Genomic DNA, 57,671 nt, shown 5'->3' on the forward strand with positions numbered 1-57,671 from the left:
GCTTAACCGATCGGTGTTACCGCATTGCGGGGTTAGTTTGATGACAAACACCCGAAAAACGTGGTTTTCGGATGTTTGGGGTAAATCAGAAGACATCATCCTTTGTTTTTATTAGCCCTCAAAACTGGACTTTTAACAGTAAAGAACTTTGTTAGCAGTCTGACCCCGCACTGCGGGTTTTTTTATGCCTGATCGAGAGGGGTATCCTGGGTTTGTTTCCAGTCGGCCAGCGCCTGTTGACGGCGGCGCTTGAGTTCGTCGCGGATCGCCAGCCCTTGCAGGCCGCTGGCTACCACCTCTTTGACCGACACCGCGTTCGCCACCTGAAACGCCTGGCGCAGATAATCGCCCTGCGGATAAGGGTTATTTTCAAAGCCGGTACGCCCGCGGGCGTCAGCTTCGCTGGTGAGGATCATCTGTTCCAGCCGCTGCGGTTTGCGCCAAACATCAACCGCGTCAAACAGCTTCAGCAGGGTCTCCGGGCGCAGCTTGTTTACCGTATGGATCAGGTCGTGATATTCGGCGACCAACTTGGCCAGATCGCGCACCGGGTTGGGTACTCGCAGTCGCTGGCACAGTTCTTCGACCAGCAGCACGCCCGCAGGTCCATGGCCGTGGTGATGTGGCCAAAGCTCTTTTGGCGTCTGTCCCTTGCCGAGGTCATGGCAGAGTGCGGAGAAGCGTACATCCACGTCTGGGCTTAGCTGGGCAGCGATTGCCAGCGTCATCAGGGTATGAACACCGGTATCAATTTCCGGATGCCATTTGGCGGGGGCTGGTACGCCGAACAGGGCGTCGATCTCCGGGAACAGTACGCCCAGTGCCTCGCAGTCACGCAGTACCTGAAAATATACCTGTGGGCTCTGGCTTTGCAGTGCCTTCTCGGTTTCTTTCCATACCCGTTCGGCCGTCAGCGCTGAGAGTTCACCGCTGTGGGCCATCTGACGCATCAACTCGGCGGTCTCCGGGGCAATGCTAAAACCCAGATGGGCGAAGCGGGCAGCAAAACGCGCTACGCGCAGCACGCGCAGCGGGTCTTCACCAAAGGCATCGGACACGTGGCGCAGCAACCGTGCTTGCAGGTCGGCTACGCCGTTGAAAGGGTCGATCAGTTCACCGTCAGCGCTGCGAGCGATGGCATTGATGGTTAAATCGCGGCGCTGCAAATCTTCTTCCAGCGTCACGTCCGGCGCGGCATAGCAGGTAAAACCGGTATATCCCTGGCCGGATTTTCGTTCGGTCCGCGCCAGCGCGTATTCTTCATGAGTCTCTGGGTTAAGAAATACCGGGAAGTCTTTACCGACCTGTTGATACCCCAGCGCTATCAGCTCTGACGGCGCGGCGCCCACCACCACCCAGTCGCGGTCGACCACCGGTATCTCAAGCAAGCTGTCGCGGACGGCACCGCCGACCAGGTAAGTCTTCACTGTTAACTCCTGAATTTATCCAAAGGCTCTGTGGATCAGATTACCTCAATTAGCGATGCGCTGCCGAAACCAATAAAAAGGGCGCCATGCAGGCGCCCGATCTCAAACTGAACGTGACTTAAATCAGTTCATCCAGCGGTTGTTGCTCTTGCGACGCGGGATCAGGTGTGGCAACAGCAGACCCAACAGCAGGCCTACGCCAGCTACGCCGCCGCCGTACATGAACCACTGCAGGATAATGGTGCGCTGTTTGTCGTCGAGCTGCAGGTTAACGGCATTAACCTTTTTCTGCGCCACGACCAGCTGATTTTTCAGATCCTGGTTTTCCTGCTGCAGACCGCTGATGGTGCTGTCGCTACCCGCCACTTTCTGCTGCATTTCTGCGGTACGCTGGTTCCAGCTGTTGTCGATATTGGCCAGCTTGTCGGTCAGGGTTTTGACCTGTTGTTCCAGCGCGGGCACCTGGGTGCGCAGGCTTGGGGTCTGGCTAAGCTGATCGAGCGGGATCCAGGTATTGCGGCCCTTGGCATCGCGGATCTGGCCATAATTGGTGCTGTCATTTACGCTCAACAGGGTCACTTCTTCACCGGCGTTCAAGGTACCGACAATACGGTACTGATTACCCGGGCCGCTGTGGACGTAAGTATTCAATTCATCGGAGATATAGCGCTTATCTTCGGCATGTGCGCCCCAAGTGATGCTGAAGCTCAGCACGGCAAGGCAAATTAGGCGTAATTTCTGCATTAGTTCATCGTTTCTGTGTGAATTTATGGGAACGATAGTAGAGCGTTCAGTCTGACGACGCAACGCAAAAACCGGAATGAGAACTATCTTACTGTGGCAGATTCTGTGAGTTGCGCAGTGTTTTATAACGTAACAGGTTTTTTCTGCAGTTAGCAGGGTTAAGGCGTCGGGAATCGCGGTAAGATAACGGCAACTGTGCGTCACCGGGCAGAACGCGGCAGGCCAGTCCCGCCGCCGTGAAGGCTGACGCGAATGCGTAACTTATTGGTGTAAAAGACTTATGACCGTTGAAATAGAACTGAAATTTATTGCTACCCCGGATGCGGTTGCCGCCTTGCCGCAGCAACTGGCTGCCTGGCCGAATCAGCATTCCGCGCCGCAAAAACTGACCAATATTTATTTCGAAACCGCCGACAATTTCCTGCGTGGTCAGGATATGGGGCTGCGTATTCGTGGGTACGACGACAGTTATGAAATGACCATCAAAACCGCCGGTAAGGTAGTGGCAGGTTTGCATCAGCGTCCTGAATACAATGTAGCGATTGCCACGCCGGAGCTGGCGCTGGATAGGTTGCCGGCGGATATCTGGCCGCAAGACTGCGATGTTCAGGCGCTGGAACAGGCGTTGCAGCCGCTGTTCCGCACTGACTTTGTGCGTGAGAAGTGGGTGGTCACTTACGGTAAGAGCGAGATTGAGGTTGGTCTTGACCAGGGTGAAGTGCGAGCCGGTGATCTGAGTGAAGCACTGTGCGAGATCGAACTGGAACTGAAAGAAGGCAACACCACCGATTTGCTGGCGCTGGCCAACGCACTGGCGGAGCACGGCGGCCTGCGTCAGGGCAACCTGAGCAAGGCGGCGCGGGGCTATCATTTGGCGCAGGGCAACGTCCCGCGTGAGCGTCATCCGCTGGCAGTATTGAAGCCGGCCGCCAAATCCAGCGTTGAGCAGGGGATGATCGCCAGTTTCGAACTGGGTTTGAGCCATTGGCAGTATCACGAAGAGCTGTGGCTGCGCGGCGATACTCAGGCCCGTCGTTCCGTGATGGAGGCGATTGCGCTGATCCGCCAGGCACTGGTGATTTTCGGTGGTCTGGTGCCACGCAAGGCCAGTGCCGATCTGCGCGCTCGTCTGACCGCACTGGAACCGCTGTTGATTGATAAAACCACCCAACCGCAGGTGCTGTGCTACAGCGCGGAATATCTACAATGTAAGTTGGCGCTCACATCGTGGTTGGTGACCGGTGCCTGGAAACCCTTTATCGATGCCAAGGCGCAGGCCAAGCTTGACGGGTCCTTCAAACGTTTCAGTGACATTATGCTGGGGCGCAGCGCCGCGGAATTGAAAGAAGCCTTCACCCGCACGTTGAACGATGATGAATATGAGGAACAACTGCCGCGTCTGACGCGTCAGGTATCGGCATTTATCCTGCTGTCGGGCGCTTACCCTGACGACGAAACCGGTCCGTACATCGACGCTTGGCGCGAGTTGCAACTGGCGGTGGCCGAACGGCGTCAGGGCTGGTACGAAGGCAGCCGCAAGCAGGCCTTATTGCAGGTGCCATTCTGGTTAAACGGCGCCCTCCGCTAATTAAGCTGGCTTGCGAGGCGCAGGCCGCAGAACGGATCATTCACTATGTTGCCACTTTCAGCAGCGTTACAGGCTCAGGCACAGAACATCGTGCAGCGTTTTCAGGAAACTCAGGGCGCGGACTGCGCGCTCAGCGATCAGGAACAGTGGGTTTTGGCGTCGAGCGACTTTGTCTGCGACATGTTGCTCAACCAGCCGGAATGGCTGGCGACGCTGCGCAAGCAACCGCCGGTGGCGGACGAATGGCAACACTATGCAGCCTGGCTGCAGGATGATTTGGAAGAGGTGCGTGACGAAGCGCAACTGATGCGCGTACTGCGCCTGTTCCGCCGCGAGACGCTGGTGAGGATCGCCTGGGCGCAGGCGTTGGGCCAATGCAGCACGCAAGAAACGCTGCTGCAACTGAGTGGGTTGGCAGAAACGCTGATCGTCAGCGCCCGCGACTGGCTATACCAAACCTGCTGCCGTGAGTGGGGCACTCCCTGTAATGCGCAGGGCGTACCGCAACCGTTGCTGATCCTCGGGATGGGCAAATTGGGCGGCGGTGAGCTGAATTTCTCATCCGATATCGATCTGATCTTTGCCTACCCGGAAAATGGCCAGACCCAGGGCGGGCGGCGTGAGCTGGATAACGCCCAGTTCTTCACCCGTCTGGGGCAGCGGTTGATCAAAGCGCTGGATCAGCAAACCATCGACGGCTTCGTCTATCGCGTGGACATGCGCTTACGGCCGTTTGGCGACAGCGGCCCTCTGGTGATGAGTTTCGCCGCGCTGGAAGATTATTACCAGGAACAGGGCCGTGACTGGGAACGTTACGCGATGGTCAAGGCGCGGCTGATGGGCGGTTCAGAAGACGTTTACAGCGAAGAACTGCGCAAAACCCTGCGACCGTTCGTTTTCCGTCGCTATATCGATTTCAGTGTGATCCAGTCGCTGCGCAATATGAAAGGCATGATCGCCCGTGAGGTTCGGCGGCGCGGGCTAAAAGACAATATCAAGCTGGGTGCCGGCGGCATCCGCGAAATTGAATTTATCACCCAGGTGTTCCAACTGATCCGCGGCGGCCGTGAGCCGGCGTTGCAGGGCCGTTCCTTGCTGCCTACGTTACAGGCGGTGGGGGAACTGGGGTTGCTGGAGCCGCAGCAGGTACAGGCGATGAGCGCCAGCTACCTGTTCTTGCGTCGGCTGGAAAACCTGTTGCAGGCGATTGCCGATCAACAAACACAAACGCTGCCGCAGGATGAACTGGATCAGGCGCGCCTGGCCTGGGGCATGGGGTTCGACGACTGGTCGGCACTGCTGGCGGCGCTGGAGATCCATATGCAGGCGGTCAGGGCGGTATTTAACGACCTGATTGGCGACGATAGCCCTGACGTTGGCGAAGATCCGGATTATCAGCACTATCACAGTCTGTGGCAGGACGCGCTGGAAGAGAACGAACTGGCCCCGTTGACGCCACACCTGGACGAAGAGGCGCGCAGGCAGATGCTGCGCACCATTGCCGAGTTTCGTCATGACGTCGACAAACGCACCATCGGCCCACGCGGTCGTGATGTGCTCGATCAACTGATGCCCCGCCTGCTGGCGGAAGTGTGTCCGCGTCAGGATGCACCGACCGCGTTGCTGCGACTGACTCAATTGCTATTGAGCATCGTGACCCGTACGACCTACCTCGAGCTGCTGGTGGAATACCATGCGGCGCTCAGCCATTTGATTCGCCTATGTGCGGCTTCACCGATGGTGGCCAATCAACTGTCGCGTTATCCCTTGCTGCTGGATGAACTGCTGGAGCCGGCGACGCTGTATCAGCCGGTGGCCCCGGATGCCTACCGCAGCGAACTGCGTCAGTACCTGTTGCGGGTGCCGGAAGACGACGAAGAGCAGAGGCTGGAGGCGTTGCGCCAGTTCAAGCAGGCGCAGCAATTGCGTATTGCCGCCGGGGATATCTCTGGTGCGTTGCCGGTGATGAAAGTGAGCGATCACCTCACCTATCTGGCGGAAGCGATTATCGATACTGTGGTGCAGCAGGCGTGGAACGATATGGTCGCACGCTATGGCCAGCCGACCCATTTGCAGGAGCGTGAAGGGCGCGGTTTTGCGGTGATTGGCTACGGCAAGCTGGGCGGTTGGGAACTGGGCTACAGTTCCGATCTTGACCTGGTGTTTATCCTCGACTGTCCGCCGGAGGTGATGACCGACGGCGATCGCAGCATCGACGGCCGTCAGTTTTATCTGCGTCTGGCGCAGCGCGTGATGCACCTGTTCAGCACCCGCACCTCGTCCGGTATTTTGTATGAAGTGGATGCTCGCCTGCGGCCGTCGGGTGCAGCCGGTATGTTGGTCAGTACCGTCGAAGCCTTTGCCGATTATCAGCAGAACGAGGCCTGGACCTGGGAACATCAGGCGCTGGTGCGGGCGCGCGTTGTACATGGCGATCCGTTGCTGCACCAGCAGTTTGACGTTATCCGCCGTGAGATCCTGTGCAAACCGCGTGATCCGGAAACGTTGAAGCGCGAGGTGCGTGAGATGCGCGAGAAAATGCGCAATCACCTTGGCAGCAAGCAGCGCGATCTGTTTGATATCAAAGCCGACGAGGGCGGGATCACCGATATCGAATTTATTGCTCAGTATCTGGTCTTAGGCTATGCGGCGGCCGAACCACGCCTGACGCGCTGGTCTGATAACGTGCGCATTTTCGAGCTGATGGCCAATTACGACATCATGCCGGAAGAAGAAGCGCGCGCGCTGACCCAGGCTTACGTCACCATGCGCGATGAGATCCATCATCTGGCGTTGCAGGAGCATTCCGGCAAGGTCGGCAATGGGCAATTCGTCGCCGAACGTGAACAAGTCCGCGCCAGTTGGGCGAAGTGGCTGGGCTGAGCAGGCCGGTTGCGCAATACGTTTTGCAGCTATTACAGACGTCTGTGGTAATATCTGCGCCACTAAAATTTTGTACTTTTTTGGAGTTATCGGATGAAAGTTACACTGCCTGATTTTCGCCGCGCCGGGGTATTGGTGGTGGGTGACGTCATGTTGGATCGCTATTGGTATGGGCCGACCAGCCGCATTTCACCGGAAGCGCCGGTGCCGGTGGTCAAGGTTGAAACCATTGAAGAGCGTCCTGGCGGTGCGGCTAACGTGGCGATGAACATTGCTTCGCTGGGCGCTAACTCACGCCTGGTGGGCCTGACCGGTATTGATGATGCCGCGCGGGCGCTGAGCGCCAAACTGAACGAAGTGAACGTGCGCTGTGATTTTGTCTCGGTGCCTACGCATCCGACCATCACCAAGCTGCGCGTGCTGTCGCGTAATCAGCAGTTGATCCGTCTCGATTTCGAAGAAGGCTTCTCTAACGTCGATCCACAGCCGTTACTGGAGCGCATTCAACAGGCGCTGCCACAGATTGGCGCACTGGTGCTGTCCGACTACGCCAAAGGCGCGCTGAGCCAGGTACAGAGCATGATCCAACTGGCGCGGGCTGCCAAGGTGCCGGTGCTGATCGATCCTAAAGGATCGGATTTCGAGCGTTATCGCGGCGCAACGCTGCTGACGCCAAACCTGTCCGAATTCGAAGCGGTAGTCGGTCACTGTAAAGACGAAGCCGAACTGGTTGAACGCGGCATGAAGTTGGTCGCGGACTTTGAGCTTTCTGCCCTGTTGGTTACCCGTTCCGAACACGGCATGACGCTGCTGCAGCCGGGCATTGCGCCACTGCATCTGCCAACTCTGGCGCAGGAAGTGTTCGACGTTACCGGTGCCGGCGATACGGTTATCGGCGTGTTGGCCGCAGCACTGGCTGCCGGTAACACGCTGGAAGAGTCCTGTTTCCTGGCCAATGCCGCCGCCGGTGTGGTGGTGGGCAAGCTGGGCACCTCGACCGTTTCACCGATCGAGCTGGAAAACGCGGTACGCGGTCGGGCCGAAACCGGCTTTGGCGTGATGACCGAAGCCCAGTTGAAAACCGCTGTGGCGCAAGCACGTCAGCGCGGTGAAAAAGTGGTGATGACCAACGGTATCTTCGACATTCTGCATGCCGGTCACGTCTCTTATCTGGCCAATGCCCGCAAGCTGGGCGATCGCCTGATTGTGGCGGTGAACAGCGATGCTTCCACTAAGCGCCTGAAAGGCGAAACCCGTCCGGTCAACGCGCTGGAAAACCGCATGATCGTGCTGGGTGCGCTGGAAGCGGTGGACTGGGTAGTGCCGTTTGAAGAAGACACGCCACAGCGACTGATCGCCGACATCCTGCCGGATCTGCTGGTGAAAGGCGGTGACTACAAGCCTGAAGACATCGCCGGCAGCACCGAGGTGTGGGCCAACGGCGGTGACGTCAAAGTGCTGAACTTTGAAGATGGTTTGTCGACCACCAACATCATCAAGGCAATCAAAGACGGGCGTGGTTAACGCTCGCTGAAAACGGCGGTGGGTAGTGAGTGGACTAAAGCAAGAGCTGAGTTTGGCGCAGGGCGTTGGGCTATTGTCCACTTCACTGCTGGGCACCGGGGTGTTTGCCGTTCCGGCCCTGGCAGCACAGGTGGCGCAGGGCGATAGCCTGTGGGCCTGGCCGGTGCTGATTATCCTGGTCTTCCCTATCGCCATCGCCTTTGCCGCTTTAGGCCGTCACTTCCCCAGCGCCGCTGGCGCAGCACACTTTGTCGGGCTGGCCTTTGGCCCGCGCATGGCGAAAGTGACCGGCTGGCTGTTTTTGTCGGTGATCCCGGTTGGGCTACCCGCTGCGTTGCAGATTGCCGCCGGTTTTTGGCAGGCCACTTTCGGCTGGAGCGCCAATGGCCTGCTGTTGGTGCAGATCGCCACGCTGGTGGTGATTTGGTTTTTAGGCACGCGCAGCGCAGGTTCCAGCGCCAATATTCAAACGCTAATCGCTATTCTGGTGGTGGCGCTGGTGGCCGCTATCTGGTGGCGAGGCGACATCTCACTGACTCAAATTCCCTGGCCGGCCATCGACGAAATCTCCCCGCCCAATCTGTTCCACGCATTGGCAGTGATGTTCTGGTGCTTTGTGGGGTTGGAGGCGTTTGCCCATCTGGCGACCGAGTTCCGTAACCCTGAACGCGATTTCCCGCGTGCGCTGTTGTTTGGCATGTTGGTCGCCGGGGCAGTGTACTGGGGCTGTACCGTAGCGGTGCTGCATTTCCATGCCTACGGTGAGCATCAGGCGGCGGCAGCTTCGTTGCCGGGTATCGTGGTGCAGCTGTTTGGTCAGCATGCGCTGTGGGTAGCCTGCATTATTGGCTATCTGGCCTGCTTCGCCAGCGTGAATATCTATACCCAAAGCTTCGCCCGGCTGGTGTGGTCGCAGGCGCAGGATCGTCCGTCCAGCGCGCTGGCCAAGCTGTCTGCCGGACAGGCCCCGGTCAATGCATTAAGCGCGGTGGTGGGGAGTTGCTTGCTGTTCACTTTGCTGATTTATACGCTGAAACTACCGCTGGATACGCTGCTGGTGTATGCCAATGGCATCTTCGTGTTGATCTACCTGCTGTGCATGCTGGCGGGTTGCCGAATTTTGCACGGACGTTCGCGGTTAATGGCGGCGACAGGACTGGTGCTGTGTGTGTTGCTGATGGTAATTATTGGCTGGAAAAGTCTGTATGCGCTGGCAATGTTCGCGCTGATTTGGCTGGTGTTGCGGCTTAAGCCGCAGGCGGCGTTCAAACCGCAATAAGGGCGCGGTGCCGCGCCCTTAACGGTAACTTATTCGGCGTCTGGCTGTTGCGCAGCAGGCGTGGCGTTCAGCTTGCTTTCCAGCTCACTCATACGCTGTTCCAGCAATGCCAGTTTTTCGCGGGTGCGCAGCAGCACCTGGGTCTGCACGTCGAACTCTTCGCGGTTGACCAAATCCAGGCGGGTGAGCTGTGACTGCAACACCTGACGGATTTTCTTCTCAACGTCTTCCCCGAATTCACGCACACCTTTAGGCATGGACTCATGCACCTGACGTGCGATCTGTTCAATTTTTTTCGGGTCAATCATGGCGTTTCCCTTTCAGAGTTTATTAGCTGTCGCCTAGTGTAATGCGAGTTGCTCGCCGGATAAACTATTAACCGCATTCCATGGCACTGGCCGAATTGTGCTTTTGCCAATTGCCCTGATTAATCATTAGCGTTATAGTCGAGAAGCTTATTCTCAGGGCGGGGTGCAAGTCCCCACCGGCGGTAAATCACCTTTTACGGTGAAAGCCCGCGAGCGCTCAGCCAGTTTCTTGCAGTTTGGTTAGAGGTCAGCAGATCCGGTGTAATTCCGGGGCCGACGGTTATAGTCCGGATGGGAGAGAGTAACGGTATCTGCCGGGCTTGCGCCCGCTTGCGTTATTTTTTTAGCTATTGCTAGCTACTCCTCAAGATCGCCCTGGTTCTGGTAATCCATAATTTTCTAATGAGGTTTTTTACCATGAATCAGACCCTACTTTCAGATTTCGGCACGCCAGTAGAACGCGTAGAACGCGCTCTTGAAGCATTGCGCAGTGGGCGCGGTGTGATGGTGCTCGATGATGAAAATCGTGAAAACGAAGGTGATATGATCTTCGCCGCAGAAACCATGACCGTTGAGCAGATGGCGCTGACCATTCGCCACGGTAGCGGTATTGTGTGCCTGTGTCTCACCGAAGAACGCCGTCAGCAGCTTGAGCTGCCGATGATGGTGACTCACAACTCCAGCCAGTTCCAGACCGCCTTCACCGTGACTATCGAAGCGGCGCAGGGGGTGACGACCGGTGTTTCCGCATCCGATCGTCTGACCACCATTCGTGCGGCAATTGCCGATAACGCCAAGCCGAGCGATTTGAACCGCCCTGGCCACGTGTTCCCACTGCGTGCGCAGCCGGGTGGCGTGCTGAGCCGTCGTGGCCATACCGAAGCGACGATCGATCTGGTATCAATGGCCGGTTTCAAACCTGCCGGCGTGCTGTGTGAACTGACCAACGATGACGGCAGCATGGCGCATGCGCCAGAAGTGATCCTGTTCGCCAAACAGCATGACATGCACGTGCTGACCATCGAAGATCTGGTGGCTTACCGTCAGGCGCAGGAGCAGAAAGCCAGCTGATATCAGACTGATTTTCTGAACATGAAAAAAGCCGCATACGCGGCTTTTTTTGTCGCTGAAAAACGGTTAACCGATGCCGCCACTTTGTAACAGCGTCAGGCTGAATCCCATCACCGCCATTCCGCACAATACCCCGTAGCTCGGGTTATTATTCGGATCAATTTCTTTCGCCAACGGCATCAGTTCATCGACCGATAGCGCCACCATAATGCCGGCGACTGCCGCCATAATCGACGCCATCACCACCGGTGATATCATCGGGCCGAGCAGCAGAAATGCCAGCACGCCGCCGAGGATTTCCGCCATACCGGAAATTCCCGACCACAGCAGTGCCTTGGTCTTTGAGCCGGTCGCCGCATATACCGGCCCGGCAACCGCCAGACCTTCAGGGATATTGTGGATGGCGACGGCCAGCGCAATGCCCATCCCCAGTTCCAGATCGGCACTGGCAGTGACATAGGTAGCGATGCCCTCCGGGAAGTTGTGCAGGCTGATGCCCAGCGTCAACAGCACGGCGGTACGTTTCAGGTTGTGCGGCTGGAGCGGCTTCTGTAGTAAATCTTGTGGATGCTGGTGTGGCAGCATCCGATCCAGCGCAAAATAACCCAGCAGGCCGAGCATGAACATGCCGTAGCCCAACATGGGTGACATGCCCTGGGTGTGCAGCGCCGCTGGCAGCATTTCCATTAATGATATCAACAGCATAATCCCGGCGGCAAAGCCGAGAGAAAATGCCAGCATTCGATTGGAGGGCTTCTGGCCAATAATGCCGAATAGGGCACCGACAAAGGTGGCGCCGCCGGCCAGCAGGGTCAGGAGCAGTGGTACGGACATAACTCTCTCCTATATGCTGAAATTATTGTTTATTTTCTGATACTAACAGAGTAAAGGCATAAATCGAGTGGATTTGGCTGATTGCTTCCATTGTTTTAACCATTCAAATTTATTGAAGATCATCATCATGGTTATCCGGCTGTTTTAGCGCGGTAAACGGCGTAATCTGGTTCACATAATGTATTGCGACCAACCAAGGATCCTGTATGAACACCTCTCGTATGCCAGCACTTTTTCTCGGCCACGGTAGCCCGATGAACGCGCTGGAAGAAAACCGCTACACCCAGGCATGGCGTACGTTGGGTGAAACCTTGCCACGTCCGAAGGCTATCGTTGCCGTTTCTGCTCACTGGTATACCCGTGGCACTGCGGTTACCGCGATGGAAAAACCGAAAACCATCCATGACTTTGGAGGGTTCCCACAGGCGCTGTTTGATACCCAGTATCCGGCACCCGGTTCACCTGAACTGGCAGCGCAGATCCAGCAGGTGCTGGCGCCGATCAACGTCAAGGCTGACGTCAGTGAGTGGGGGCTGGATCACGGCACCTGGGGCGTATTGATCAAAATGTATCCCGAGGCGGACATTCCGGTCGTACAGCTCAGTATCGACGGTACCCAACCGGCGGAATATCACTATGACCTGGGCCGTAAACTGGCGGAGCTGCGCGATCAGGGGATCATGATCGTTGCCAGCGGTAACGTGGTGCATAACCTGCGGATGGTGAAATGGCAGGGTGACGCCACCCCTTATCCATGGGCAACGTCGTTTGATAAGTTCGTGCGGGATAACCTGAATTATCAGGGGAATAACCACCCGCTGGTGAACTTTATGCAGCATGAAGGCGCTGCGCTGTCGAACCCGACGCCGGAGCACTATCTGCCGTTGCTGTACGTGCTCGGTGGTTGGGACGGTGAGGAGCCGATAACCGTGCCGGTGGACGGCATTGAGATGAGCTCATTGAGCATGCTGTCAGTACAGATCGGCTAGAACGTTCACGCCAGCTCAGGCTGGCGTGGATTTATCTGCAAAACCGCAGGACTCGCGGATCACCAGAGAAGGCGGCAGGATGATACGTTTTGGCGGCTCATCATTGCCCTGAATACGGCTATACAACAGTTCCCCGGCTTTACGGCCAATCTCGCGCGAGGCCACCGACACGGTGGTCAAACCCGGCTGTACCAGCGAGGCTTCGGTAATATCATCAAAACCAATTAACGCAAAATCTCTGCCAATCTGACGGTCGAGTTTGCGCAATGTCTGCATTACCCCCAACGCGACGATGTCCTGATAGCACAGGGCAGCAGTGATTTCCGGGTGGGCCATCAGCAGCCGTTCTGCTGCCTTGGCACCGGAGCTCTGGCTGGCCTCGCTGTCCACAATCCATTCCCCTTTAACCATAATCCCGTGTTCCAGCAGCTTGCTGGTGTAGCCTCCCAGCCGCTGTGCGCGCGTGGTTGAGCTGATGGAGCCGCCGATAAAGGCGATATGGCGATGGCCAAGATCCAGCAGATGCTGAGTCGCCAATTGGGTGCCCAGGAAGTTGTCGGTGCCGACGAAGTCAAAATGCGCATCGGCCACCGGCCGAACCACCATAATGGCCGGTATCTTGCGGCGCTTCAGCGTTTCAAAAAACAGAGTGGGAGTTTGCCGGGCGGCGCACAGCACCATGCCGCTGGTATTGTTCTGTAGCAGGGAGTCGACAAATTTTTGCTGCCTGTCGGCAGACTCTTCGCTGTTGGCCAGAAACAGCATCAACTGGTGACGCTCCATTTCCTGGCTCAGCCCGGCGGTCATCTCCGCATAAAACGGATTGGTGATGTCGTGCAGTAACAGGCCGACCTGGTTGCTGCTGCGATTGCGCAGGTTAGCGGCGGTCTGGTTGTAGACATAGCCCAGTTCATCAATGGCACTCAGTACCCGCTTACGGGTGGCGTCCGATATGCGGCCACGGTTGCGCAATACCATCGATACCGTGGCGGTGGAGACTTTTGCGTGTGCGGCGACGTCCGCCAAAGTTATCGTGCTCATTTTATCTCCTGTCGATGCCGACGGTCATAGCAAGGTATAACGATTAATCTTATTTCGTAAAATTCCGTCAATAAATCGTGATTCATGTCACGAAAGCTCGGTTTTTTATGGGGTTATTATCGATTTTAAGAGGTTAATCCCGTTAACCAGCCTGTTTGTCAGAAGGTTAATCGATTAATCTTTTTCTATGTATCCAGTTCATAGGCAGAAGAATATGACAGAGCAACAGCATAAATCAACCAGCTATGACAAGTATCCGGAAGTGGCGGTGCAGGGGTTTGATAATGCCGCCTGGCAAGGCTGGCAGGCAGTGACCGAGGCCGTCAGCCACAAAATTGCCGCCCTCGGGTTGCGTAAAACCCTGTTGGTAGTGGATTGCTACCATGGGGTGAGTCTGGCAGAGCTAATCGAGAATCTTATTAAGCCTCTGCAGCCGGCCAGTAGCATCAATGCTGAATCGGCCAAATACGATGAACCGCACATCCACGCGATGATTGAGCGCAATTTAACCGATGACCGTGTTTTTGGCGTGTTGTCGTGCCATGAAATGCCCGAGTTTTTTGATGCTGAGCGCGTCCAGCAGTTGCGCGATCAAATTGCGCGCGTCGACAGTGGGCTGGTGGTGGTTTATGGACCGGGCGCGGCGCTGATCGCCGAAGCCGATGTATTGGTGTATGCCGATATGGCCCGCTGGGAAATCCAGCAGCGTTTTCGCCGCGGCGAACTGGGCAACTGGGGCGCGGCCAATGTGGACGAGGATGTGCTGCGCCGCTACAAGCGTGCATTCTTCGTGGAATGGCGAGTCTTCGATCGTCATAAAACCCCACTGCTACAGCGTGCAGATTTTGTGTTGGACACCAACCAGGCCGGCCAACCGAAGCTGGTGACCGGTACGGCTTTCCATGCCGGATTGCAGCAGGCAACCCAACGCCCATTCCGCGTGGTGCCGTTTTTTGACCCCGGCGTTTGGGGTGGCCAGTGGATGAAACAACAGTTCGATCTCGACCCGACGGCAGCCAACTATGCATGGTGTTTTGACTGCGTGCCCGAGGAAAACAGCCTGCTAATGCGTTTTGGTGACGTCCGGGTCGAGATCCCCTCACAGGATTTGGTGCTGTTATATCCCCACCCCTTACTGGGTGAGCGGGTGCATGCCCGCTTCGGCGCCGAATTCCCGATCCGTTTTGATCTGCTGGATACCGTCGGCGGGCAAAATCTCAGCTTCCAGGTGCACCCGCTGACGGAATATATCCAACAGCATTTCGGTATGCATTACACCCAGGACGAAAGCTATTACATCCTGGCGGCAGAGCCGGGTTCCGAAGTGTACCTGGGGGTGAAAAACGGCACCGAACCGCAGGCGATGATGGCCGATCTGGCCGCCGCGCAAAGAGGTGAAAAAGCCTTCGATGATCAACGTTTCGTGAATCGTTTCCCGGCGCGTAAACACGACCATTTTCTGATCCCGGCGGGGACGGTGCATTGTTCCGGCTCGGGCGCCATGGTGCTGGAGATCAGCGCTACGCCGTACATTTTCACCTTCAAGCTGTGGGACTGGGGTCGTCTGGGATTAGATGGACAACCGCGCCCGGTGCATCTGCAGCATGGTGAGCAGGTGATCAACTGGCAGTGCGACACCACCTGGGCAACGGAGCATTTGGTGAACCGCATTGAGCAAGTTGCCGAAGGTGCTGGCTGGCAGGAGGAGCGAACCGGTTTGCACGAGCGGGAATTTATCGAAACTCGGCGTCACTGGTTTAGTGAACCGGTGCTGCACCATACCGAAGGCCGGGTGAACGTGCTGAATCTGGTCGAAGGGGAAGAGGCGGTAGTTGAAAGCCCTGAAGGCCATTTCGCGCCCTTCGTGGTGCATTACGCCGAAACCTTTATCGTACCGGCCGCCGTGGGGCCGTACCGTATCAGCCCCCATGGTCGCAGCCTGGGCAAAACTCTGGGCACCATTAAAGCCTGGGTAAGGGGATAAGCATTATGTTGAAAGTGATAGTGACCTCCCATGGCCCGTTGGCCGAGGCGCTGATGAGCAGCGCAGGTATGGTTTACGGTGAACTGCCAGGAACCAGCCATGTGGCCCTGAGCGAAGGGGCGGGTATTGAAGCCTTTAAACAGGATTTTGCCGATGAATTGCAGCGGGTAAGCGCAGGGGCCGACGGTGTGCTGGTGCTGTGCGACATGCTGTGTGGCACGCCCTATAACGTGGCCTGCCGCCACGCATTTGATCCCCAAAGCCCGGTGCCGATGGCCGTGGTGACCGGCGTGAATTTTCCGATGTTGTTAATGAGTGCCGAATTACTGGAGGGAAAGGATGTTCAACAGGCGGCACAGGAGCTGGTAGCGCTGGGGGCTGAGGCGATTTCCCTTGCTCGTCCAGCGGTAACGGCACAACCAGACGATTTCTGAGGAGAGAATATGGCCATTTCATTTGTTCGTATCGACGACCGGGTTATTCACGGTCAACTGGTGACCCGTTGGGCGAAGGAATTGCCCTGCGACGGCATTGTGGCGATCGATGATGAGGTAGCGGCGGATCCACTGCTGTCATCGGTGATGAAGGGGGCGGTGCAAGACACCAGGGTATGGTTGTTTACCGTGCAGCAGGCGATAGAAAAGCTGCCGAAGGTGATCGCCAGCGACAAGCAGTACTTTGTGATTGGCAAATCACCGGTCACGCTGCGCAGGTTGATAGAGGCAGGGATCGATCTCGGTAATCGTAACAAGAAAATCAACGTTGGGCCGATGTCTGCCCGCAAGGACACGGTGACCATTGGCCCGAATCAATCAGTGAGCGCGGTAGAGGCAGAGGCCTTCGATTTTCTTACTGAACACGGACATGCCATCGAATTTCGTTTAGTCCCTGATGCCAGCCATTTCAGTTGGCTGGACGCAAAAAAGAAACTCAAATAAGCCTGAACGGCAGGAGTTAACTATGTGGTTTGAAGCGACGCTTATCGGGATACTTTGCTATCTCGGCGCGCTGAGCAGTCCCTGGCTGCTGGGACTGACCGGAGGCTGGTATATTCTCAGCCGTCCGTTGGTCTCCGGCATGCTGGTGGGGGCTATTCTCGGCGATGTACAGACCGGTATCATCATCGGTGTTGCGGTCCAGGCGGTGTATATCGCCATGGTCACACCGGGCGGATCGATGCCGGCCGATCTCAACTTTGTAGCGTTCCCGGCGATTGCGCTGGGTATTCTCTCCGGGAAAGGAACCGAGGTGGCGGTCGCACTGGCGGCGACTATCGGCATCATGGGGACCGTGCTGTTCAACGCCATGATGGTGCTCAATTCTTACTGGAATCACCGTGCGGATCTGGCGGTGGAGCGCGGTGATGAACGGGGAATTTACCTCAATAGCGCCATCTGGCCGCAGGTCACCAACTTCCTGCTGCGTTTTATTCCGACGTTTATCGCGGTGTTTTTCGGGGCGCGCTACATCAACGCCTTTATGGACAGCCTGCCGGCGCTGGTGTTGACCACCATGAACGTGGTGGGCGGTATTCTGCCCGCGGTCGGTATCGCCATCCTTCTTAAACAGATTATTAAAAGCTACAGCATGCTGATTTACTTCCTGGTGGGGTTTATCTGCATTGTTTTCCTCAAGCTGAATATGGTGGCGCTGGTGATTGTCGGCGCGCTGCTGGCACTGATTCACTACAACTATAAGCCAGAGCCGCAGGTGGCCGCCGCACAGGCCGCGCCTCAGGCTGATGATGAGGATGAATTCTGATGGATACGCCAACACCAAAATTGACTAAGCAGGATCTGCGTCGTTGCTGGCGCAGTTGGATGATGTACAACCTGTCATCGATGAGCTTTGAACGCCTGGAGTCTTACGGTTTCTGCCTGAGTATGATGCCGGCATTGAAAAAGCTGTATCAGGACAAGCAGCAGCGTATTGAGGCCATTCGCCGCCATACCTCGTTTTACAATACCGAGCCGCAGCTGGGCGCGATTGTGAACGGCATGGTGATAGGGCTGGAAGAAAAACGCGCCAATGGCGAGCCGATCGACGGGGAAACCATCAACACGCTCAAGGTGGGGCTGATGGGGCCGGTGGCCGGTATTGGCGACTCGATGGTTCCGGGCATGCTGATCCCGATTTTGCTGAGTATCGGCATGGCGCTGGCGGCCGGTGGCAGTGTGATTGGCCCGCTGTTTTACATCATCGCCTTCAGCCTGATCGTCATTCCGGGGTCTTACTGGCTGTTTATGAAAGGCTACAACATGGGCTCCGGCTCGGTGGAGATGCTGGTCAGCAGCAAATCCTCACGCCTGCGGGAAGCACTTTCCCTGCTGGGGGTATTCGTCATGGGCGGCGTCGCGGCGAGCTACGTCAAACTGGGGACAGGTCTGGAGTTTGTCACCAAAGACGGGGTAAATATTCACCTGCAGCAAATGCTGGACGGCATTTTCCCTAACCTGATGCCGTTGATCGTGGTGCTGGCGACCTGGTACCTGATGGCCAAGCGCGGGCTTTCACCGGTGAAAGCGATGCTCGGGCTGCTGGTATTGGCGGCGGCAGGGGTAGCCTGCGGTTTATTCTCTTAAGCTATCCTGAGTTACACGTAGGGGCGAATATATTCGCCCCGTTCTCTTTCACGGCTCAAATCGTTGCCATTTTTCCGCTACGCTGCCCGGTTTGGAAATGAACTGAAAGCGTGCCGGATCGGCCTCAAACTGTGAGTATAAGGGGGCATCGCTCAGGCCGAACTCGTGGTATTGGCGTGGTCCGATGGCGTGCAGCCTGCCGGATTGATATCGTGGATTCTGTTGCCAAATAATATGGTTGCCCTGCAATAACGGGTACCAGGCCAGCCCTTTGTATTCACGTACTGCATCGTATTCAAAGCCATATTCACGATCGCACCAGGCGGCGAAGGTCAGCGGCTGGTTGGGATCGGCGGAAATGGTGGCGTGAGCCCATCCTGGCGGTACCAATACCTTTTCACCGGGGCCGGCATGGACGGCAAAGCAACGTCCCGGCTCACGCTCAACCCGTTCTTGCATGTAAATAATGGCCTTACCTCGCCAGATCTCGTACAGCTCCGGCGGTGACCAGCCGCTGTGTACGCTGATGCAGTGCACATGGCCCTGGCTGCGTACCGGCTCCTGACCTAACTGGCCCTTGGCATAGGTGACAATACCGAACAGCAACATGCGCTTCTTCAATTCCGCCAAATGCTGTTGTTTGGCGACGTCCATAGCGATGGCATAAACCTGTTCCGGCCCATGGCAGTCAGGGTCGCGTAAGGAGCGGCGGATTTGTTCCAGCGTTCTTATTTCCGGCAATGGCCCAATCACCTCATCGCCATAGCCGAATCCCATCGGGTTGTCGCTAATGCGCACATCAAGGCCAAATTGCAGCATCGAGTCACTCATATTGCGCCTCCGCTTTCCAACCGTTGCCATCGGCAAAGACCCGCAGTTTGAATCCCTGTGGTTGCAGTGCGTCGTAGTTGTGCCCTGCCACCGTTGGCCAGACCGCCAGGGCGGACAGCACCTCAGTACCGGTGTTAATCAGGCGGTGAGCGGTAAACGAAGGGATATGGTGAACGCTGCCGGGGGCAACCTGTTCCAACGTACAAGCCCCGTCCCGGTGTTGCAGTAGCAGCAAACCCTGGCCACGCAGGCCAAAATAGAACTCAGCCTGTTCGGGGCGCTGATGAAAATGCCCACGGGTCATAAAGAATTCGTTACCCACCCGGCCAGGCTGCAGGTGAGTGGTGCCCACAAACAGCTCACCTTCCTGTAGCTCGGAAGGCAGCATTTCGACCTGATAGACGGCAAGTTCTGCCGGCATCGCTCGCCATGCTGCAGGATCGGCAAAGATCCCCGCCAGACTGCCCAGGGTCGTAGATTTGCGTTGAATATCAGGTGCGGTAAAGCATCCGTCGGCCAGGTTGACCTGCGGTGGAATAAGGGACGTCAGTTTCATATCTGGTTGCTCCGCCCGAGGAGAACAGACGCTTCGAGTATAAAAGGTTAATCGATTAATCACCAGACGAAAAGCATAAAAAAAGCGCGATATTATCGCGCTGAGTTTTATGAAAAGTTGTTTTTTAACCCGAGATACCCGGGCCTAGCGCACCGAGGGGCACTCCGGCGGGCAAGCCGCTACGACCCCTTCGGCACGCTCTCCCTAATAACGGGCTTCGTCAGTAGTCTGAGCGTGATATCAACCAATCTGTGTTAACCGAGGATGATGTGCGGGTAGAAACGCGACAGATCCTGGGTGATCAGTTCGCGATCTTCACGCAGACCGATGCCGCAAGGTTGATCGTCGACCAGCCAACTGCCGATCAGCGTATAGCTGCCTTCGAACTGTGGCAGTGGGTGGAACTGCTGTACGATCATGCCTTCTTCGCCGTAAGGGCCATCAACGCGCGCGACTTCCTGACCGTTCTGCACGATCTGGATATTGGCGCCTTCGCGTGAGAACAGCGGCTTGGTGACGTAGTGATCGAGCTGCGGATGATCGTCTTCTGCAAAGTAAGAGGCCAGCAGATTCGGGTGATCCGGGAACATTTCCCACAGCATCGGCAGCAGGGCCTTGTTGGAGATAATGCTTTTCCACGCCGGCTCCAGCCAGCGCACGCCGGCATCTTCCAGCTTGGTGGAAAACATCTCGCGCAGCATGAATTCCCACGGGTATAGCTTGAACAGATTACCGATAACCTGATTTTGCAGGTCGGTAAACTGGCCCTTTTCGCCCAGACCAATCTCTTCCATAAACAGGAATTCTGTTGGGACTCCGGCTTCCAGCGCGCAGTCCTGCAGGTATTGCACGGTACCGCGGTCTTCCTCACTGTCCTGGCAACAGGCCAGGTGCAGCAGGCCGAAACCGTGTTGTGCTTTCAGCTCGGCGAAACGCTCGATCAGTTTTTCCTGCAGGCTGTTGTACTGATCGGACTCCGGGCTGAGATTGCCGGCGTTGATCTGGTCTTCCAGCCACAGCCATTGGAAAAAGGCCGCTTCGTACAGCGAGGTCGGGGTATCGGCGTTATTCTCCAGCAGCTTGGGAGGATTGATACCGTCGTAGGCCAGATCAAGACGTGAATACAGTGACGGCTGGCTGGTGCGCCATGAGCTGCGCACGAACTCCCAGGTGTGTTTCGGGATGCGGAACTTGGTCATCAGCGCATCGCTGCTGACCACTTTCTCTACCACCTGCAGGCACATCTGGTGCAATTCGGCGGTGGCGTTTTCAATTTCTTCAATCTGCGCCAGCGTGAATTGGTAATAGGCATCCTCACACCAGTACGGCTCGCCATACATGGTGTGGAAGCGGAAGCCGAATTCGGTGGCTTTTTCGCGCCAGTCCGGGCGCTCGGTAATCGCAACGCGTTTCATGCATTAACCGCCCATGCTGCGTGAGCTGGAGGTTGCGCTGCTGCGCTGCATGCTGGTCTGCTTGGCAACGGATTCGCCAAAGCCGCCGCGGGTGACGGTATTGGTGACGGCCGGTTTAGGTGCCATCGCGGTTTTCGGCACCGTCATGGTGCGGCCACCGGCGGTCGCCGGGCCGTAGCTCTTGCCGGAAGCGTCAACGAACTTGCCGTTGGCCGGGCTGGCAGCGTTTTTAGAGGTGAACAGCGGCTGCTGAGCAAAGCCGGAGCCGCCCATCATGCGGCCCATCATGTAACCTGCCATCAGCGGCATCCACATGCTGCCACTGCTCTGTGACTCAGCGGCCATGCCGGCCTGGGCCGGAGCTGATGCCTGTGTACATTGCGCTTCACCGAACTCGGCGACACAGTCTTCACGGGTGGCATATTTTGGCGCGGTTTTTTCGGCTTCTTTCAGGGCGTTGTTATAGGCGGTGGTGCACTGCTCGCTCATCGAAGGATTGGTGCGCGAACAGTCGTCGGCATTCTGATACATAGAGACCGTTTCATCGCTCTTCTCGCAGCCGGCCAGCATAAAGACTGCGCTGATCGCCAAAGCTACGGGCGCAACGCGGTAGTCGCGCCAGGATTTGCGGAACGTCTCTCGGTTGATGTTTTTTGTCCGTTTCATCGTTATTCATCCCATCAGTCGGGCTGTATTCGCCCATTCCCAGTAATGGCGGTAAGGATAGGGGAAAGATGGTCAAAATTAAAGCTGAAATGCCCACAGAATCCACTCTTTACGCAGCTATACGTTAGGTTGTGCGCCAGTTCGCTTTACCGGCTAAAAAAGCCGCGTCATAGTTTCATTTTGGAACATCGAGACGAAAGTAACGTTCCATAATGAAACAAAAAAGTCGAAGAACCTAAAGCGTCTGGCAAGCCCTATAGTCAGTTCATAACAACGCGACGGCACAAGACCGACGCATCTATCACCTGATATCTGAACGTTACCATCGCCAATTTCCCTACAAGGATCCGGTTATGTTGAGAATCATCCAGTCTCCAGGCAAGTACATCCAGGGCGCCAACGCATTGGCCGCCGTGGGCGAATACGCTAAAGCCCTTGCCGACCATTATTTTGTGATTGCCGACGACTTCGTGATGAAGCTGACGGGCGATACCCTGATGGGCAGCCTGCATCAGCACGGGGTGAAGCATCACGCCTGTGTGTTCAACGGCGAATGCTGCCATAAAGAAATCGACCGGCTGGGCCTGGAGCTGAAGGCTCATGGTTGCCGCGGTGTGATTGGTGTCGGCGGCGGTAAAACGCTGGACACCGCCAAGGCCATCGCGCATTACCAGCATCTGCCAGTGGTACTGATCCCGACCATTGCGTCTACCGATGCTCCCACCAGTGCGCTGTCGGTGATTTACACCGAACAGGGCGAATTTGCCGAATACCTTATCTACCCGCGCAACCCGGACATGGTGGTGATGGACAGCGCGATTATCGCCAAGGCACCGGTGCGACTGCTGGTGGCGGGGATGGGCGATGCGCTTTCGACCTATTTTGAAGCACAGGCCTGTTTCGATGCTCAGGCGACCAGCATGGCGGGCGGCAAATCGACGCTGGCGGCGCTGAGTCTGGCGCGGTTGTGTTATGAAACGCTGCTGGCGGAGGGCGTGAAGGCCAAGCTGGCGGTTGAGGCCGGGGTGGTGACGGAGGCGGTCGAGCGCATTATCGAGGCCAATACTTATCTGAGCGGCATCGGTTTTGAAAGCAGTGGCCTGGCGGGCGCGCACGCTATCCACAATGGTTTCACCGTACTGGAAGAGTGCCATCACCTGTACCACGGCGAGAAAGTGGCGTTTGGCACGCTGTCACAGCTGGTGCTGCAAAACAGCAGCATGGAACAGATCGAAACGGTGCTGGATTTCTGCCAGCGTCTCGGCTTGCCAATCACGCTGGCGCAAATGGGTGTGAGCGGCGATCCGGCAGCGAAAATCATGGCGGTGGCCGAAGCCAGCTGCGCGGCCGGTGAAACCATCCACAACATGCCGTTCGAGGTCACGCCTGCCAGCGTACAGGCGGCCATTTTGACGGCAGATCGGCTGGGCAGTGCCTGGCTGCAACAACACTCAAGCTGATACCGCAGGGGCGCAGCAGGCTGCGTCCCATCGGCCAAACGAGGAAATAACCGTGAAAAAACTGATCAATAAAGTTGAGTCGGTACTGGAAGAGCAACTGCTGGGGTTGGCAGAGGCTCACCCAGAGTTGTTGGTGCATCAGGAGCCGGTATTTGTCACCCGCGCCGATGCGCCGGTCGCGGGCAAGGTAGCGATCCTGTCCGGTGGCGGCAGCGGCCACGAGCCGATGCACTGCGGTTTTGTCGGCGAAGGCATGCTGGATGGTGCCTGCCCGGGGGAAATTTTCACCTCGCCCACGCCGGATAAAATGTACGAGTGCGGCCAGGCGATCGACGGCGGTGCCGGGGTGCTGTTGATCATTAAAAACTACACCGGCGACATCTTGAACTTTGAAACCGCGACCGAACTGCTGCACGACAGCGGTACCCAGGTGGCGACGGTGCTGGTGGACGATGATGTGGCGGTGAAAGACAGCCTGTTCACCGCCGGGCGACGCGGGGTGGCCAATACCGTGCTGATGGAGAAACTGCTCGGTGCGGCAACGGCGCGCGGCGACGACCTGGATAGCATTGTGACGCTGGGGCACAGTATCAATAATCACGGGCATTCGATCGGTATTGCACTGGGTGCCTGTACCGTGCCGGCGGCCGGTAAACCTTCGTTCGTGCTGGCGGAAAACGAGATGGAATTCGGCGTCGGCATTCACGGCGAGCCAGGCATTGCGCGACGCCCGTTCACCACCCTTAATGCGGCGGTGGACGACATGTTCCATACCCTGATCGACCATGGTCACTACCAGCGCACTGTCCGCGTCTGGGATCGTCAGCAGGGCGAATGGCGCGATGAAGTACAGACCAAACAGCCGCTGACGCGTGGCGACCGGGTGATCGCACTGGTGAACAACCTGGGGGCGACGCCGCTGTCCGAGCTGTATGGCGTTTACCACCGGCTGGCGGAGCGTTGTGCCGAGGCGGGAATGATCGTTGAGCGTAGCCTGGTGGGCTCTTACTGCACGTCACTGGACATGCAAGGGGTCTCGATCACGCTGCTGAAAGTGGACGACGAACTGTTGTCCTTGTGGGATGCGCCGGTGAAAACACCTGCGCTGCGTTGGGGCTGCTGAGGAGGAATCATGGCGTTAACCAAACAACAAGTGGTCGACTGGCTGATGCGCTGTGGTGAGGTGTTTACCCAGCAGCGTGATTTTCTAACCCGGCTGGATACCGAGATCGGCGATTCCGACCACGGGCTGAACATGAACCGCGGCTTCAACAAGGTGGTAGAAAAGCTGCCTTCGGTGGCGGACAAAGACATCGGTTTTATTCTGAAGAACACCGGCATGACGCTGCTGTCCAGCGTGGGGGGAGCCAGTGGTCCGCTGTTCGGCACCTTCTTTATCCGTGCCGCACAGTCGGCCAACGCCAAACAGAGCCTGGATCTGGCGGAGCTGCACCAAATGATGCAGGAGGGTGTCGAAGGCGTGGTGATGCGCGGTAAGGCGGAGCCGGGTGATAAAACCATGTGCGATGCCTGGTGGGCGGTGGTGGAAAGCCTCGGCCAGTCGGCTCAGCAGCAGTTAAGCGTGGCAGAGGCCTTGCAGCGCGCCAGTGAACGGGCGGAGCAGGCGGTTGAAAGCACCATCACCATGCAGGCACGCAAAGGGCGGGCCAGTTACCTGGGTGAACGCAGCATCGGTCATCAGGATCCGGGTGCCACCTCGGTGATGTTGATGATGAAAACGCTGGCAGCGGTCGCCGGCCAATAGCAGGAGGCGAGATGATCAATATCGTTGTAGTTTCACACAGTGCGCTATTGGCGCGCGGGGTTGAAGAGCTGGCGTTGCAGATGATGCGCGGCGACGACTGTAAACTGGTGCTGGCGGCGGGTGTCGATGATGCGGATCATCCGATAGGCACCGATGCAATCAAAGTGATGGAAGCCATTGAGTCGGTGGCTGACGGTGTGGGCATTGTGGTGTTGATGGATTTGGGCAGTGCGCTGCTGAGTGCCGAAACCGCGATCGATCTGCTGGATCCGTCGTTGGCCGCCAAGGTGAAGCTATGCTCGGCACCACTGGTCGAGGGGACGCTGGCCGCGGTGGTGGCCGCCAATGCCGGAGCGGGGTTGGAACAGGTGCTGGCAGAAGCACAGGGTGCGCTGCAGGCCAAACAGGCGCAGTTGGGCGAAGCTGCCACGCCGGTGGCCAACAGCGTTGAGTTGCCGCTGACACAGGGGAAAAGCGTCAGTTGGACGGTGCAGAACCCGCATGGCCTGCATGCTCGTCCGGCCGCCCGACTGGCAGAAACGCTGGCCCCGTTCGATGCCGAACTGGTGTTGGAAAAGCAGGGCCAGTGCGCCAATCCGCGTAGCCTTAACCAGCTGGCGCTTTTGCTGGTGCGCCACGGCGACACCATCCGGCTGATTGCCGACGGGCCGCAGGCCGATCAGGCGCTGGCGGCGTTTAGCGCGCTGGCAGAGCAGCACTTTGGTGAAACGGTTTCCGAGCAGAGTCTGCCTTCATTACACGGGATTCCGGTGGCTGAAAGCGTGACCAGTGGCCCGGTGTGGCAGGCGATCAGCTTCTGGCCGACGGTGGTCGAGCGTACTATTGGCGCAGACGACGTACTGAACGAACAACAGCGGCTACGCCAGGCATTGCAGCACACGCTGAGTGATTTGAATCGGTTGGCGGAGCGCACCGGCTCGTTGATTGGCAAACCGCAGGCGGCAATCTTCGGTGCTCACAGTATGCTGCTTGACGACCCGGATCTGCAGCAGGCGGCCTATACCCGCATCGCCCGGCAGCAATGCAGTGCCGAGCAGGCCTGGTGGCAGGAGATGGAAGCCATTGCCGGGGAGTATCGCGAACTGGATGATGAATATATGCGGGCGCGTGAGTTGGACGTGCGCGATATGCTGCGCCGCACCCTGAGTCATCTGCAACAGCAGCCGTTGCCGGTGATTACGCTGACCGCGCCGTCCATTCTGGTGATGGACGAACTGATGCCGTCAGACGTGGTGATGCTCGACCGTCGTCTGGTGCTCGGCATCTGCCTGAGCGGTGGCAATGCGCTGTCGCACAGTGCGATCCTGGCGAAAGCGATGGGGATGCCGATGGTGGTCGGCATGAACGACTGTATGAGCAAAACCCGCAACGGCCAGAAAGCGATGCTGGACGCGGCGCGTGGTGTGCTGCAACTCAGCCACTGATTGCACCCTCAGGCGCGCAGCTTAAACTGGCGGATATCAATCTGATATTGTTTGATTTTCCGCCACAGCGTGGTGCGGCCAATGCCCAGCAACTGCGCCATCTCGTTCAACTGTCCGCGGCTGACGTTGGCCGCGCGAATGATCGCCTGTCGTTCCATCTCCGCCAGCGTCAACAGCGGCATGCCCGGTTGCGGTTCACTTTCCAGCAGCGGCTGGTGGCTGAGCAGGTGTTCAGGTAAATCCGCCAGTTGCAGGTGGTGGCCGTGACACATCATCGCGGTGCGCTCCACCACCCCCTTCAGTTCCAGATCGTTGCCGGGCCACAGATACAACCCGAGTTGAGCCATCACCTCATCATCCACCCGGAAACGGCACTGAAAATGCTGTTCAAGCGTGCGCAGATGGTGCTTTACCAGCAGTGGAATATCGCTCAGTCGCTGGCGCAGCGAGGGGATCTGGATCTCGAACGCCTGCAGGCTGTAAAACAGCTGGCGGCGAAAACGATTCTGCTGCACCAACAGCGGCAGATCGGCGGCGCTGCTGGCGATCACCCGCACATCGACCGGGATCACCCGGTTGGAATTGAGCCGCATCACCACGCCGGTTTTCAGCACCTGCAACAGCGCCGACTGCATCTCCGCCGGTAAATACTCGATCTGTTCCAGGTACAGCGTACCGCCGTTGGCCAGTTCAAACTTGCTGAGTTGGCCCGCTTCTTCCTCGTTGGCATCGCTGCCCAGCAGCTCACGCAACCCCTGCGCTTCCGGCATCAGCTGGCAGTTGAGGGCGATATAAGGCCCGGCGGCGCGGTCGCTGGCGTTGTGGATCGCCTGACTGAGTAGCTCCTTACCGACACCTTCCTCGCCGCACAGCAGGATCGGGTGCTGGCCTTTCGCGGCTTGCTGGCCATAACGGATCAACCGGCGCATCTCCAGCGAGGCGGAAGGCATCTGTTCAAAACTGTGGCTGACACGGCCCAATTGGCTGCTGACATACTGGCGCAGCCGTTCTAGCGGATGCAGCAGGGCGATAAAACTACAGCGCTCACCGTCGAAGATTGGCTTGAGGGTTAACAGCGTCGCGATAAACTGCCGCTGACTTTCAAAGGTGACCTCAACGTGCTGCAACGGCTGCCGCTGGGCGATGGCGCGGTTGAGCAGGGCGGGCAGCGTCAGCAACTGGGTCAGCGCTTTGCCCTGGCTTTGTTGCTCATCCAGTTTCAGCAAGGAAGCGGCGCGCTGATTGATGTACTGCAGGTAACCGCGATGGTCCCAGGCCATGACGCCGTCATCCACCCCGTCGAGCAGGCCATAAAGCTGGTTCAGGTGGCGGTTGGATTCTGCCAGCAGGCTGTCGGCGTTCAGGGAGTTGCCGATCTCGCGTGCCAGCGCCAGCGTCAGTGACAGATCGCCAGCGGCGCAGTCGGCCAACCGGCAGCCCAGCGCAATCGAACCGCGTTGACGACCGCTGTTGTCGTAGACCGGCGTGGCGCAGAATGACCAGTCGTGCAGCGCCTGGCGCACATGTTCGCTGCCGCGCACCTGCATCGGGTGGCCCTCGGCTACCGCCAGTGACGGCGCGTTGGTGCCGATGTCCCCCTCGGCCCAATAGGCACCGGGGGTAAAACCCAATAGCTGCAGGCATTCGCGCGTTGGGGCATCGCCGCACAGCCACAGCATGCAGCCGCTTTCGTCGAGGATCATCAGCAGGCAGCGGCGCTGTTCCATGTATTCGCAGGCGTCTTCCAGCGCCGCCTGACCGAGCGTTAGCAGGTCATTCTTACGCTGGCAGATGGAATTAAAGGTGGCGCCGAGTGCGCAGTGGGGCGCTTTCCACACCGCGGGCTGCATCAGGCTGCGGCAACGCAACCAGGAAGCATAGATTGCCGGCGCAGGGCGTTGCGCGGGGGGCAGGTCACCTTCGATCAGGCGTTGCCAGCTTGAAGTGTTCTCCATCGGATCCCATCCAGACGAGATAAAGCGATAACCTGGATGATACCACTCCAGGGTGGGGGAAGGGCTGTGAGGCGGCGGGCAGAACCGATGACCCGGCAAAAAAAACGGGGTGCGGCAGAAGCCGTACCCCGTATTCAGCGGCGTAAATCCATCAGTTACGGAATGGGTTACCGCTGTTGCGTGCAGGCTGGCTGGTGGTGGTCGCCGGCGCGGAGGCACGGGTGTCAACCGGAGCAGCAGCAACTGGCGCGGAGGTTTGTGGTGCAGGGGCGTTGCCGTTATAGCCTTCAGCGTAAGCGTCTTGTGCCGTAGTCGCTGGGGCTACCACGTCTTGCGAAGTAGAAATCGGTTTACCCAATGCGCCGTTCAGCAGCAGCAGGTCGTTCTCGTTCAGGGTACCGAGTGCCGACTTGATGTTCAGTTGGTTGATCAGGTAGGTATAACGCGCGCTGGAGAGCTGTTGCTTGGCGTTATACAGCGTACTGGTGGCATCCAGCACGTCGACGATGGTACGAGTACCGACCTGGTAACCGGCCTCGGTCGCATCCAATGAACTCTGGGCAGATACTACCGCTTGTTGATAGGCGTTGATGCTGCTGATCGAGGCATTCACGTTATTGAACGAAGAACGCACGGTCTGCACTACGCTGCGGTGGGCGCTTTCCAGTTGCTCACTGGCGCCGACGAAGTTGTACTGCGCCTGCTGCACCTGCGAGTTGGTCTGGCCGCCGCTGTACAGTGGCATATTGAAGCTCAGGCCCACTTTGTTCTGACCAATGTCGCTGTCCGGCGTAATGTTACGTGAACCGCTGTTATTGGTATTGCTAACCGCGGTGGATGCGCTGAAATCAACGGTAGGCATATAACCGGTCTGTGCGGAACGGATCTGCTCACGGGCCAGATCCTGGCTCAGACGAGCGGACAACAGGCTCAGGTTACGGCTTTCGGCTTCTTTCAGCAGGTTATTTACGGCATCCGGGCGTTTGGTGTTGAAACGGTCGGTATTCAACGAGGCCAGTTCCGGATAGAAGGTACCGGTGACCTGGCGAAGTTTTTCCAGCGCGTTATCCAGGTTGTTACGGGCAGTTACTTCGGCCGCCAGCACGGTATCGTAGGACGAACGGGCGTTCTGCACGTCGGTGATCGCTACCAGGCCCACGTTAAAGCGTTGGGTGGTCTGGTCCAGGGTGCGGTAAACCGCTTGCTTGTTCGCCTGGGTATAAGACAGCGTATCAATAGCGCTCAGCACGTTAAAATAGGCGGTCGCGGTATCGAGGATCAACTGCTGCGAAGAGGTCTGGAAAGTCACGTCGGAGATGCCGGCGGTTTTTTCCTGCAGCGTCAGCGCACGCCATTTGGACATGTCGAAGATAGTCTGCGTCAACGCCAGTGAGCCACTGGTGGCATCGCTGTTGGCATCGCGGCTGTCACGGTAGCCATTGGTGTAAGTGTAACCGGCGCTCAAACCCAACTGTGGCAGCAATGGGCTGCGTGCTTCGTTGATTTTTTCGAATGCGGCGTCACGGTCAGCGGCGGTTTTGCGCAGATCCGGGTTACTTTCCCTGGCCTGTTTGTAGACCTGCAGCAGGTTCTCTGCCTGGCTCATTGCACTGAAGCCGCCCAGGCTCAGTCCGATAAGAAGGGGGAGCAGTTTCTTCATTTGCATTCCTTGTTGTGCAGCAATATTGCTATGTTGTTAGCGCTGACGATAGACGAAATAGTTGCCGATTCTAACAGAGTCTGTTGTACGCCTCAGGTGGCTGAATGTGCCATCTTGCGTAACTTTTACCTTTCAGGCCGCCTGTTTACCTTAGTTCAACTGGCTGCGTACGTCACACCTGATATCATGGCTCACAATCTATCATAAAGCCGCGGAAGATTATCCCGCCGTTTCTGTCATCAAAACTGTTTATTTTATCGGCATACTCACGCTGGAGAATTCATTTATGAGCCACTCGCAACCATCGCCCGTTACTCTCGATAAAAATGATGTAGAAATTATTGCACGTGAGACGCTTTATCGTGGTTTTTTTTCACTCAATTTATATCGTTTCCGCCACCGCTTGTTCAACGGTGAGATGAGTCCCGAAATTAAACGCGAAATTTTCGAGCGCGGGCACGCCGCGGTATTACTTCCCTATGACCCGGTGCGTGACGAGGTGGTGCTGATTGAACAACTGCGGATCGCTGCGGTCGATACCAGTAGGTCACCCTGGCTGCTGGAAATGGTGGCGGGCATGATCGAAACCGGCGAGAGTGTTGAAGACGTGTGCCGCCGTGAAGCGCAGGAAGAGGCCGGCGTCGTGGTCGGACGTTGCAAGCCGGTGTTGAGCTACCTGGCCAGCCCTGGCGGTACCAGCGAGCGCTTGTCAATTATGGTGGGCGAAGTGGACGCGACTACGGCGGAAGGCATCCATGGACTGGAAGAAGAACATGAAGATATCCGGGTCCATGTGGTCAGCCGCGAACAGGCTTACCGTTGGGTTGAAGAGGGTGCGATTGATAACGCGGCATCAGTGATTGCATTGCAGTGGCTGGCGTTGCACCATGAATCGTTAAGAAAAGAGTGGGCCAATTAATGAAACAGCGCTATACCCCTGATTTCCCCGAAATGATGAGATTGTGCGAAACCAACTTCGCGCAATTGCGCCGCTTGATGCCGCGCAATGATGAAGTGGGTGAAACGGTGACTTATCAGGTGAACGGCGCCAGTTATCGTCTGACCATTATTGAATCCACCCGCTATACCTCGCTGGTGCAGATCGAACAGACCGTCCCGGCAGTCAGCTACTGGAGCCTGCCTGCGATGACGGTGCGGCTGTATCATGACGCGATGGTTGCGGAAGTGTGTTCAAGTCAGCAGATCTATCGCTTTAAAGCACGTTATGATTATCCCAACAAAAAGTTGCATCAACGCGACGAAAAGCATCAAATTAACCAGTTTCTTGCTGATTGGTTGCGCTACTGTTTGGCGCATGGAGCAATGGCGGTTCCGGTTTGTTAAACAGACTGAGATAACAAAGGACACCATTTGGAAAGCCTGTTTAAACCGACCGTGGCAAGTGGGGCCAGGGTCAGGATCCTGCAAATAACAGATACCCACCTTTTTGCCGGCGAAAATGAGACTTTGCTTGGCATCAATACCTATCGCAGCTATCACGCGGTGTTGGACGCTATCCTGGCGCAGCAGCGTGATTTTGATCTGGTCGTCGCCACCGGTGATTTGGCACAGGATCATTCATTGGCCGCCTACCGGCACTTTGCCGAAGGTATTGCACGGTTGCCGGCGCCTTGCGTTTGGCTGCCGGGCAACCATGATTTTCAGCCGGCGATGGTCGACGCACTGGCCGACGCCGGAATTGCCCCGTCAAAACAGGTGCTGGTGGGCGATCACTGGCAGGTGCTGTTGCTGGACAGCCAGGTCTTCGGCGTGCCGCACGGTGAGCTGAGCGAATATCAGCTCGAGTGGATGGAGCGCTGCCTGCAAGCCTATCCCGATCGCTATACCCTAATGCTGTTGCACCATCATCCGCTGCCGTCCGGCTGCACCTGGCTCGATCAACACAGCCTGCGCAACCCGCATACGCTGGGCGCGGTGCTGTTGCGCTACCCGAAAGTGAATACCCTGCTGTGCGGGCATATTCACCAGGAGCTGGATCTGGAGTGGCAGGGCCGACGCCTGCTGGCATCGCCGTCCACCTGCGTGCAGTTCAAACCGCATTGCACCAATTTCACTATCGACGAGGTTTCACCCGGCTGGCGCTATCTTGATTTGCTGCCGGACGGCCGCGTCGAGACGCAGGTTTTCCGCCTGGAAAACGACGATTTCCGCCCCGACATGGATTCGGATGGGTATTGATGCCTTCGACACTGCTCTACCTGCACGGTTTTAACAGCTCGCCGTTCTCGGCCAAGGCAACCTCTTTCAAGGCGTGGCTGGCCGAACATCATCCGCATATCGAAGTCCTGGTGCCTCAACTGCCGGTGTTCCCGGCGGAGGCGGCCGAAATGATCGAGAACATGGTGATGGAACGAGCCGGGCAGACGATAGGCGTGGTCGGCTCCTCACTGGGCGGGTACTACGCAACCTGGCTTTCGCAGTGTTTTTCACTGCCGGCGGTAGTGGTTAACCCTGCTGTGAAGCCGTTTGAACTGCTGATTGACTACCTTGGCAAAAACGAGAACCCCTACACCGGCCAGCAATATGTGTTAGAGTCTCGTCACGTTTACGATCTGAAAACGATGCAGATCGATCCCTTGGAGTCACCGGATTTAATCTGGTTGCTGCAACAAACGGGCGATGAAATTCTCGATTATGGGCAAGCGGTCGCCTATTACACCGCATGCCGACAGACGGTGGAGTCGGGTGGAAACCACGCCTTCGTCGGTTTCGAGCATTACTTCCCCCAGATTGTGGATTTTTTAGGGCTAAACGCTGTCTGAGCAGACGGTTCCGGCACCTTCCTTACTAACCACGAAAAACTCAACGATGACTCAATCCAGCTATAACGCTGATGCCATTGAAGTACTCAGCGGTCTAGAACCAGTGCGCCGTCGTCCCGGCATGTATACCGACACGACGCGCCCCAATCACCTCGGCCAAGAGGTGATAGATAACAGCGTCGATGAAGCGTTGGCCGGTCACGCCAAGCGCATCGACGTGATCCTGCACGCCGATCAGTCACTGGAAGTGATCGATGACGGCCGTGGTATGCCGGTGGATATCCACCCTGAAGAAGGCGTACCGGCGGTTGAGTTGATCATGTGTCGTCTGCACGCGGGCGGTAAATTCTCCAATAAAAACTACCAGTTCTCCGGCGGCCTGCACGGCGTGGGGATTTCGGTGGTTAACGCCCTGTCGACCCGGGTAGAAGTCAACGTCAAGCGCGACGGCAACGTCTACAGCATTGCCTTTGAAAACGGTGACAAGGTGCAGGAACTGGCGGTGACCGGCAGCTGCGGCAAACGCAATACCGGCACCAGCATCCATTTCTGGCCTGACGAGAAGTTCTTCGACAGCCCGCGTTTCTCTGTCTCGCGTCTCAGTCACCTGCTGAAAGCCAAAGCGGTACTGTGTCCTGGGGTAGAAATCTACTTCATCGACAAGCTGAACAACACCGAGCAACGCTGGTGCTATCAGGACGGCCTGACCGATTACCTGATGGAAGCGGTTAACGGCCTGATCACCCTGCCGGAAGCGGCGTTTGTCGGCAACTTTGCCGGCGATACCGAGGCGGTAGATTGGGCACTGCTGTGGCTGCCGGAAGGCGGTGAACTGCTGACCGAAAGCTACGTCAACCTGATCCCGACCATGCAGGGCGGCACCCACGTTAACGGCCTGCGTCAGGGCTTGCTGGACGCCATGCGCGAGTTCTGTGAATTCCGCAATATCCTGCCGCGTGGCGTGAAGCTGTCCGCGGAAGATATCTGGGACCGTTGCGCCTACGTGCTGTCGGTGAAGATGCAGGATCCGCAGTTCGCCGGGCAGACCAAAGAGCGTCTGTCGTCACGTCAGTGTGCGGCCTTTGTTTCCGGCGTGGTGAAAGACGCCTTCAGCCTGTGGCTGAACCAGAACATTCAGGCGGCGGAACAGCTGGCCGAGCTGGCTATTTCCAGCGCCCAGCGCCGTCTGCGTGCCGCCAAAAAAGTGGTGCGCAAGAAGCTGACCAGCGGTCCGGCACTGCCGGGTAAACTGGCCGACTGTACGTCGCAGGATCTGAACATGACCGAACTGTTCCTGGTGGAAGGGGACTCGGCGGGCGGTTCAGCCAAACAGGCACGCGATCGTGAATATCAGGCGATCATGCCGCTGAAAGGCAAAATCCTGAATACCTGGGAAGTCTCCTCGGATGAAGTACTGGCCTCGCAGGAAGTGCACGACATCTCGGTGGCGATCGGTATTGATCCGGACAGCGAAGATCTCAGCCAACTGCGTTACGGTAAAATCTGTATCCTGGCGGATGCGGACTCCGACGGCCTGCACATTGCCACGCTGTTGTGCGCGCTGTTTGTACGCCATTTCCGTTCGTTGGTGAAGGGCGGTCACGTGTATGTGGCTATGCCGCCGCTGTACCGTATCGACCTCGGCAAAGAGGTGTTCTACGCGCTGGATGAAGAAGAAAAGGCCGGCGTGCTGGAACAGTTGAAACGCAAAAAGGGCAAGCCAAACGTTCAGCGCTTTAAAGGGCTGGGTGAGATGAACCCGCCGCAATTGCGTGAGACTACCCTGGATCCGAACACCCGCCGTCTGGTGCAGTTGACGGTGAGCGACGAGGACGTGGATCAGACGTTGGCGATGATGGACATGTTGCTGGCCAAGAAGCGTTCCGAAGACCGCCGCAACTGGCTGCAGGACAAAGGCGATATGGCCGAGCTGTCTGCCTGACCGACAGGCCCGGCTCCCCGCCGGGCTTTCTTCCCGCAGGCGCTGCATGCGGCGCCCGATGACTTTGGGCGGAATGCATGAAAATCACCCTCGAAGAATTACTGGCGTTTACCACCGTCGTTGACAGCGGCTCTATCACGGCCGCCGCCGAACAGCTCGGTCAGACCACCTCCGGTATCAGCCGCGCGCTCAGTCGGCTGGAAAAAAAACTCGATACAACTTTAATGCGCCGCACCACGCGACGGCTGGAGCTGACTGAAGAAGGCCAAAACTTCCTCAGCCATGCGCGCGAAATTATCCGCTCGGTTGAGAACGCCGAAGAACAGATGGCGTTGCGCAGGCTGATCCCGGCCGGCAAGCTGCGGGTCAATGCCGCCGCCCCCTTTATGGAACACGTGGTCGTGCCGTTGGTGGCCGGCTTTCGCCAAAGTTATCCGCAAATTGAGCTGGAACTGAATACCGACAATCTGATTATCGACCTGCTGGAGAAACGCACCGATATTGCCATTCGCATCGGTGTGCTGCGGGATTCGACCATTCATGCGCGCCTGCTGGGTGCCAGCCGCTTACGTGTTCTTGCCAGTCCGGATTACCTCGCACGTAACGGCACTCCCACCAGCGTCGAAGCGCTGCGAGAGCACTGCCTGCTCGGCTTCACTCAGCCGGAATCACTCAATTTGTGGCCGTTGCGTTATCAGCAGGCGCAGCATTTTGCCATCACGCCGACAATATCGGCCTCCAGCGGTGAAACGTTGCGGCAGTTGGCGTTGCGTGGCGAAGGGATCGTGCAGTTGGCTGATTTTATGACGCGTGACGATCAACGCAGCGGGCGGCTGGTGCCGTTGCTGGAGCAGGAGACGTTAGATGTGCGCCAGCCGATTAATGCGGTGTATTACCGCAATACCCAACTGGCAGCGCGTATTACCTGTTTTCTCGACTACGTCAGTGCGCATATTGATGCGCAGACGCTGTAGGGGCCATAGGGCGGCCCCTCAGGGGATTACAGTGCGTTACCCAGTACGTGAATCGTCACGCCCAGCACACTGTCTTTGATGGTGTCACGATGCTGGTGCATGTGAGCGATATCCAGGTGTTTTTCCAGGTGCGCCTGGCTGGCCCATTTCTCCAGCATAAACACCGAGTCCGGCGACAGTTTCTGCCATGGCGCCTGGGTGTGACTGTCGATCATTGGCGTATATTCACTACAGCCGTCTTCTGCCAGCACCAGCGGGATCAGTTTCTCAATCGCCTTCAGGACCGTTTCACGGTGGCCCGGCTTGGTTTTGATTTCTGCAATTACGGTGATCATCACTACCTCATTGATTGACATGTATTCCCGTCATACTTCAAGCCGCCTCTTTGTTGGCTGCCCGCACTTACCCCGGTCACGTACCACTTGTACGCTCCCGGAGGTGCGTTTGCTTGCCGCCTTGATGCGACTCGAATTATTTTGGGTATATCGTATCAGTTAAGCAAAAATTTCGGCCAGATGCTCGCGATAACGTGCGATGTCGCCGTCGATATCCGGTTGTTTAATCACGTCATTACAGATAAAGGTCGGCAGCGCTTCCATACCCAGGAACTGATTGGCCTTGTGGAAGTGCAGATACACGCCGTCAACCCCGACGCCGTGGAAGAACTGTTCCGGGTCGGTAAAGGCTTCCAGCGGGGCGTTCCAGGTCAGGCTCAGCATGTACTTCTTGCCCTGGATCAGGCCGCCGGAACCGTATTTTTTGCCGGCGTCGGAGCGGGTGCGACCATCGCTGGCATACAGGCTGCCGTGCCCGGCGGTGAATACTTCATCGATGTATTTTTTCAGGATCCACGGCTCGCCCATCCACCAGCCGGGCATCTGATAGACCACCACGTCGGCCCACAGGTATTTTTGCACTTCGGCTTCGATATCGTAGCCGTCGTCGACCACGGTGACTTGTACCTGGTGCTGCACATCGCGCAGATAGGTTTCCGCCACGTCGCTCATCGTTTGGTTGAGTTCGCCGTTAGAATGACCGAACTGTTTTTTAGCATTGATAATCAGGATATTGCTCATCTTTCACGGCACCTGTCAGAGTTAAAATATGTGATGTCTCCGCGCCAGGGTGCGGAAAACATTTCGCTGACAGGGAGTGTAATGCTTAGCAATGTAAGTAAAAATGGGATCCAGCGCACAACAGTGTTGACTGTGAGTCAATAAATGCGCCGTGGAATAGCGAAATTTTGCATAAAATCGGCAGATGAACCGGCCACGCCGGATGATTGCTGCGCCATCTGTGACAGCCACCCCGCTGATGAGTTACTATCGCGGACAGAATCAACCCTTTGTCGTCCAGGGATTGCCAAGCCACGGTCTGAGGATAATTGAGTAATGAGTGATCTGACTCATGACGGTGTAGAGCGTTTACCGCTGCACACATTCACTGAAAACGCCTATCTGAACTATTCCATGTACGTCATCATGGATCGGGCGTTGCCGTACATTGGTGACGGTTTGAAGCCGGTACAACGCCGCATCATCTACGCCATGTCTGAGCTGGGGCTGAACAACAGCGCCAAATTCAAAAAATCTGCCCGTACCGTGGGTGATGTGCTGGGTAAATACCATCCGCACGGCGACAGTGCCTGCTATGAAGCCATGGTGTTGATGGCACAGCCATTCTCTTATCGCTATCCGCTGGTAGACGGCCAGGGGAACTGGGGTGCGCCGGATGATCCTAAATCCTTCGCCGCGATGCGTTATACCGAATCCCGCCTGTCCAAATACGCGGAGGTGCTGCTGGCCGAGCTGGGTCAGGGGACCGTTGACTGGGTGCCAAACTTTGACGGCACCATGCAGGAGCCGAAGATGTTGCCGGCCCGCCTGCCCAACATCCTGCTGAACGGCACCACCGGTATCGCGGTGGGTATGGCGACCGATATTCCGCCACACAACGTGCGTGAAGTGGCCGCCGCTGCAGTGGCGCTGATCGACAAGCCAGGCGCTTCGCTGGAAGAGTTGCTCGAGTTCGTACAGGGCCCGGACTACCCGACCGAAGCCGAGATCATTACCCCGCGTGAAGAAATCCGCAAAATTTATCAGAACGGCCGCGGTTCGGTACGTATGCGCGCCGTCTGGAATAAAGAAGACGGCAGCGCGGTGATCACTGCCTTGCCGCACCAGGTTTCCGGCGCCAAGGTGCTGGAGCAGATTGCCAGCCAGATGCGCGCTAAAAAGCTGCCGATGGTCGAAGATCTGCGTGATGAATCCGATCACGAGAACCCTACGCGGCTGGTGATTGTGCCACGTTCCAACCGTATCGATCTGGATCAGGTGATGAATCACCTGTTTGCCACTACCGATCTGGAACGCAGCTACCGCATCAACATGAACATGATCGGTCTGGACAACCGCCCGCAGGTGAAAGGGCTGGTGGAAATCCTCACCGAGTGGCTGGCATTCCGTCGCGATACGGTACGCCGTCGCCTGAACTACCGTCTGGAAAAAGTACTGAAACGCCTGCACATCCTGGAAGGTTTGCTGGTGGCGTTCCTCAATATCGATGAAGTGATCCACATCATCCGTAGCGAGGACGAGCCCAAGCCGGTGCTGATGCAGCGTTTTGGTATTTCTGATACCCAGGCCGAAGCGATCCTCGAACTGAAACTGCGCCATTTGGCGAAGCTGGAAGAATTCAAGATCCGCGGCGAGCAGGATGAGTTAGCCAAGGAGCGCGATCAACTGCAGGCGCTGCTGGCCTCTGAGCGTAAGCTGAACACCCTGATCAAGAAAGAGATCCAGGCCGATGCGCTGGCTTATGGCGACGATCGCCGCTCGCCGATTACCGAGCGTGCAGAAGCCAAGGCGATGAGCGAGCACGACTTTGTGCCGTCGGAGCCGGTGACCATCGTATTGTCTGAAATGGGCTGGGTGCGTAGCGCCAAGGGCCACGATATCGATCCAAGCGGCCTGAGCTACAAGGCCGGTGACAGTTACCGCAGTGCGGCACGTGGCAAGACTAACCAGCCGGTGGTGTTTATCGACTCCACCGGGCGCAGCTACGCACTGGATCCTCTGACGCTGCCTTCGGCGCGTGGGCAGGGCGAGCCGTTGACCGGCAAGCTGACGCCACCGCCGGGTGCAACCATTGAGCAAGTGCTGATGGCCGCAGACGACCAGAAATTGCTGATGGCTTCTGACGCCGGTTACGGCTTCGTCTGTACCTTCAACGATCTGGTGGCGCGTAACCGTGCCGGCAAGGCGATGATTACTCTGCCGGATAACGCCAAAGCGCTGGCACCGATGGAAATCCACGGCGACGATGACATGCTGCTGTCGATCACTGCCGCCGGGCGCATGCTGTTCTTCCCGGTTGCCGACCTGCCGCAGTTGTCGAAGGGCAAGGGTAACAAGATTGTTTCTATCCCGTCGGCCCAGGCCGCATCCGGTGAAGACAAACTGACATGGCTGTTCGTGCTGCCGCCGCAAACCTCTGTGACCCTGCACGTGGGTAAACGCAAGCTGACGCTGCGTCCGGAAGATTTGCAGAAATTCCGTGCGGAACGTGGCCGTAAAGGTACCTCACTGCCACGAGGCCTGCAGCGAATCGACCGCGTAGAGGTCGATGCTCCGGCGCGTGCGCCTACCGGCGACAGCGAAGAGTAAGCCTGTAACGGCAGGATAACCCCTCGGGCGCAGCATGCTGCGCCCGCTTTATTTCCCGCCGGCGGCAATTATTTTCAAATAGTTAACATTTCCCGGCATAAAATTATTGTGCGTTTCGTCGGCTGGCGGGAAAATAGCAAAAAAAGGCAGGGCAGGTTTTCGAACCCTGCAATCAAAGAATGAGTAAAGGGATCTGCGCAGCGTTTCAGGCTGCGCCGGCAGTGTGCTAATGAGGTTGTTATGTTATTAATTTTACGTGCCGTGCTCGCCACCCTGTATTGTCTGCTGGTGTGCATTTTCGGTTCTATTTACTGTTTATTTTTCCGTCCCCGAGATCCCCGCCATGTGGCGACGTTCGGTCATTTGTTTGGCCGCCTGTCCGGGCTATTTGGTCTGAAAGTGGAAGTCCGCGTGCCGGCCGATGCAGCTAAAAACGGTAACTGCATTTATATTGCCAACCACCAGAATAACTACGATATGGTAACGGCCGCCAAAGCGGTACAACCGCGTACCGTGACCGTGGGTAAAAAAAGCCTGCTGTGGGTCCCGTTCTTCGGCCCACTGTATTGGGTGACCGGTAACTTGCTGATTGACCGTGATAACCGCGCCAAAGCGCACGGCACCATTGCTCAGGTGGCCGAACAGTTTAAAAAACGTGATATTTCGGTCTGGATGTTCCCTGAAGGCACCCGCAGCCGCGGACGTGGGTTGATGCCGTTTAAAACCGGTGCATTCCACGCGGCTATCGCTGCCGGAGTGCCGATTGTGCCAATCTGCGTTTCCACCACCAGCGGTAAAATTAATCTTAACCGTTGGAATAACGGTCATGCGATCGTCGAGGTGATGGAGCCGATCGATATCAGCAATTACAGTAGAGAAAATGTGCGTGAGCTGGCTGCCCATTGCCATGAGCTGATGCTGGCGAAAATTGCCGAGCTGGACGCGGAAGTTGCCCAGCGCAATGCGGCCGGAAAATAATATCCCTACCGGCTTCAAAGAATGAACTTTTAAACGGCGTCAAACGCCGTTAGCGACTGGGCTCCTGCTAATCTGATTAACAGGGGCCCGGTTTTTGCACAGGGTTTAATCATTGCTTTTCATGGAGAAAATATGTCACTCAGTCGACGTCAGTTTATTCAGGCATCGGGCTTGGCGCTGTGCGCAGGAGCCGTGCCGCTGAGGGCTGAGGCGAGCGGAATGCAGACCCCATTACCTATTCCCCCGTTGCTGGAGTCCCGCCGCGGTCAGCCGCTGTTTTTAACCTTGCAGCGCGCCCACTGGGCATTTATGGATAATCGCAAGACGTCGGTGTGGGGCATTAACGGCATGTACCTTGGACCGACGGTGCGGGTTTACAACGGCGATGACGTCAAACTGATCTACAGCAACCGCCTGCCGGAGCCGGTGGCGATGACCATCAGCGGTCTGCAGGTGCCGGGTACTCTGACCGGGGGCGCGCCGCGCATGATGTCTCCCAACGTTGACTGGTCACCGGTGTTGCCTATCCGCCAGAGTGCGGCCACCTGCTGGTACCACGCCAGCACGCCCAACCGCATGGCCCCGCATGTTTACAACGGCCTGACCGGGCTGTGGCTGGTTGAGGATGAAGTCAGTAAGGCATTGCCGTTGCCGAACCACTATGGCGTCGATGATTTCCCGTTGATCATTCAGGACAAGCGGCTGGATAACTTCGGCACACCGGAATATGACCCCCCGTCGCAGGGCGGCTTTGTCGGCGATACGCTGTTGGTTAACGGTGTACAAAACCCCTTTGTCGAAGTCTCACGCGGTTGGGTGCGCCTGCGCCTGCTTAATGCTTCCAACTCACGTCGCTACATGCTGCAACTGAGTGACGGTCGGCCACTAAACGTGATCTCCAGCGATCAGGGTTTCCTGCCGGCACCGGTAGCGGTGCAACAGCTTTCGCTGGCACCGGGTGAGCGCCGCGAGGTGCTGATCGATATGTCGAAAGGTGATGAGGTGACGATCAGTGCCGGTGAAGCTGCGGGCATTATGGATCGCCTGCGCGGCCTGATTGAGCCTTCCAGCATCCTGGTTTCCACCCAGGTGTTGACGCTGAAACCGACCGGTTTACTGCCGCTGGTAACCGACAATCTGCCGATGCGTTTACTGGCGGATGAACTGCTGGACGGCAGCGTTAGCCGCACCCGCGAATTCCGTCTGGGCGACAGCCAGGCGGGGATCAACGGGGCCGTCTGGGACATGAACCGTATCGATGTACAAACCCAGCAGGGCAGTTGGGAGCGCTGGAATATCCATGCGGATACGCCGCAGGCGTTCCATATTCAGGGCGTACGCTTCCTGGTGAAACGGGTCAACGGCGCGCAGCCGATGGCGGAAGATCGCGGCTGGAAGGATACGGTATGGGTCGACGGCGACGTCGAGCTGCTGGTCTACTTCAATCAGTCCACTTCGGAGCATTTCCCGTTCCTGTTCTACAGTCAGACGCTGGAGATGGCGGATCGCGGCAGCGCAGGCCAGTTTATGGTACAGCCTGCGCTTTAAGTTGGTTGCAGAGGCTTCTCCTGGGGAGCCGCACGCAACATCTCCAGAAACGCCTGCACCACCGGCGTTGCGCTGTCGGCATGATAAATGGCGTACAGATCCGCTGACGGTGCCTGCTGCAGCGGGCAAAAACGCACGCCGGGCCAGGGAATACGGCCGTAACTGTCCGGCAGCAGCGTGATGCCATAGCCTTCTGCCACCAGCGCCATCAGGGTTTGCGGTTCGTTGACCTGATAGGCGATATCCGGTTTGAAACCCTGCTGTAAACACAGGTTATGCAGATACAGGCCCAGGCTGGCCTCGTGCGGCGGCAGCACAATGAATTTTTCATGTCGCAGCGCGGCGAGCGGCAGGCTTTCCGCCTGCGCCAGCGGGTGGTCCAGAGGCAGCACCACCGCAATATTCTCCCGGGCCAGCAGTTGGCTCGCCAACCCCGGCAGTACCTGCTGCCTGGCCTCGCGCCAGACACCAATATCGATATGACGTTTTTGCAGCGCAGTGATTTGCTGGCTGGGTGTCAGCTCGTTTAACGCCCAGGTGACGTTGGCCGCTTGCCCGGCAAAGCGCTTCAGCGCCGGTATCAGCCCGCCCCAAACCGAAGTGCCGACCATGCCGACCACCATATGCCCGGCCTCACCACGGCCCAGTTGTTGCACCTGGTTCAGCGCATGCCCGGCCTGATCCAGCAGCATTTCTACGTTTTGCAACAGCGTGCGGCCTGCCAGCGTTAGCGCCATCGAGCGGGTGGTGCGTTTGAACAGCTCCACGCCCAGCTGGCTCTCCAGCTCTTTGATGTGTTTGCTGAGCGGCGGTTGCGAAATATTCAGCCGCAGTGCCGCCTGGGTGAAGTTCATCTCCTCCGCCACCACGCGGAAATAATGCAGCAGACGGAAATTAATCCGGCTGGGATCGGGCAGGGGTTTGGGCTGTTTGATGCTGATGATGGCCTCCTGTGGCTACCAATTTATAGGTAAATGGAATAAATCGGCCGCCAATAATGTATTGGTCGCCGCTGCACCTCGCTCTCTACTATGGGGATCACCTCCCCCTCATAGAAGAGAATACAATGTTTAATCAAGAAGATGCTTTTTCCTGTGCCGAAGTGATCCGCACCCGACTGCCGGGCTTCCAGCCACGCGCTGCTTTGATTCTGGGGTCCGGGCTGGGCGCACTGGCGGAGGTAATGACAGACACTCTGACCATCGACTACGCAGAGCTGCCAGGGTTCCCCGTCAGCAGCGTGGTGGGCCATGCCGGGCAGCTGGTTGCCGGCTGGCTGGAGGGCGTGCCGGTACTGTGCATGAAGGGGCGTGGCCACTATTACGAAGGTCGCGGCATGCAGGTGATGACCACCGCCGTACGCACCTTCAAACTGCTGGGCTGTGAATTTCTGCTGGCCACCAATGCTGCCGGTTCTTTGCGCCAATCGGTGGCACCGGGCAGTCTGGTAGTCCTCACCGACCACATCAACTTTATGCCTGAGTCGCCGCTGGTTGGCGATAACGATGAGCGTTTTGGCCCGCGTTTCTTCAGCCTGGCCAACGCCTACGATCGCGAGCTGCGCGGTCAGTTGGCTCAGGTGGCGGAAAGCGTGGGCATTCCGCTGGCAGAAGGGGTATTTGCCGCTTACACCGGGCCCAACTTCGAAACTCCGGCAGAAATCCGCATGATGCAAACGCTGGGTTGCGACGTGGTCGGCATGTCGATCGTGCCGGAAGTGCTCTCGGCGCGTCACTGTGGGCTGAAAGTGCTGGTGGTGTCCGCGATGACCAACTACGCCGAAGGGCTGTCGGATACGCCGCTGTCCCATGAGCAAACGCTGAGCTGTGCAGCGCTGGCGGCCGAGGACTTTATGCGCCTGATCCGTGAGTTCTTCAAAACGCTGTAATGCTGTAAAACCCCTCGCGGCAGGGAGCGGGAACCCTGCCGTGCGAATCATCGTTTTAATCAGAATAATAAGGTGATGGTGATGGCAATAAAAACGCGACTGAAGGTGATGGTCTTTCTGCAGTTCTTTATCTGGGGTGCCTGGCTGGTCACGCTGGGATCTTACATGATTAACACCCTGCATTTCAGCGGTCTGCAGGTGGGTATGGTATACAGCGCCAAAGGTATTGCGGCGCTGATTATGCCGGGGTTGGCGGGCATTCTTGCCGATCGCTGGATCAAGGCCAATTACCTGTATGCACTGTGTCATCTGCTCGGTGCGGGTGCACTGTATTGTGCCGCCCAGGTTGAACAACCGATGCTGATGTTTTGGGTGATGCTGTTCAACGCCATGGTGTATATGCCGACCATTGCGCTTTCCAACGCCATTTCCTATTTCTGCCTGGAAAAGCACGGTTACGATACGGTCAAGGATTTCCCGCCGGTGCGGGTGTATGGCACCGTCGGTTTTATTGTGGCGATGTGGCTGATCGGTTTTAGCCGAATTGAACTCAGCAATATGCAACTGTATCTGGCCTCCGGGGTGTCTCTGCTGTTGGCCGGTTATTCGCTGACGCTGCCGAATTGCCCGACCAGTAAGGTGGAAAAGTCGAAAAGCTGGTTCAGCGTGTTGGGGCTGGATGCACTGGTGTTATTCCGCCAACGGCGCATGGCATTGTTTTTCCTGTTTGCCATGCTGTTGGGGGCGGCACTGCAGGTCACTAACACCTTCGGCAACCCGTTCCTGCACGATTTCGCCAATAATCCGCTGTATCAGGACAGCATAAGCGTCAGATACCCGGCGGTGCTGTTGTCACTGTCACAAATCTCCGAGGTGTTTTTCATCCTCACCATCCCGTTCTTCCTGCGCCGATATGGCATAAAACAGGTGATGCTAATCAGCATGGCGGCCTGGACGCTGCGTTTCCTGTTCCTGGCCTATGGCACCCCGGTCGGTTTCGGCTTTGTCCTGCTGCTGCTTTCGATGATCGTCTACGGCTGCGCCTTTGATTTCTTTAATATCTCCGGGGCTATCTTCGTGGAGCAAGAGGCGGATCACCGTATTCGTGCCAGTGCGCAGGGGCTGTTTATGACCATGGTGAATGGCATAGGCGCTTATCTGGGGGCGATTGCCAGCGGTGAAGTGGTGGATTTCTTCACCCACAACGGCGTCAAAGATTGGCAGAGTATCTGGTTGATCTTCGCTTTATATACGCTGGTACTGGGCGTGATTTTTGCTCTGACCTTTAACTATCAGCATCGGCCGGAGGAAAGCCCTGGCCCAATACAGCGGGCGCATTAAAAATATATGGGCGCATCTCGTTTGCGCCCATATTGTTAATTACTAATAATTGCGACGCCTTCTTATTATTGTTTTAAGTGCCATAAGTATTAAATAACCAACAACAAAATAAAACATTATCACAACAATATCTTGGTTGTTATTTTAAAAAAAACAATATCTCGTAAGTTAATCTTATTGCTGATTGGCTTTTAAGCGGGTATTTCTTGACTGGCATAGGGCTATGTGGTCTCTTATTGATAACGGGGAATAATGGATTGTTGCTGAAGGGTATTCTTTAATTATGGCACTCGCAGAGAAAAATTTGTCTTTAGTTGAAAACGATTTTTTCACCCTGAACAGTAAGAATAGCACCCTAATTATTAAGGCTAAAAATGAATCCATTCATCTTACTGAATTGCAAAGGCGCCTTTTTTGTATTTTGCTTAGCGGCGTAACCAAGAAGCAAGAAGTGATAGAGTCAGTATGGGAAAATAATCACGTCACTATCACTGACAACAACTATCATCAATTAATATATCAATGCAGAACATTACTTTCCCGTCATGGTATTCCTCCTGAAGTCATCAAAACCATCCCACGATACGGTGTCAGGTTCAACTGCTCGCCACTGGAAGAGGCACAGGCTCAGCACTCTGGCTGGTTTACCCAGTGGCGTGAAAAATTCGTCAGCATGCTCTGTAACAGGCAAAGCCTTATCCGTAATCTTTTTATTTTACTGGTTGTTAATATTGTTTTTATTGTCAGTGCCATGGCGTAAATGAAATGGCCTTGCCTATTTACCCTTACAACAAGCGAGAGGCGTGGCGTGAGATTTTGTTTTGTTCCTGGTAATTTTTCCATCATTTATCGTATCGAGAAAGAAAAATGGCCAGCGGTACTGGGATATGTATTGCTTATTTTTGGACTGATAACGGCTATTTTTGTGACCTGTGAGACGTTCTATAAAACAGAAAACTCTGAGATCAACCTTGAAGCGCCATTAAAAAAAACACCTGATAAGATCGTCAGTCAGCTGACCAATCCATTGCCAGCACTGTTTTATCCCGATGGTCAGAAAGATGCAGATACCGATCAAGAGCGCTTTCGTGTTACCAGAGAAGTCGCCAGTGACACCTTATTAATGACGGCTCCGGTCGCAAAGTTACCGATGAAAGTTGTGGGTTTACTCTGTGACAAAAGTAACCATGCCGGTATGGCCATTATTGAAGCCTCGGGGCGACAGCAGAGTTATCTCTCAGGCAGTGCAATCAATGACATTTACCCGATAATAAAAATATTTCCAGACCGGATTATTATCAATGAAAACGGATTTTATGCCGCATTAATACTCGAGAGTTGAGTGTGATCATTGATGTTGCATTATCAGGGTTCGCAATTGGAAAGGCATATGTACAACACTGACTTATCTCCAGACAGGCATGGGTTCATGCACGCAAAAATGACAAGACCTCTCATCACGAAAACACTCATATTCATCGCAATGCTGGCCATCGTGCTGTGCATGATAACCCCCGTTCAGGCCGAAGAATTCTCCGCCAATTTCAAAGGAACGGATATTCACGAATTTATCAGTACCGCCAGCAAGGCACTGGGGAAAACCATCATTATTGACGATGGGGTGAAAGGTAAAGTCACGGTTCGCAGCTATGAGCCGCTGGATGCCGGGCAATACTACCAGTTCTTCCTCAATGTGCTTGATGTCTATGGTTATGCAGTCATCAGCATGCCCAATAATGTCCTGAAGGTGATACCGGCGAAAGACGGTAAAAGAGCGGCCCTTAGCTCCCTGAAAACGCCCGCCGAAGGTGATGAGTTGATCATGCGGATTGTCCCTTTGAACAATATCGCGGCGAAAGAAGTGGCCCCGTTGATGCGCCAATTTAACGACAGTATTGGCATCGGCAACGTGGTGTTCCTGGAAAGTGGCAATGCGCTGTTGATCACCGGCCGGGCTGACGTGGTCAATAGCCTGGTGGAACTGGCCCATGAAATGGATCGTACCGATCAGGCCAGCGTAGCCTCAGTCGCTTTGCAACATGCCTCTGCCGCCGATGTAGTCAGCATTGTCACGACCCTGTTTCGGGATGAGAGCCGAACCAAGAAGGGCGTGCAGCCAGGGATGAAAGTGGTTGCTGATGAGCGGACCAATACCGTGCTGATTGCCGGTGAGCCGACGATACAGGCACGAGTCAAAAGTATTATCCGGCAGTTGGATCAAGAGAAAGCCAGTCAGGGAAATACCAAGGTGATCCGGCTGAAATATGCCAAGGCGCAGAGTCTGCTGGAAGTACTTTCTGGTGTCAGCGCCAATCTGCAGGACGACAAAAAGTCTGCCGGTGCCAGCGTTTCAGTTATGAAGAACATGGTGATCAAGGCGGATGAGCTGACCAATGCGCTGATCATCAATGCCACGCCAGATGTCATGAGTAACCTGGAAAAAGTCATCGAGCAGCTCGATATTCGCCGTGCACAGGTGCTGGTTGAGGCGGTGATTGTCGAAATGCAAAATGCCGATGGCCTGAATCTGGGCATTCAATGGGCTAACCGTTATGGCGGAGGCACGCAGTTCGGCAATGCCCAGGCGCAAATTGCCCCCGGATTTAAAGGGGGGATGGAGGAAGTCTTCAAAAATGCCAATGGCCTGGTGACGGGTTTCTACAGTGGCAACTGGGCCGGCCTGCTTACCGCCATCAGCAACCAGAGCCAGAATAATATTCTCGCCACGCCCAGCATCATGACACTGGACAATGAAGATGCCGAGTTCAGTGTCGGGCAGGATGTGCCTATTCTGACCGGCTCTCAAACCACCAACAGTGACAACGTGTTCAATACGGTGTCGCGCAAAACCGTCGGTATCAAGCTGAAGGTCAAACCGCAAATCAACAAGGGGCAGTCGGTACTGCTGCAGATCGAGCAGGAGGTTTCCAGCGTGGCGGAAAACAGCTCGGTGGATAAGGACAACCTGGGGGCCACTTTTAATATTCGTACGGTTAATAACACCGTCCTGGTGGAAAGCGGTGAGACCGTGGTGGTCGGCGGGTTGTTGGACAAGTCGCAATCCGACAGCAAAAGTGCGGTGCCGTTTTTGGAACGCATTCCGCTGCTGGGTGCTTTGTTCCGCTCTACCTCGCATAAAGAGAGTAAACGCAATTTGATCTTGTTCATTCGGCCGACGGTGATCCGCTCTACCGAGGAATATGCGCAAGAAAGCTTGCGCAAAGCCGCCCGTTTCCGCTCGCTTAACGCCCAGTCATTGCCGCTGAAAGCCCATGCGGATGCCCAGCTTGATATGGTCGGCGCTGCTGAAAATGGCGCCTTTAAGCAGATCCAACAGCAAATTGATGGGTTTTATCGGCAGGGCCGCCAGTGACCGATATTTGCTTGTCCTATGCCTGGGCGCGTCAGCACCACGCGCTCCTCACCGGCGAAGAAAACCAGCGCACCCTGTGGTGCCGACAGGACGTGAGCCTGGCCACGTTGGCCGAGCTTGCTCGCCTGTTGGCGGAAGACATTCCGCTGTGCCTGTTGGACGAGAGCGCCTTCGAACAGAAATTGCTGGAACATTACCAGCAGGGCAGCAGCAATACGCAAAAGACCATGGACGATTTGGGCAAAGAGCTCGATTTTTACAGCCTGGCACAGGCGCTGCCGGCAACCCAGGATCTGCTGGATGAGCAGGACGATGCGCCGATAATCCGTTTATTGAACGCCATGCTCAGTGAAGCCATTAAAGAACGGGCCTCGGACATTCATATTGAGACCTATGACTGCGAACTGGTGATCCGTTTTCGTATTGATGGCGTACTAAAAACCATTCTGAAGCCCCAGCACCAGCTTGCAGCCCTGCTGACATCCCGCATTAAGGTGATGTCAAAACTGGATATTGCAGAGAAACGGATCCCGCAGGACGGCCGTATTACCCTGAAGATTGGCGGCCGAGCCGTCGATGTTAGGGTGTCCGTTTTGCCGACCAATCATGGAGAGCGGGTGGTGATGCGCTTGCTGGACAAAAGCAGCGTCAGCCTGGATCTCGCCAAGATGGGCGTCCGTTCGCTTGAATTGGCGGCGTTAACGCGGCTGGTTCATCAGCCCCACGGGGTGATCCTGGTGACCGGCCCGACCGGGTCGGGGAAAAGCACCACGCTGTATGCGTTGCTGATGCAGATTAATGACGGCAATCGCAACATCATGACCATAGAAGATCCGGTCGAGTTTGAATTAAAGGGGATTTCGCAAACCCAGGTTAACACCCGGGTCGATATGACGTTTGCCCGGGGATTGCGCGCCTTGCTTCGTCAGGATCCGGACGTTGTGCTGTTGGGGGAAATACGCGATACCGAAACCGCACATATTGCGGTACAGGCTTCGCTGACCGGGCACCTGGTGTTATCTACCCTGCATACCAACACCGCCATCGGTGCTATCACCCGTTTGCGCGATATGGGGATCGAACCCTTCCTGCTGGCCAGCTCCCTGACGGGCATTCTGGCCCAGCGGCTGGTGCGAAAATTGTGCCCACATTGTCGGCAGCCTTATGCGCTTTCTGCAGAACAAGCCCACTCAATACAGTTATCCCCCGAGATCGAACCCGTTGCGTGGCGTCCGGTCGGCTGCGAAAAATGTCATGGTTTGGGGTACCGCGGGCGGCTGGGGATCCACGAACTGCTGCTGATCGATGATGCTATCCGCAAGGCGATTCATTTGAACAGCAGTGAGCAGGAAATTGAACAATTGTGCGGTGATGCGCGACACACCCTGCGCCAGGATGGTGTACGCAAGCTGCTGATGGGGGAAACCAGTATTGAAGAGGTGCTGCGGGTAACCGGTGGGGAGCCATGCAGTGAAGTTTAACTATCAGGCCTACGATGCCGCCGGCAAAGGCGTCAAAGGCGTGCTGGAGACGGATTCCTTACGCAGCGCACGGCAACGGCTGCGTGAGCAAAAACTGACGCCATCACGGATTACCCCGCAGGGAACAAGCCTGGTCGCCTCTCTGCTGGCTGCCCGGCGTCGCCCTCGTTTGAGCAGCAGCGAACTGGCTCTGGTGACCCGCCAGCTCGCGACCTTAATTGCGGCCGCCTTACCGCTTGAAGAGGCGTTGTTGACCGTCGCACTTCAGTCCGAAAAAAAGACGGTGATCCAGCTAATCACCCGCCTGCGCAGCCATGTGCTGGAGGGCCTGTCGCTGTCTCAGGCGTTGATGCAATTCCCCTCCGTTTTCGACCGTCTGTTTTGCGCCATGGTGGCTGCCGGCGAGAGCAGCGGCCAGTTGCCTTTGATTTTCACCGAGTTGGCGGATTACGTCGAACAGCGGCAGAAAATCAAAAACAAAATGACCCAGGCCATGACCTACCCGGTGATCCTGACGCTGGTCGCCATCGCGGTGATTAGCCTGCTGTTGGTGGCGGTAGTGCCGAAAGTGATTGAACAGTTTGTGCATATGAAACAAACGCTGCCGTTAACCACCCAAATCCTGTTGATGTGCAGCGACGGGATAAGCCGCTGGGGACCTTATGGCCTGGCGGCGATCGTAACGGGCACGCTGACCTTTCGCTGGCAGTTGAAAAAAACGCGATTTCGTCTGGCATGGCACCGCTATTTATTGCGCATGCCGGCTCTGGGAACCCTGTTCCTGAATCTGGATACCGCCCGTTATGCGCACACCCTCAGCATTCTGACACTCAGCGCAGTGCCTTTGTTGGACAGCATGAAGATCAGCGCGGCGGTGCTGAATAACGACGAGGCCCGGCGCCGGTTACTGGAGGCGATGACGCAGGTACAGGAGGGCGGCGCTTTGCACCAGGCGCTGGCGGACAGCCGTCTTTTTTCCCCGATGATGCGCCATATGATCGCCGCAGGTGAGCGCAGCAGTGAACTTGGCAGCATGTTGAAACGGGCTGCCGATATGCAACAGGACGCCCTCAATCAACGTATCGCGTTGGTACTCAGCCTGTTTGAACCTGCGCTGGTGATTAGCATGGCCGGCATGGTTCTGTTCATTATTCTGGCGATCCTGCAACCGATCCTACAGCTCAATAACATGATGGGTTAACTCAATGGAGAACACTATGCGAACCCCAACCGTAAGACGTGGCACCCGACAAGCGGGCTTTACCCTGATGGAAATCATGGTGGTGATTGTGATTTTAGGACTGCTGGCCAGCTTTATTATCCCTAACCTGATGGGCAATAAAGACAAGGCCGATCGGCAAAAAGCCGTCAGCGACATTGTCGCCCTGGAGAACGGGCTGGACATGTATCGTCTCGACAATGGTCGTTATCCCACTAACGAACAGGGGTTGGCTGCGTTGATTGCCAAACCGGTCACGCCACCGCTGCCGCGCAATTATCCGGAGGATGGCTACCTGCGCCGCCTGCCGCAGGATCCCTGGGGCAGCGATTACCGTCTGTTAAACCCGGGAATACACCACAAGATTGATATTTCGTCAGCCGGGCCTGACGGTGAATGGGATAACGCAGACGATATCACCAATGGCTCTTAGCGGCAGGTTACGCCAGCGCGGATTTACCCTGATGGAAATTATGCTGGTGTTGGTGCTGATAGGCATCACCGGTGCAATTATTGTCCCCCATGACCGTTCAGAACGGGCGCAGTTTGCCAATGCCATGACGACGCTGACGCTGGCGTTGAGCGCGGCCCAACAACGTGCGGAGCAGACCGGGTTCCCCGTGGGGATTTCCGTTGCCGAACAAGGGTGGCAACGGATGATCTACCGTACGAGGGCGCGGTCCGAAGAGCGCGAAGGCTGGCGAATCGATGGCATTCATGGCGCGATTTTACCTGATAGCTTAAGTCTTTCATTACAGCTGGAACAGCTGGAGATGGTTTTACCTTCAGCCCTTGATCCTGAAGCCACGCCTCAGCTGTGGTTCTATCCGGGCGGTGAAATGTCGTTGTTTACCCTTAAGTTACGGAAAAAACAATGTGAGCAGGCAATAGAATCAAAGGGTTATATGAGTTTAGCCCTGTCAGAGGAAAGTTGCGATGAGCCGCAAACGCCGTAATGGCATGACGTTGCTGGAGGTTTTGGTGGCGATGATGATTTTATCCGTCGGTTGCATGGCGGTGATCCGCACCACTGGTCAACAGGTACGCAATCTCGGCAAACTGGAGGATACAACAGTGGCCGGCTGGGTAGCGGACAATCAACTGGCCCAGATCTATCTGGGGGATATTGTCTTGTCTCCGCTGTGGCAACAGGGCACTAGCATGATGGCTAATCGCCAATGGTTTTGGCGCAGCCGTAGTCGGCAGACCACCGACAGTCACCTCCAGGCCATTGAGATCGAAGTAGATAGCGAACCTGAGTTCAGCTACCCGATCTTGCGTCTGCGTACCTGGAGGGCGGACTATGCCAAACCCTGAGCAAAAGGGGTTCACCTTGATTGAAATGATGTTGGCGATCGTGATTTTTGCCTTGATGTCATTGATTGCGTCGCAACTGTTGAGCAGCATCGTGAAGAACAATGCCATAGTCCAAACCCAGGCCAACGCCCTGACCCAATTACAGCAGGCATTCGCCCTGATGGAACGGGATATTCGCCAGACCCTCACGCTGCCGTCCGAGCCTTCATCCAGAGCGAATTTGGCGGGTGCCCGCATTGTGGATAATGCACCGAGCCTGGCGCTATTACGCAGTAACTGGCTTAACCCCGGTGGCTTACTACCGCGATCCTCGCTGGAGCGAATCACTTACCGCCTTCATGATGGCCAGTTGCAGCGACTGAGCTACCCCACTCCTGATGCGCCAGAGGACAAAGCAAGAATCATCACGTTGATAACGGGCGTAGAAAGTTTTCACCTGCGGCACCGGCTGGCCGGACATTGGCAGGCCGGCGGGTTTGCAGGCACCGGTTTGCCTCAGGCTATTGAGGTCTCCGTGACCTTATCTGACCGCGGGACGCTACAGCGCATTTTCTTGCTGGCCGACGGAGAAGCCTCATGAACAAGTCGCGAGGTATGGCCTTGTTGGTCGTGCTGTTACTGCTGGCGTTGATGGCCATTTTGTCGATGGGGATCCATCAGTATTGGCAACTGACTTTTTCCCGAACCTTGCATGCGCAAACGGCTTTTCAGGCCAAATGGGATCTGTTGGCGGGGGAACAGTTTGCCAAACAATTGTTGTCGGAAAGCTTACATGATGAGACGTCGGTCAATCTGGGGCAGCGCTGGGCAGTGCCAGGGATGATACGCACGGAAGACAGAGAGATTTCCTATGTTATCAGGGATGCTCAATCCTGTTTTAATCTCAATACGTTACGCTACCGTTACTTGCCCGATAAGCAAAAAACGGCCCCGCAAGACAAGACGGCAGCCCAGGAGCCCCCTGCCGAAACCGCCAACAATATTCCCCGTCAGGTGTTCGATGCCCTGTTATCAAACCTGGCGTTCAGCGATGAGGAAACCGAACGTATCGGCAGGGCGATAGAACAACATCTGAAGCCGGAGCATTCTGCATTTAGTGACGTTTCTGAACTGCGGGCATTCCCTTTCATTGACCGCCAACAGTATTTACGTCTGCGACCCTGGCTATGCGCGCTGCCCGAGCGCCAGCCGGCAATCAATATCAACACGCTCAGCGAGGCTCAGTTGCCGCTGTTGCGCGCCTTATTTTTAAACCAGACCAGCGACAGCAAATTGAAACAACTGCTTAACGCCCGGCCCGCCACCGGCTGGCAGGGACTGGATGATTCGGACTGGGCAACCGCATTGGCCGGGCTGCGCTTACCTTCGCCCTCCGGCGAGAAATTACTGGTGACGGAAAGCCGCTATTTTAACCTCCAACTGGTCACTCAGGGTACAGACAGCGGTTATTACCTGCGTAGCAAATTGCATTATGAAAAAGGCAGGCTGGCGGTGACCGGTCGCCAAACCGGGCAGGGGGAGAGTGTGCAATGACCTATTCAAAACCTTTGCTGGTGCTGGCATTGGGAGAGGCCGGAGCCCCGACCCTGTGGTGTCAGGGAGACCCTGCCGAGCCGCAATGGCGACATGCAGGAGTATGGTTGCCGGGAACGCTGCTGCCCGTCAGCGCATCGCAATGTCGGGTTATGGTCTGCGTAGCGGGTCAGTCGGTGACATTGCAAAGGGTGTCATTCAATGGGCCTCGCCGGGCCGCGACGGCTTTGGCTCTGGCTTATCAGTGTGAAGATAGCCTGCTGGAAGAGGTCGAGCAGTTATACTGGGTAATATTGAACCGCCAGGAAGACCACTATGCCCTGGCCGGTTATCGTCATGCAGACATGCAACGCTGGTTGTCACAGCTGGCGGAATGGGACATCACGCCGGATATGCTGGTACCAGACACGCTTTGCGGACCGGTGGATGAAAGTCATTTTTATCGTTGGCATGGGCGCCTGCTATGCAGGAGCTCGCTTTGGTCAGGTTATTCGCTACCGGCACACTGGCTGCCGGCCGCGGGTGAGGTTGCCGTTGTGGACTCGGTTCCCTTGTCACCCTGTGATGCCTTGTGGGATAGGGTGCGGGGGGAGGCGGAGACTTCGGCTTCGCTGCTGCAAGGCAAATATAAGGTGAGGCCTCGCTGGCAACGTCATCCTTTCTGGCAGCACTGGCCGGCCGTTGCCGGAGTCGCACTAACTCTGGGAGCGCTGGCGGTCGGTGGGCTGTATTACCAGCATCAGGCTGAACAAATTGGCCAGCGTCGTGACGTTTTATATCAACGGCTTTTTGTGGGTCAGCCGATACCGGCCGATCCTCTGAAAGCGAGCTCAGAGGCTATCCGGGCTCTGCAAGAGGCCAAATCCCCCCGCCAATTCTTCGAGCTTGCCGCACAGGTGCAACAGGCCTTAAAGGGGATCCCAGGGTATCGGATCCTCAGCCTGGCTTTCGAAGCCGATAAGTCTGCCATCACCCTTAGGCTACAGGGAGCAGGATTACAGCCCTTCACCAAAATAAACGATCGGGGCAATACGCTGGAAATGCGAGTGGATCCGGTAAACCAGCAGGGCACGCTGACGCTGAGGGAAAACTTATGAGTTACCCAAAAGTCCGACCGGGCGTGAGAAAAAAGAGAGGGAAACTTCTCTGGTGCAGCCTGCTCGCCGGGCTCTGTCTTCTGGCGTTTTATCTCCAGCAAAAAAACCAGTCGCAGCAGGCGGCCAGTGAGTTGGCGCAGTTGCAGCGCAATGCCCAGCGCATTAACACACTACGGCGCAATCACCCTCCGGGTTTGCCTGCGGCAGCATCGCTACCGGCCTTACTTCAGACCACCGCTAAAAAACATGGCGTGTTATTGGGCAGGTTACCGCCTGATCTGCCGACTCTGGATGTGGCACTTCCCCCACAACCGCTCAAACCCTTGCTGTTGTGGCTGGGGAGCCTGCAACAGGAATATGGCATGAGGGTCGATGTGGTCGATCTCAGCCTGAGCGAGGAAGGCGATATCGTCACAGTGGAAAGATTGAGTCTCCAGGCTCCCTCGATTCGTTAATCAAGAGGAATAAGCATGTCGTTTTACTCTGATATTTTTCTTTGGCCATTGCTCTCGGGGCTGGTAGGGCTGTGCATTGGCAGTTTGCTCAATGTGGTGATTTATCGTTTGCCATTGATGATGGAGCAGGAAGAAAAAACGCTGGTGATGGATTATTTAGCCTCGCAATCCCCGACAGGCACTCGGGTTGAAGAAGCGCCGCCGGCAAGACTAAACCTGTTTCTGCCGCGCTCACATTGTCCCCGTTGTCAGTACAGGCTCGCCTGGTACGATAATATTCCTCTGATCAGCTGGCTGCTCTTGGTCGGGCGCTGTCGCCAATGCCGGCAGAAGATAGGCTGGGCATATCCCGCGGTTGAACTGACGATGGCGGTGATCGCCACTTTGTTGGCCTGCTATCGGCTCCCAGGGGGAGATTGGGTGATGATCATGGTATTTAGTGCATTGCTATTGTCGTTGGCCATCATTGATTTTCATCATCAAATCTTGCCGGACATCCTGACATTGGGTTTGCTGTGGTGCGGTTTGTTTTGGCATTGGCTGGAGCAGCCGGATTTTCTTGGTGATGCGGTGCTCGGCGCGATGGGAGGCTATCTGGTGTTATGGTCGCTGTATTGGGGCATGTGGTTTATCACCAAGAGGGAGGGGCTGGGGTACGGCGATTTCAAGCTGTTGGCGGCGCTTGGCGCCTGGCTGGGATGGCAAAAATTACCCGAGGTCCTGTTGATCGCTTCCACCGCAACGCTGATTGTCACTCTGTTATGTTCGAAAAAACGGGCAAATGGCTGGAGCCAGCCCCAACCTTTTGGTCCGGGACTGTGTGCTGCCGGGGTCTTTTGCCTGATGTTACTGTTGTAAGCGGGTTATTGCCGACGAGAGGCTTCAATGAAAGTGGCCAGGGATTGGTTAAAGTAAGCGCATTTCTGTGCAACCGGAGTTGGGTCCTGATTTAACCGGTTAATGATATTTCTGGCTTCTGTCGGCAGCGTGTCGGACAGGGTTTCATCGACCGGCCACTGTTTCTTTTTAGCCTCCGAGATTGCCGTTTTTGTTAAAACCGACATCGCAGGGATATCGCTGCGCTGGCAATTTTCTTTTAGATATTCACTTCCCGCGATCAATGCTGCTAATTGTTGTTGGTGCTGGCCATTCAGTGTGGGATCTGTGTTGCTTTGAGTCGATGTTGCACACCCGGTTAATAATATGTTGCATGAAACAAAAGATAATAGAATTAGTTTTTTCACAACTCACAGACTCCGTTTAACTTAAGGGTTTTTACGCCTATTATTTCAAAAATAAACGTCAGGAATAATGTTTTTATTCCCTGTTGAATATTATGTGGTATCGGTGTTCTGATGTCACTTATAACCTCTTATATTCATGTTTTTTAAGAGGTGGTGGGTGAGGAAATATTTATGATGTCCACAGAGTAAATGGCGGTTAGCTGTGGGTAGAAAAACTCACCGTTTAACCATTTAAATTCTGGTTTTAACTCTGGTGACAAAATGGAATTGAAAAAAATCGCATTGGCTGTAGCCACATTGACTCTCTCCTGTGGTGCTTTAGCCCATGGTTATGTGGAATCGCCGCAAAGCCGCGCTTATAAGTGTAATTTACAGCAAAATACCGACTGCGGCCCGGTACAGTATGAACCACAGAGCGTTGAGAAAGATTCAGGCTTCCCGTCGGGGCCTTTACCGCGCGACGGTGAACTGGCCAGCGCCAGCATTCCTAATTATTCTCCACTTGATAAGCAAAGCATGAATATGTGGGCCAAGAATCCGATCAAGGCGGGGATAAATAAATTTACCTGGTACCATACGGCTCAACATAAAACCAATAACTGGCGTTATTACATCACCAAACAAAATTGGGATGCAAATAAGCCACTGACGCGTGAGGCGTTTGAGTCTGCACCTTTCTGTCAGGAAGAGGGGCATGGACAAATGCCGTCCCAACGCCAGGTGACGGAATGTAACGTACCAGAACGCAGTGGTTATCAGGTGATTTACGGTGTTTGGGAAATTGCCGATACCGCTAACAGCTTCTATCAGGTGATTGACGTTGACT

55 protein-coding genes and 1 riboswitch (1 of these 56 running past the window's edge) are annotated in these 57,671 nt (G+C 56.2%); of the genes, 40 read left to right on the plus strand and 15 right to left on the minus strand.

Annotated features, from left to right (window positions below; genetic code table 11):
- Nucleotides 1-182 precede the first annotated feature (182 nt).
- A complete protein-coding gene (locus tag BEI65_RS10375; protein WP_099063252.1) occupies nt 183-1,427 on the minus strand; it encodes a multifunctional CCA addition/repair protein in 1,245 nt (414 codons plus the stop codon).
- Between the two features lie 123 nt (nt 1,428-1,550).
- Nucleotides 1,551-2,171, minus strand: a complete 621-nt coding sequence (locus tag BEI65_RS10380) for a TIGR04211 family SH3 domain-containing protein (RefSeq protein ID WP_012146991.1) — start codon at nt 2,169-2,171, stop codon at nt 1,551-1,553.
- A gap of 280 nt (nt 2,172-2,451) precedes the next feature.
- Between BEI65_RS10380 and BEI65_RS10385 the strand changes: the two genes are divergently transcribed.
- The 4 genes from BEI65_RS10385 to yjeH all read left to right on the plus strand — a co-directional run bounded on the left by BEI65_RS10385 (nt 2,452) and on the right by yjeH (nt 9,445).
- Entirely contained in the window at nt 2,452-3,759 is a 1,308-nt protein-coding gene (locus BEI65_RS10385) for an inorganic triphosphatase (RefSeq protein ID WP_099063253.1), read from the plus strand.
- Between the two features lie 45 nt (nt 3,760-3,804).
- The gene (gene glnE, locus BEI65_RS10390) at nt 3,805-6,642 is read left to right on the plus strand and encodes a bifunctional [glutamate--ammonia ligase]-adenylyl-L-tyrosine phosphorylase/[glutamate--ammonia-ligase] adenylyltransferase (RefSeq protein ID WP_099063254.1); all 2,838 of its coding nucleotides are present in this window, start codon (nt 3,805-3,807) and stop codon (nt 6,640-6,642) included.
- 93 nt (nt 6,643-6,735) lie between these two features.
- Nucleotides 6,736-8,166, plus strand: a complete 1,431-nt coding sequence (hldE, locus tag BEI65_RS10395; RefSeq protein ID WP_012146988.1) for a bifunctional D-glycero-beta-D-manno-heptose-7-phosphate kinase/D-glycero-beta-D-manno-heptose 1-phosphate adenylyltransferase HldE — start codon at nt 6,736-6,738, stop codon at nt 8,164-8,166.
- 25 nt (nt 8,167-8,191) lie between these two features.
- Nucleotides 8,192-9,445, plus strand: coding sequence for an L-methionine/branched-chain amino acid transporter (gene yjeH / locus BEI65_RS10400; protein ID WP_099063255.1), 1,254 nt, complete (start codon nt 8,192-8,194; stop codon nt 9,443-9,445).
- Between the two features lie 29 nt (nt 9,446-9,474).
- Here yjeH and ubiK read toward each other — a convergent pair whose 3' ends face one another.
- The gene (gene ubiK / locus BEI65_RS10405) at nt 9,475-9,753 is read right to left on the minus strand and encodes a ubiquinone biosynthesis accessory factor UbiK (protein WP_012146986.1); all 279 of its coding nucleotides are present in this window, start codon (nt 9,751-9,753) and stop codon (nt 9,475-9,477) included.
- A 145-nt stretch (nt 9,754-9,898) separates the two neighbouring features.
- A riboswitch (FMN riboswitch) is annotated at nt 9,899-10,060 on the plus strand.
- A gap of 110 nt (nt 10,061-10,170) precedes the next feature.
- On the opposite strand from ubiK, the gene ribB reads away from it, so the two are divergent.
- Complete coding sequence (ribB, locus tag BEI65_RS10410) at nt 10,171-10,824, plus strand: 3,4-dihydroxy-2-butanone-4-phosphate synthase (RefSeq protein ID WP_099063256.1); 654 nt, start codon at nt 10,171-10,173, stop codon at nt 10,822-10,824.
- A 66-nt stretch (nt 10,825-10,890) separates the two neighbouring features.
- Here the strand turns inward: ribB and zupT are convergent, their stop codons facing one another.
- Nucleotides 10,891-11,658: a zinc transporter ZupT gene (gene zupT, locus BEI65_RS10415; RefSeq protein WP_099063257.1), complete on the minus strand. Its 768-nt coding sequence runs from the start codon at nt 11,656-11,658 to the stop codon at nt 10,891-10,893.
- A 206-nt stretch (nt 11,659-11,864) separates the two neighbouring features.
- On the opposite strand from zupT, the gene ygiD reads away from it, so the two are divergent.
- Nucleotides 11,865-12,647: a 4,5-DOPA dioxygenase extradiol gene (gene ygiD / locus BEI65_RS10420; RefSeq protein ID WP_099063258.1), complete on the plus strand. Its 783-nt coding sequence runs from the start codon at nt 11,865-11,867 to the stop codon at nt 12,645-12,647.
- Nucleotides 12,648-12,662: 15 nt separating this feature from the next.
- Here ygiD and BEI65_RS10425 read toward each other — a convergent pair whose 3' ends face one another.
- A complete protein-coding gene (locus tag BEI65_RS10425) occupies nt 12,663-13,688 on the minus strand; it encodes a LacI family DNA-binding transcriptional regulator (protein ID WP_099063259.1) in 1,026 nt (341 codons plus the stop codon).
- Between the two features lie 214 nt (nt 13,689-13,902).
- Here BEI65_RS10425 and BEI65_RS10430 point away from each other — a divergent pair, with 214 nt between their 5' ends.
- The 5 genes from BEI65_RS10430 to BEI65_RS10450 are packed head-to-tail and all read left to right on the plus strand — an operon-like array spanning nt 13,903 to nt 18,254.
- Entirely contained in the window at nt 13,903-15,672 is a 1,770-nt protein-coding gene (locus tag BEI65_RS10430) for a class I mannose-6-phosphate isomerase (RefSeq protein WP_099063260.1), read from the plus strand.
- A 5-nt stretch (nt 15,673-15,677) separates the two neighbouring features.
- Entirely contained in the window at nt 15,678-16,106 is a 429-nt protein-coding gene (locus BEI65_RS10435) for a PTS sugar transporter subunit IIA (RefSeq protein WP_099063261.1), read from the plus strand.
- A gap of 9 nt (nt 16,107-16,115) precedes the next feature.
- Nucleotides 16,116-16,610: a PTS sugar transporter subunit IIB gene (locus tag BEI65_RS10440; RefSeq protein WP_099063262.1), complete on the plus strand. Its 495-nt coding sequence runs from the start codon at nt 16,116-16,118 to the stop codon at nt 16,608-16,610.
- Nucleotides 16,611-16,632: 22 nt separating this feature from the next.
- Nucleotides 16,633-17,433, plus strand: coding sequence for a PTS sugar transporter subunit IIC (locus BEI65_RS10445; RefSeq protein ID WP_085119282.1), 801 nt, complete (start codon nt 16,633-16,635; stop codon nt 17,431-17,433).
- Nucleotides 17,433-18,254: a PTS system mannose/fructose/sorbose family transporter subunit IID gene (locus BEI65_RS10450; protein ID WP_099063263.1), complete on the plus strand. Its 822-nt coding sequence runs from the start codon at nt 17,433-17,435 to the stop codon at nt 18,252-18,254. Before BEI65_RS10445 ends, BEI65_RS10450 begins: the two co-directional genes overlap by 1 nt.
- Before the next feature lie 48 nt (nt 18,255-18,302).
- Here the strand turns inward: BEI65_RS10450 and BEI65_RS10455 are convergent, their stop codons facing one another.
- From BEI65_RS10455 to BEI65_RS10475, 4 genes are all read right to left on the minus strand, one after another.
- Entirely contained in the window at nt 18,303-19,085 is a 783-nt protein-coding gene (locus tag BEI65_RS10455; protein WP_099063264.1) for a glucose-6-phosphate isomerase family protein, read from the minus strand.
- Nucleotides 19,078-19,641: a glucose-6-phosphate isomerase family protein gene (locus BEI65_RS10460; protein WP_099063265.1), complete on the minus strand. Its 564-nt coding sequence runs from the start codon at nt 19,639-19,641 to the stop codon at nt 19,078-19,080. Before BEI65_RS10460 ends, BEI65_RS10455 begins: the two co-directional genes overlap by 8 nt.
- Nucleotides 19,642-19,895: 254 nt before the next feature.
- Nucleotides 19,896-21,056, minus strand: coding sequence for a glutathionylspermidine synthase family protein (locus BEI65_RS10470; RefSeq protein ID WP_099063267.1), 1,161 nt, complete (start codon nt 21,054-21,056; stop codon nt 19,896-19,898).
- 3 nt (nt 21,057-21,059) lie between these two features.
- Entirely contained in the window at nt 21,060-21,722 is a 663-nt protein-coding gene (locus BEI65_RS10475) for a DUF1190 family protein (RefSeq protein WP_099063268.1), read from the minus strand.
- A gap of 353 nt (nt 21,723-22,075) precedes the next feature.
- Between BEI65_RS10475 and BEI65_RS10480 the strand changes: the two genes are divergently transcribed.
- The 4 genes from BEI65_RS10480 to dhaM are packed head-to-tail and all read left to right on the plus strand — an operon-like array spanning nt 22,076 to nt 26,392.
- Nucleotides 22,076-23,182, plus strand: a complete 1,107-nt coding sequence (locus tag BEI65_RS10480) for a glycerol dehydrogenase (protein WP_099063269.1) — start codon at nt 22,076-22,078, stop codon at nt 23,180-23,182.
- Between the two features lie 52 nt (nt 23,183-23,234).
- Entirely contained in the window at nt 23,235-24,305 is a 1,071-nt protein-coding gene (dhaK, locus tag BEI65_RS10485; RefSeq protein WP_099063270.1) for a dihydroxyacetone kinase subunit DhaK, read from the plus strand.
- A gap of 9 nt (nt 24,306-24,314) precedes the next feature.
- Entirely contained in the window at nt 24,315-24,947 is a 633-nt protein-coding gene (dhaL, locus tag BEI65_RS10490) for a dihydroxyacetone kinase subunit DhaL (protein WP_085119270.1), read from the plus strand.
- 11 nt (nt 24,948-24,958) lie between these two features.
- Nucleotides 24,959-26,392 (plus strand): dihydroxyacetone kinase phosphoryl donor subunit DhaM, encoded by a 1,434-nt coding sequence (gene dhaM, locus BEI65_RS10495; RefSeq protein ID WP_099063271.1) that lies wholly within the window; start codon nt 24,959-24,961, stop codon nt 26,390-26,392.
- A gap of 8 nt (nt 26,393-26,400) precedes the next feature.
- Here dhaM and dhaR read toward each other — a convergent pair whose 3' ends face one another.
- Nucleotides 26,401-28,347 carry a dihydroxyacetone kinase operon transcriptional regulator DhaR gene (gene dhaR, locus BEI65_RS10500; RefSeq protein ID WP_099063272.1) on the minus strand — a complete coding sequence of 649 codons (1,947 nt, stop codon included), beginning with the start codon at nt 28,345-28,347 and terminating at the stop codon, nt 26,401-26,403.
- Between the two features lie 151 nt (nt 28,348-28,498).
- Nucleotides 28,499-30,007, minus strand: coding sequence for an outer membrane channel protein TolC (tolC, locus tag BEI65_RS10505; protein WP_099063273.1), 1,509 nt, complete (start codon nt 30,005-30,007; stop codon nt 28,499-28,501).
- A 286-nt stretch (nt 30,008-30,293) separates the two neighbouring features.
- Here tolC and nudF point away from each other — a divergent pair, with 286 nt between their 5' ends.
- The 6 genes from nudF to BEI65_RS10535 all read left to right on the plus strand — a co-directional run bounded on the left by nudF (nt 30,294) and on the right by BEI65_RS10535 (nt 35,706).
- Nucleotides 30,294-30,926, plus strand: coding sequence for an ADP-ribose diphosphatase (nudF, locus tag BEI65_RS10510; protein WP_099063274.1), 633 nt, complete (start codon nt 30,294-30,296; stop codon nt 30,924-30,926).
- Entirely contained in the window at nt 30,926-31,351 is a 426-nt protein-coding gene (locus BEI65_RS10515; RefSeq protein ID WP_099063275.1) for a DUF1249 family protein, read from the plus strand. Before nudF ends, BEI65_RS10515 begins: the two co-directional genes overlap by 1 nt.
- Nucleotides 31,352-31,378: 27 nt before the next feature.
- Entirely contained in the window at nt 31,379-32,206 is an 828-nt protein-coding gene (gene cpdA / locus BEI65_RS10520; RefSeq protein WP_085119261.1) for a 3',5'-cyclic-AMP phosphodiesterase, read from the plus strand.
- A complete protein-coding gene (gene yqiA / locus BEI65_RS10525) occupies nt 32,206-32,790 on the plus strand; it encodes an esterase YqiA (RefSeq protein ID WP_099063276.1) in 585 nt (194 codons plus the stop codon). Before cpdA ends, yqiA begins: the two co-directional genes overlap by 1 nt.
- A 46-nt stretch (nt 32,791-32,836) precedes the next feature.
- A complete protein-coding gene (parE, locus tag BEI65_RS10530) occupies nt 32,837-34,732 on the plus strand; it encodes a DNA topoisomerase IV subunit B (RefSeq protein WP_099063277.1) in 1,896 nt (631 codons plus the stop codon).
- Nucleotides 34,733-34,809: 77 nt separating this feature from the next.
- Nucleotides 34,810-35,706: a LysR substrate-binding domain-containing protein gene (locus tag BEI65_RS10535; protein ID WP_099063278.1), complete on the plus strand. Its 897-nt coding sequence runs from the start codon at nt 34,810-34,812 to the stop codon at nt 35,704-35,706.
- A gap of 26 nt (nt 35,707-35,732) precedes the next feature.
- Here the strand turns inward: BEI65_RS10535 and BEI65_RS10540 are convergent, their stop codons facing one another.
- Nucleotides 35,733-36,041 carry a putative quinol monooxygenase gene (locus tag BEI65_RS10540; protein ID WP_099063399.1) on the minus strand — a complete coding sequence of 103 codons (309 nt, stop codon included), beginning with the start codon at nt 36,039-36,041 and terminating at the stop codon, nt 35,733-35,735.
- Nucleotides 36,042-36,200: 159 nt separating this feature from the next.
- On the minus strand, nt 36,201-36,782 hold the full coding sequence (locus tag BEI65_RS10545; RefSeq protein WP_099063279.1) for an NAD(P)H-dependent oxidoreductase: 582 nt from the start codon (nt 36,780-36,782) through the stop codon (nt 36,201-36,203).
- A gap of 315 nt (nt 36,783-37,097) precedes the next feature.
- On the opposite strand from BEI65_RS10545, the gene parC reads away from it, so the two are divergent.
- The 3 genes from parC (at nt 37,098) to ftsP (ending at nt 41,897) form a co-directional block, all read left to right on the plus strand.
- On the plus strand, nt 37,098-39,371 hold the full coding sequence (gene parC / locus BEI65_RS10550) for a DNA topoisomerase IV subunit A (RefSeq protein ID WP_099063280.1): 2,274 nt from the start codon (nt 37,098-37,100) through the stop codon (nt 39,369-39,371).
- 240 nt (nt 39,372-39,611) lie between these two features.
- Entirely contained in the window at nt 39,612-40,349 is a 738-nt protein-coding gene (locus BEI65_RS10555) for a 1-acylglycerol-3-phosphate O-acyltransferase (protein WP_085119250.1), read from the plus strand.
- Nucleotides 40,350-40,481: 132 nt separating this feature from the next.
- Entirely contained in the window at nt 40,482-41,897 is a 1,416-nt protein-coding gene (gene ftsP / locus BEI65_RS10560) for a cell division protein FtsP (protein ID WP_099063281.1), read from the plus strand.
- On the opposite strand, the gene BEI65_RS10565 is transcribed toward ftsP, so the two are convergent.
- A complete protein-coding gene (locus BEI65_RS10565) occupies nt 41,894-42,814 on the minus strand; it encodes a LysR family transcriptional regulator (RefSeq protein ID WP_369804759.1) in 921 nt (306 codons plus the stop codon). The two genes, ftsP and BEI65_RS10565, sit on opposite strands and share 4 nt — an antisense overlap.
- Before the next feature lie 149 nt (nt 42,815-42,963).
- Here BEI65_RS10565 and xapA point away from each other — a divergent pair, with 149 nt between their 5' ends.
- The 15 genes from xapA to BEI65_RS10640 all read left to right on the plus strand — a co-directional run bounded on the left by xapA (nt 42,964) and on the right by BEI65_RS10640 (nt 56,459).
- Nucleotides 42,964-43,785: a xanthosine phosphorylase gene (gene xapA, locus BEI65_RS10570; protein ID WP_099063283.1), complete on the plus strand. Its 822-nt coding sequence runs from the start codon at nt 42,964-42,966 to the stop codon at nt 43,783-43,785.
- 81 nt (nt 43,786-43,866) lie between these two features.
- Nucleotides 43,867-45,126 carry a nucleoside permease gene (locus BEI65_RS10575; protein WP_099063400.1) on the plus strand — a complete coding sequence of 420 codons (1,260 nt, stop codon included), beginning with the start codon at nt 43,867-43,869 and terminating at the stop codon, nt 45,124-45,126.
- Between the two features lie 283 nt (nt 45,127-45,409).
- Nucleotides 45,410-45,886 (plus strand): helix-turn-helix domain-containing protein, encoded by a 477-nt coding sequence (locus BEI65_RS10580; protein WP_099063284.1) that lies wholly within the window; start codon nt 45,410-45,412, stop codon nt 45,884-45,886.
- 48 nt (nt 45,887-45,934) lie between these two features.
- Complete coding sequence (locus BEI65_RS10585; protein ID WP_099063401.1) at nt 45,935-46,468, plus strand: type II secretion system protein N; 534 nt, start codon at nt 45,935-45,937, stop codon at nt 46,466-46,468.
- A gap of 87 nt (nt 46,469-46,555) precedes the next feature.
- The gene (gene gspD, locus BEI65_RS10590) at nt 46,556-48,499 is read left to right on the plus strand and encodes a type II secretion system secretin GspD (protein ID WP_369804757.1); all 1,944 of its coding nucleotides are present in this window, start codon (nt 46,556-46,558) and stop codon (nt 48,497-48,499) included.
- Complete coding sequence (gene gspE, locus BEI65_RS10595) at nt 48,496-49,980, plus strand: type II secretion system ATPase GspE (RefSeq protein ID WP_099063286.1); 1,485 nt, start codon at nt 48,496-48,498, stop codon at nt 49,978-49,980. Before gspD ends, gspE begins: the two co-directional genes overlap by 4 nt.
- Nucleotides 49,970-51,181, plus strand: a complete 1,212-nt coding sequence (gspF, locus tag BEI65_RS10600) for a type II secretion system inner membrane protein GspF (RefSeq protein WP_157765443.1) — start codon at nt 49,970-49,972, stop codon at nt 51,179-51,181. Before gspE ends, gspF begins: the two co-directional genes overlap by 11 nt.
- Before the next feature lie 16 nt (nt 51,182-51,197).
- On the plus strand, nt 51,198-51,632 hold the full coding sequence (gene gspG / locus BEI65_RS10605) for a type II secretion system major pseudopilin GspG (RefSeq protein WP_099063288.1): 435 nt from the start codon (nt 51,198-51,200) through the stop codon (nt 51,630-51,632).
- The gene (gspH, locus tag BEI65_RS10610) at nt 51,622-52,155 is read left to right on the plus strand and encodes a type II secretion system minor pseudopilin GspH (protein ID WP_099063289.1); all 534 of its coding nucleotides are present in this window, start codon (nt 51,622-51,624) and stop codon (nt 52,153-52,155) included. The genes gspG and gspH overlap by 11 nt, the downstream gene beginning before the upstream one ends.
- Nucleotides 52,136-52,516: a type II secretion system minor pseudopilin GspI gene (gene gspI, locus BEI65_RS10615; RefSeq protein WP_099063290.1), complete on the plus strand. Its 381-nt coding sequence runs from the start codon at nt 52,136-52,138 to the stop codon at nt 52,514-52,516. The genes gspH and gspI overlap by 20 nt, the downstream gene beginning before the upstream one ends.
- On the plus strand, nt 52,503-53,096 hold the full coding sequence (gene gspJ, locus BEI65_RS10620; protein ID WP_099063291.1) for a type II secretion system minor pseudopilin GspJ: 594 nt from the start codon (nt 52,503-52,505) through the stop codon (nt 53,094-53,096). Before gspI ends, gspJ begins: the two co-directional genes overlap by 14 nt.
- Nucleotides 53,093-54,049 (plus strand): type II secretion system minor pseudopilin GspK, encoded by a 957-nt coding sequence (gene gspK, locus BEI65_RS10625; protein WP_099063292.1) that lies wholly within the window; start codon nt 53,093-53,095, stop codon nt 54,047-54,049. The genes gspJ and gspK overlap by 4 nt, the downstream gene beginning before the upstream one ends.
- Nucleotides 54,046-55,146, plus strand: coding sequence for a type II secretion system protein GspL (gene gspL, locus BEI65_RS10630; protein WP_099063293.1), 1,101 nt, complete (start codon nt 54,046-54,048; stop codon nt 55,144-55,146). Before gspK ends, gspL begins: the two co-directional genes overlap by 4 nt.
- Entirely contained in the window at nt 55,143-55,601 is a 459-nt protein-coding gene (gene gspM, locus BEI65_RS10635) for a type II secretion system protein GspM (RefSeq protein WP_099063294.1), read from the plus strand. The genes gspL and gspM overlap by 4 nt, the downstream gene beginning before the upstream one ends.
- A gap of 15 nt (nt 55,602-55,616) precedes the next feature.
- Entirely contained in the window at nt 55,617-56,459 is an 843-nt protein-coding gene (locus tag BEI65_RS10640; protein ID WP_099063295.1) for an A24 family peptidase, read from the plus strand.
- 5 nt (nt 56,460-56,464) lie between these two features.
- On the opposite strand, the gene gspS is transcribed toward BEI65_RS10640, so the two are convergent.
- Entirely contained in the window at nt 56,465-56,845 is a 381-nt protein-coding gene (gspS, locus tag BEI65_RS10645) for a type II secretion system pilot lipoprotein GspS (protein WP_099063296.1), read from the minus strand.
- 261 nt (nt 56,846-57,106) lie between these two features.
- On the opposite strand from gspS, the gene gbpA reads away from it, so the two are divergent.
- On the plus strand, nt 57,107-57,671 hold the beginning of the coding sequence (gene gbpA, locus BEI65_RS10650) for an N-acetylglucosamine-binding protein GbpA (RefSeq protein WP_099063297.1). The gene runs 851 nt beyond the window's last position; only the first 565 of its 1,416 coding nucleotides appear in the window; the start codon lies at nt 57,107-57,109; its stop codon lies beyond the right edge, outside the window.

It is taken from the genome of Serratia sp. BW106 (assembly GCF_002607755.1).
Taxonomy (GTDB): domain Bacteria; phylum Pseudomonadota; class Gammaproteobacteria; order Enterobacterales; family Enterobacteriaceae; genus Serratia; species Serratia proteamaculans.

Bases quoted from the DNA above. Each gene is read 5' to 3' on its own strand.
- BEI65_RS10380 (WP_012146991.1), bottom strand. From the start codon at position 2,171: ATGCAGAAATTACGCCTAATTTGCCTTGCCGTGCTGAGCTTCAGCATC.
- BEI65_RS10385 (WP_099063253.1), top strand. From the start codon at position 2,452: ATGACCGTTGAAATAGAACTGAAATTTATTGCTACCCCGGATGCGGTT.
- glnE (WP_099063254.1), top strand. From the start codon at position 3,805: ATGTTGCCACTTTCAGCAGCGTTACAGGCTCAGGCACAGAACATCGTG.
- hldE (WP_012146988.1), top strand. From the start codon at position 6,736: ATGAAAGTTACACTGCCTGATTTTCGCCGCGCCGGGGTATTGGTGGTG.
- ubiK (WP_012146986.1), bottom strand. From the start codon at position 9,753: ATGATTGACCCGAAAAAAATTGAACAGATCGCACGTCAGGTGCATGAG.
- ribB (WP_099063256.1), top strand. From the start codon at position 10,171: ATGAATCAGACCCTACTTTCAGATTTCGGCACGCCAGTAGAACGCGTA.
- zupT (WP_099063257.1), bottom strand. From the start codon at position 11,658: ATGTCCGTACCACTGCTCCTGACCCTGCTGGCCGGCGGCGCCACCTTT.
- ygiD (WP_099063258.1), top strand. From the start codon at position 11,865: ATGAACACCTCTCGTATGCCAGCACTTTTTCTCGGCCACGGTAGCCCG.
- BEI65_RS10425 (WP_099063259.1), bottom strand. From the start codon at position 13,688: ATGAGCACGATAACTTTGGCGGACGTCGCCGCACACGCAAAAGTCTCC.
- BEI65_RS10430 (WP_099063260.1), top strand. From the start codon at position 13,903: ATGACAGAGCAACAGCATAAATCAACCAGCTATGACAAGTATCCGGAA.
- BEI65_RS10435 (WP_099063261.1), top strand. From the start codon at position 15,678: ATGTTGAAAGTGATAGTGACCTCCCATGGCCCGTTGGCCGAGGCGCTG.
- BEI65_RS10440 (WP_099063262.1), top strand. From the start codon at position 16,116: ATGGCCATTTCATTTGTTCGTATCGACGACCGGGTTATTCACGGTCAA.
- BEI65_RS10445 (WP_085119282.1), top strand. From the start codon at position 16,633: ATGTGGTTTGAAGCGACGCTTATCGGGATACTTTGCTATCTCGGCGCG.
- BEI65_RS10450 (WP_099063263.1), top strand. From the start codon at position 17,433: ATGGATACGCCAACACCAAAATTGACTAAGCAGGATCTGCGTCGTTGC.
- BEI65_RS10455 (WP_099063264.1), bottom strand. From the start codon at position 19,085: ATGAGTGACTCGATGCTGCAATTTGGCCTTGATGTGCGCATTAGCGAC.
- BEI65_RS10460 (WP_099063265.1), bottom strand. From the start codon at position 19,641: ATGAAACTGACGTCCCTTATTCCACCGCAGGTCAACCTGGCCGACGGA.
- BEI65_RS10470 (WP_099063267.1), bottom strand. From the start codon at position 21,056: ATGAAACGCGTTGCGATTACCGAGCGCCCGGACTGGCGCGAAAAAGCC.
- BEI65_RS10475 (WP_099063268.1), bottom strand. From the start codon at position 21,722: ATGAAACGGACAAAAAACATCAACCGAGAGACGTTCCGCAAATCCTGG.
- BEI65_RS10480 (WP_099063269.1), top strand. From the start codon at position 22,076: ATGTTGAGAATCATCCAGTCTCCAGGCAAGTACATCCAGGGCGCCAAC.
- dhaL (WP_085119270.1), top strand. From the start codon at position 24,315: ATGGCGTTAACCAAACAACAAGTGGTCGACTGGCTGATGCGCTGTGGT.
- dhaM (WP_099063271.1), top strand. From the start codon at position 24,959: ATGATCAATATCGTTGTAGTTTCACACAGTGCGCTATTGGCGCGCGGG.
- dhaR (WP_099063272.1), bottom strand. From the start codon at position 28,347: ATGGAGAACACTTCAAGCTGGCAACGCCTGATCGAAGGTGACCTGCCC.
- tolC (WP_099063273.1), bottom strand. From the start codon at position 30,007: ATGAAGAAACTGCTCCCCCTTCTTATCGGACTGAGCCTGGGCGGCTTC.
- nudF (WP_099063274.1), top strand. From the start codon at position 30,294: ATGAGCCACTCGCAACCATCGCCCGTTACTCTCGATAAAAATGATGTA.
- BEI65_RS10515 (WP_099063275.1), top strand. From the start codon at position 30,926: ATGAAACAGCGCTATACCCCTGATTTCCCCGAAATGATGAGATTGTGC.
- yqiA (WP_099063276.1), top strand. From the start codon at position 32,206: ATGCCTTCGACACTGCTCTACCTGCACGGTTTTAACAGCTCGCCGTTC.
- parE (WP_099063277.1), top strand. From the start codon at position 32,837: ATGACTCAATCCAGCTATAACGCTGATGCCATTGAAGTACTCAGCGGT.
- BEI65_RS10535 (WP_099063278.1), top strand. From the start codon at position 34,810: ATGAAAATCACCCTCGAAGAATTACTGGCGTTTACCACCGTCGTTGAC.
- BEI65_RS10540 (WP_099063399.1), bottom strand. From the start codon at position 36,041: ATGATCACCGTAATTGCAGAAATCAAAACCAAGCCGGGCCACCGTGAA.
- BEI65_RS10545 (WP_099063279.1), bottom strand. From the start codon at position 36,782: ATGAGCAATATCCTGATTATCAATGCTAAAAAACAGTTCGGTCATTCT.
- parC (WP_099063280.1), top strand. From the start codon at position 37,098: ATGAGTGATCTGACTCATGACGGTGTAGAGCGTTTACCGCTGCACACA.
- BEI65_RS10555 (WP_085119250.1), top strand. From the start codon at position 39,612: ATGTTATTAATTTTACGTGCCGTGCTCGCCACCCTGTATTGTCTGCTG.
- ftsP (WP_099063281.1), top strand. From the start codon at position 40,482: ATGTCACTCAGTCGACGTCAGTTTATTCAGGCATCGGGCTTGGCGCTG.
- xapA (WP_099063283.1), top strand. From the start codon at position 42,964: ATGTTTAATCAAGAAGATGCTTTTTCCTGTGCCGAAGTGATCCGCACC.
- BEI65_RS10575 (WP_099063400.1), top strand. From the start codon at position 43,867: ATGGCAATAAAAACGCGACTGAAGGTGATGGTCTTTCTGCAGTTCTTT.
- BEI65_RS10580 (WP_099063284.1), top strand. From the start codon at position 45,410: ATGGCACTCGCAGAGAAAAATTTGTCTTTAGTTGAAAACGATTTTTTC.
- gspD (WP_369804757.1), top strand. From the start codon at position 46,556: ATGCACGCAAAAATGACAAGACCTCTCATCACGAAAACACTCATATTC.
- gspG (WP_099063288.1), top strand. From the start codon at position 51,198: ATGCGAACCCCAACCGTAAGACGTGGCACCCGACAAGCGGGCTTTACC.
- gspH (WP_099063289.1), top strand. From the start codon at position 51,622: ATGGCTCTTAGCGGCAGGTTACGCCAGCGCGGATTTACCCTGATGGAA.
- gspI (WP_099063290.1), top strand. From the start codon at position 52,136: ATGAGCCGCAAACGCCGTAATGGCATGACGTTGCTGGAGGTTTTGGTG.
- gspJ (WP_099063291.1), top strand. From the start codon at position 52,503: ATGCCAAACCCTGAGCAAAAGGGGTTCACCTTGATTGAAATGATGTTG.
- gspK (WP_099063292.1), top strand. From the start codon at position 53,093: ATGAACAAGTCGCGAGGTATGGCCTTGTTGGTCGTGCTGTTACTGCTG.
- gspL (WP_099063293.1), top strand. From the start codon at position 54,046: ATGACCTATTCAAAACCTTTGCTGGTGCTGGCATTGGGAGAGGCCGGA.
- gspM (WP_099063294.1), top strand. From the start codon at position 55,143: ATGAGTTACCCAAAAGTCCGACCGGGCGTGAGAAAAAAGAGAGGGAAA.
- BEI65_RS10640 (WP_099063295.1), top strand. From the start codon at position 55,617: ATGTCGTTTTACTCTGATATTTTTCTTTGGCCATTGCTCTCGGGGCTG.